The sequence below is a fragment of the Xanthomonas sp. DAR 35659 genome, from assembly GCF_041242975.1.
Classification (GTDB): domain Bacteria; phylum Pseudomonadota; class Gammaproteobacteria; order Xanthomonadales; family Xanthomonadaceae; genus Xanthomonas_A; species Xanthomonas_A medicagonis.
Window position 1 is genome coordinate 837,489 of sequence record NZ_CP162488.1, and the last position, 57,671, is coordinate 895,159.

Consider the following 57,671-nt stretch of genomic DNA (forward strand, 5'->3'; position numbering starts at 1 on the left):
TGTCGCTGCAGAAGACCAAGACGCCGGCGCTGGTGCCGGTGTGGAGCGGGGTCGGCAGCGATCTGGACAGCCGCATGACCAGCACCATCGTGGTGCGCAACCTGGGTCCGCGCCCGGCCACCGGCCAGGTGCAGGCGGTGGATACGCTGGCCAGCGGCGAAGAACTGCTGCAGCCGGACGGCAGCGTGGCGCAGCCCGGCGTGCCGTTCGCCAGCGGCGCGTGGACCTGCGTCGTGGACCAGGCCTACAGCGGCGGAAGCGTGCAGCACGTGACCTGCGACCTCGGCGCCGGTTCGCTGCCATTGGCGGTGGGCGCGCAGGCGCCGACCCTGCAGTTGCTGACCCGCGCGCGCAGTTCCTCGGCCAACCTGCTCAACAACGCCTGCACCGGCGGCTCCGGCGGCTCGATCGAACCGCTGACCGGCAACGGCATCGACCGCGATCCGGTCACCGGCAACGATTGCTCGGGCGCGGGTACCCGCACCACCGACGAGCGCGCCGACCTGTCCATCGCCAAGCAGACCAATGGCGCCGGCACCGCCGACAACGTGCTGGCGGCCAACCAGGACACGCTCACCTACACCCTGACCGTGACCAACAACGGCCCGGACAGCACCACCGGCGTGGTGGTCAACGACACCGTGCCCGGCTTCGTCGGCGGCCGTACCCAGCTCAGCGTGATCACCACCCCGGCCGGCTGGACCTGCGGCATCAACGGCGCCTCGGTGGTGTGCCGCTCGGGCACCACCGCCCTGGGCAACGGCGCCAGCGCGCAGATCGTCATCCAGGTCAAGCGCGCGCTGTTCGACAGCTTCAACCAGCCCAACGGCACCTGCGGCGGCACCGCCATCAGCGGCGCGTTCTGCAACACCGCCGGGGTCGGCATCGATGCGGCCGTGGCCGGGTCGGTGGGCGAGCTCAACGGCAGCAACAACCAGGCCTCGGACTGGATCCGCATCGCGCGCGTGGCCAACGTCGCCACCACCGCCAAGACCATTTCCTCGGGCACGCCCGGCCGCGCCGGCGTCAACACCACCTACGTGATGTCCTACCTCAACCAGGGTCCGTCGACGGTGCCCGGGGTGATCTTCCGCGACGTGTTCACCCTGCCGGCCAACGACACCGGCTTCGTGCTGGTGTCCGCGCAGCGCACCGGCGCCGGCACCCGCACCTGCACCGCGACCGCCGGCGCCGGGGTCACCGTGACCGCCACCGCCGGCGGCAACTCCTACGCCAACCCGACCGGCTCGCCGGCGCAGGTCAGCGTGCAGTGCCCGGCGCTGGCCTCGATGACCAACCAGCAGACCGAAACCCTGCAGGTGGTGATCCGGCCCAACGTCAACAGCGGCAACACCGGCCGCCAGTTCGACAACGTCGCCGACTTCGTGATCGATCTCGATGGCGACGGCGTCGGCGACGCCACTGCGGGCACCGACGGCAACGGCAACACCTACGACTTCAACACCGACACCAGCGACGACAGCAAGAGCGCGCAGCTGCCGTTCGAGGCCGGCCAGGTCGACCTGATCACCAACAAGGTGGACACCGGCTTCACCGGCGGCGTGGACCCGCTCGGCTTCGACGCGACCAATGCCGCGGCGAACCTGATCACCTACCGCGTCACCATCCGCAACAACGGCCCGTCGGTCGCCACCGACGTGCGCCTGGCCGACACCTTCACGCCGCCGGCCGGCCGCACCGTCACCTTCATCGGCGCCTCGGCCACGCCGACCGGCACCTTCGATCCGGCCGCCTGTACGGTGACGTCCGGCAGCAATCCCACCGTGGGCGCTGCGCAGGTACTGAACTGCGTGATGCCCGGAATCGGCTTCAGCAGCAACGTCGCCGGCGTGGTCGCTTCCGGCCAGACCAGCACGCTGTACCTGCGCTATCGCTACGACACCCCGCCCGGCGCGGCCGGCGACACGGTCAGCAACCTGGCCATGGCCAGCTCGGCCGAGACCGACAGCAACACCGCCAACAACGACGCCAGCCAGGAAACCACGATCCGCGCCTCGGCCGACGTGGGCGTGAGCAAGCACGTGCTCACCACCGCGCCCGACGCCGATCCGGACGCGACGTTGCCGGCCAACGCCACTTCGGTGGGCCTGCGCCAGCCGTTCTTCTACGTCATCGACGGCATCAACAACGGGCCCGGCGCGAGCCTGTCGCGCGACCGCAGCGGCAGCAGCCCGCTCAACGGCACCGGCACCGTGGTCAGCGACACCCTGCCCGCCGGATTGGTGGTGGTCGGCCAGGTGACCTGGCAGAAGAAGGGCCCGATCCCGGGCGGTGGCGGCGGCGAAGTGCCCAACGGCACCGGCACCTGCAGCCAGGCCTCGGCCACGCTGACCTGCAACCTCGGCGACGTCACCGTCGGCGGCAAGCTGCGCATCGTGGTGCCGGTGCGCTGGGATAACTACCCGGGTGCGTCGGCGATCAACAACACCGCCACCATCGCCACCGAGCAGGTCGATCGCGTTCCTGCCAACAACACCTCCACCGTGCCGATCCTGGTCACCCGGGCATCGCTGGCCGGTACCGTGTTCGAGGACCGCGACCGTGCGGGCGGCAATGGCGGCGTGCGCCAGAACGGCGAACCCGGCATCGCCGGCGTCACCCTCGTGCTGAGCGGCACCGATGCCTACGGCAATGCGGTCAACCGCAGCACCACCACCGCGTCCGACGGCAGCTACAGCTTCGACAACCTGTCGGCGGCCGGCGCGGGCGGCTATACGCTGACCCAGACCCAGCCCACCGGCTACCGCAATGGCCCGGTGGATCCGCCGGCCGCCGGCGCCAGCGCGCCGTCGCTGGGCGGCACCTATGCCGCCGGCAGTCCCAACTCCAGCTACACCACGATCCCGGTCGGCGCGACCGATGCGGCCGTGCGCTACGACTTCCCGGAAGTGCGCCGCCCCAGCCTGTCCGGCCGGGTCTACGTGGACCTCAATTTCAACAACGTGCGCGACGGCGGCGACCCGGCGATCGCCGGCGCCACCGTGGAACTGCTCGATGCCGTCACCGGCGCGGTGCTGGCCACCACCAGCACCGACGGCAATGGTGCTTACCGGTTCGACGACCTGGACCCGACCCTGACCTACAGCGTGCGCGAGCCGCTGCCGGCCGGGCAGTACAGCAACCGTCCCAGCGCGATCAATCCCGGCCAGATCGGCGGCGCGGCGTGCGCGCCGGGCAGCTGCGTGGCCGGCACCGCGGTCGCTGCCCCCGGCGGCCCGGACGCGGCGAGCACCGACCGCCTCTCGCAGATCCAGCTGGGCGCGGGCCTGGACGGCACCGAGTTCAACTTCGGCGAGAACCCCAGCGGCAGCGCGATCCAGGGACGGGTCTGGCGCGACGACGACAACGACGGCGTGATCGACCCGGCCGAGACAGGCCTGGCCGACGTGGACGTGGTGCTGACCGGCACCGACCAGAACGGCCAGGCGGTCAACCTGACCACCAAGACCGACGCCAGCGGCAACTACAGCTTCCTCGGCCTGCTGCCGGGCACCTACACGGTGACCGAGCCGACCCAGCCGAGCGGCACCCTCAACGGCAAGACCGTGCCCGGCGACAAGGGCGGCACCGCCACCGGCGTGACCACCACGCCGTCGGCGATCGCCAGCATCGTGCTCGGCGCCAACCAGCAGGGCCAGCACTACGACTTCGGCGAAGTGGCGGCGGCGTCGCTGTCCGGCCGCGTGTACTACGACAACGACGACAACGGCGTGATCGGCAGCGACGAGTCGGGCATCGCCAACGTGCGCGTGGTGCTGACCGGCACCGACGATCTAGGCGCCGCGGTGCAGCTGAGCGTGCAGACCGATGCGCAGGGCCACTACCGCTTCGAGAACCTGCGTCCGGGCACCTACACGGTGACCGAACCCGATCAGCCCGCCGATACCCGCAACGGCCTCACCACGGCCGGCACCGTCGGCGGCGCCACGCGCGGCGTGGCGACCCCGCGCGAGACCGTGCCGTCGGCGATTTCCGCGGTGGTGCTGGCCCCGGGCGCGCAGTCGATCGACAACAACTTCGGCGAGATCGCCAACACCCCGGACCTGGTCGTCAGCAAGATCGCCGACCCGGTCAAGTTCACCGTCAACAACACCGCGCGCTACACCATCAGCGTGCGCAACATCGGCCCGCGTCCGACCGCCGGCGTGTACCAGGTGCAGGACCGCCTGCCGCCGGGCGTGACCCTGGCGGCGTTGCCCACCGGCAGCGGCTGGACCTGCACCGGCGCGGTCGGCGCCGATCGCTTCAGCTGCGATGCCAGCGCGGTGATCGCGTCCGGGCAGACCGCCAGCGAGCGCATCCAGGTGCAGGTCGCGGTCGGCGCCGCGGCGGCGACCGGCGCTCCGGTCAACAACGCGGTGCTGGTGCAGGGCGGCGGCGAAGATGCCGTGCACGGCCCGACGCCGGCCGAACGCGGCGCGTTCGAGGGCGACGTGACCCAACTGCCGGTGTGCGATCCGGCGATCACCCAGAACGCCTGCCGCCTGCCGACGCAGGTGCAACTGGCGGCCTCGCTCTCCGGCACCGTGTGGTTCGACGGCGGCAGCCAGGAGCGCCAGCTCGATGGCGGCGACCAGCGCCTGCAGGGCTGGACTGTGGAACTGGTCGATCCGGCCAGCGGCCAGGTCGTGCGCAGCACGACCAGCGCCGCCGACGGCAGCTATCGCATCGGCGACGTGATTCCCGGGCAGAAGTGGATGGTGCGTTTCCGCCATCCGGTGTCCGGCGCGGTGTGGGGTTGGCCGGTGAGCACGGAGAGCGCCTCCGCGGTCGCGCCGTGCGCCGCCGATACCGCCATGGCCAACGGCGGCGCCAGTTCGTGCCGGGTCAACGACGGCGGCAACAGCCAACTGGAAGTGGTGCTCAAGGCCGGCGAGAACCTGCCGCAACAGAGCCTGCCGGTGGATCCGTCGGGCGTGGTCTACGACGCGGTGACCCGCGATCCGGTCCCGGGCGCGATCGTGACCCTGGCGCCGGTCGGCGTGTGCGCCGGCTACGACCCGGCCACCAGCCTGCTCAACACCGGCAGCGGCGGCTACCGCATCGACGGCAACGCGGTGTCGATGACCGTCGGCAGCGACGGCGCCTACCAGTTCCTGTTCGGCCCGGCGGCGCCGGCGCGCTGCGAATTCCGGCTGATGGTGACCCCGCCGGGCGGCTACGTGTTCGTGTCCACGCTGATCCCGGCCGAGCCGCAGACGCTGTCGCCGTCCGGCGACACGGGCGATGCCACTGGCGGCGGCGCGCGCTACACCGTGCAGCCCGGCGCGCATGCGCCGACCGGCCCGGTCGGTCCGGCCACCCAGTACTACCTGACCCTGTTCGCCGGCTCGGGCACCGCCAACATCGTGCACAACCACATCCCGCTCGATACCGCGGTGGCCACCGGCCTGGCCATCACCAAGACCGGCGATCGCCAGACCGCCGAAGTGGGCGACACCGTGCAATACACCATCACCATCCGCCAGACCGCCGGCAGTCCGCTGCAGATGGTCAATGTGGTCGATCGCCTGCCGCGCGGCTTCACCTACATCGCCGGCACCGCGCGCGCCAACGGCGCGGCCGTGGCCGAGCCGCTGGGCCAGCCCGGCCCGACGCTGGGCTTCAGCGCCGGTCCGATCCAGGTCGGCCAGCAGATCGCGCTGAGCTACCGCGTGCGCGTCGGCGTCGGTGCGCAGCAGGGCGACGGCATCAACCGCGCCCAGGCCTACGGCTGCTCCATCGCCGGCGGCTGCATCGACCCGGTCGCGCTGCAACCGCGTCCCGGCGCGTTGCCGTCGAACCAGGCGCAGTACCGCGTGCGCGTCACCGGTGGCGTGTTCGCCGAGGAAGGCTGCGTGCTCGGCAAGGTATTCGTGGATTGCAACGTCAACCACGTGCAGGACCGCGAGGAACTCGGCATCCCCGGCGTGCGCCTGTACTTCGAGGACGGCACCTGGATGATCAGCGATTCGGAGGGCAAGTACAGCTACTGCGGCCTGCCGCCGAAGAGCCACACGCTGAAGGTGGATGCGTCCACGCTGCCGGTCGGCGCGCGCCTGACCACCAGCAGCAACCGCAATCTCGGCGATGCCGACAGCCTGTTCATCGACCTCAAGAACGGCGAGTTGCATCGCGCCGACTTCGTCGAGGGCAGTTGCTCCAATCCGGTGCTCGAACAGGTCAAGGCGCGGCGCACGCAGGGCGAGGTACGCGCGCCGGAAACCGAGACCGGCCAGGCGCCGCTGCGCTTCAGCAGCAAGCCGCTGCGCGCGCCGCAGCAGGCCACCGATTCGGCCGCGCAGTCGCCGATCGTCAAACCGCGCGGCACGCCACCGCCCGATGTCACCGTTCCCGCGGAGGTGCAGCCATGAGCCGGCCCGTCACGACGCGCCGCCTGCCGCGGCTGACCCTGCTCGCCTGCGCCCTGGCCGCGTTGCCGGCGCTGGCCCAGCAATCCGTCGGCAGCAGCCGTTTCACCCCGGTGCTGGGCGAGGCCGGCAGCTTGTATCCGCGCACGCCGACCAGCACCGATGCCGCCGCGCAGACCCTGGCGCCGCATGCGGGCGCGCTCGCCGCGTCGGGCATGGACCAGGTGCTGGTCGAGGTCGATCGCGATGGCGCGCCGGCCGACGGCCAGACCCCGGTGCACGTCACCGTGCGCCTGCTCGACGCCGCCGGCCAGCCGCTGCAGGGCGAGCAGTTCGCCACCATCGAGCACACCGGCGGGCGCATCCTGCTGCCGGGCTCGCGCACCGACGAACTGGGTCCGGGCGCGGCCGATGCCGACAAGGTCACCCCGGGCGTGCAGTTGCCGGTGCGCGACGGCGTGGCCGAGTTCGACCTGCTCGCGCCGGACCAGCCGCAGGACGTGGTGCTGCGGGTCAGCGCCGGCGGCCACAGCGCCGAAGGCACGATCGGCTTCGTGCCGGAAATGCGCGAGATGATCGCCACCGGCCTGATCGAGGGCGTGGTCAATTTCCGCCGCCGCGACAACAGCGGACTGATCGCCCCGGTCGACCACGACGACGTGTTCGAGCGCGACATCCGCCGCTGGGAGAAGCAGTTCAACAACGGCAAGGCCAACGCCGCCGCGCGCACCGCGTTCTTCGTCAAGGGCCGGATCAAGGGCGAGTACCTGCTCACCGCCGCCTACGATTCGGACAAGGAGGTGCGCGGGCGCCTGCTGCGCGATATCCAGCCGGAGGAGTACTACCCGGTGTACGGCGACTCCTCGCTGCGCGGCTTCGACGCGCGCTCGGCCGAGCGCCTGTACGTGCGCGTGGACAACCGCCGCAGCTACCTGCTGTACGGCGATTTCCAGACCGGCGACACGCTGGCCACCGCGACCGGCGTGGGCGCGCGCAGCAGCGTGCCGCAGCGCAGCCTCGGCACCTACAACCGCACCGCCACCGGCCTGGGCTGGCATTACGAAAACGCACGCGTGCGCAGCAACGTGTTCGCCATCCAGGATTCGCTGCGGCAGGTGATCGAGGAATTCGCCAGCCAGGGCAGCGGCCCGTACGCACTGCGCAACAACGCGGTGCTGGAAGGCAGCGAGCGGGTGGAAGTGGTCGTGCGCGACCGCAACCAGCCCTCGCGGATCGTCTCGGTGCAGCCGCTGGCGCGGTTGGTGGACTACAGCTTCGAGCCGTTCTCGGGGCGCATCCTGCTCAACCAGTTCCTGCCCACGTTCGACAGCAACCTCAACCCGGTCACGCTGCGCATCACCTACGAACTGGACCAGGGCACCGAGCGCTTCTGGGTGTACGGCGCCGACGGCCAGCTGCGGCTGACCGACGCACTGGAAGTGGGCGGGTCGGTGGTCGACGACCGCAACCCGTTCGCCGCCTTCCGCATGGGCAGCGTCAATGCCGGCTACCGCTTCGGACCGAATACCGCGCTGGCGGTGGAGTTCGCGCGCACGCAGAGCGAGATCAACACCAATTCCATTAACCAGATCGCCACCCCGGGCCTGCAGGATCTCAGCGGCCGCGTCGAAGGCGATGCCTGGCGGGTGGAGTTCGGCCACGACGGCGAGAAGCTCGACGCGAACCTGTTCGCCGCGCGTACCGATCCGGCGTTCAACAATCCCGCCTCGCCGCTGTTCGGCGGGCGCGGCGAGTACAACGCCAAGGTCGAGTACCACGTGACCGAGCGCGTGGACCTGTACGTCGAAGGCCTGCGCAGCGAGGACCGCAATCCCGACGGCGGCAAGCGCGATGCCGGCGGTGCCGGCGTGCGCGTCGGCGCCACCGAGAAGCTGACCCTGGATTTCGGCGTGCGCTCGATCCGCGAGACCGTCGGCGCGTATTCGCCGTGGTCCTCGGGCCTGGGCTATGGCAACGCCGGCGGGCTCACCGGCGGCTTCGCCACCGGCGCCGGTGGCGGTGCGCTCGGCTACGGCCAGCAACCGCTGGACCCGCTGACCGGCCTGCCGGTGATCGGCTCCAGCAGCGCCGTCACCGGCACCGCCAGCGACCTGCCGATCGGCACCCGGCTGGAGTCGGACAGCGCCCGCATCGGCGCCGGCTACCGGGTCGGCGAGAAGCTGTCGCTGGGCGCGGAATACGAGCAGAGCGTGTCCGGCGAGGACCGCAACCGCGTCGCCGCCGGCGTCGACTACCAGGCGCTGGAACGCACCCGCCTGTACGGCCGCTACGAGAAGCAGACCGGCCTGACCAGCGCCTACGGCATCACCACCACCGACCGCGAGGCCGATGCGCTGGTGTTCGGCATCGACACCAGCTACGTGCGCGATACCCAGGCGTTCTCCGAGTACCGCCTGCGCGATGCGATCAGCGGCCGCGACGTGCAGGCCGCCTCCGGCATCCGCAACACCTGGGACCTGCGCGAAGGCCTGCGCCTGAGCAGCTCGGCCGAACACGTCAAGGTGTACGACGGCAACACCGGCGACGCCACCGGCCTGGCGCTGGCGCTGGACTACAGCGCCAACCCGCTGTGGCGCGGTTCGGTGCGGGTGGAGCACCGCATCAGCGGCGACGTGCGCGAGACCGAGACCGACGAGGCGTTCAACACCACCCTGGTGCAGTTCATGCTGGCGCGCAAGCTCAGCCGCGACTGGACCCTGCTCGGCCGCAACTACCTGCTGCAGACCGACTACGCCGCGCGCGGCGACGTGCTGCAGAACCGCTTCCAGCTCGGCGTGGCCTACCGCGATACCGACACCAACCGGATCAACGCGCTGGCCCGCTACGAGTACAAGCTGGAGCGCGACGAGAGCGGGCTGACCCTGCTCGACGGGCAGGTGGTGGATGGCACCAGCCAGGACATCAGCAGCCGCGCGCACATCGTCTCCACCCATGCCGACTGGCATCCGTCGCGGCCGTGGTGGCTGACCGGGCGCGTGGCCGGCAAGTGGCAGCAGGACCGCTTCGCTTACGCCGACGGCGGCCGCGTGGACAGCCGCTTCCATGCGGTGCTGGTGTCCGCGCGCGTGGTCTACGACATCACCGAGCACTGGGACATCGGCGTGCTCGGCTCCGCGTTCCGCGGCCAGCTCGGCGCCAACCAGTACGCCTACGGCCTGGAAGTGGGGCGGCTGCTGCGGCAGAACCTGTGGCTGTCGGCCGGCTACAACTGGTCCGGCTTCGCCGGCGACCGCGACCTGACCGGCTACGAGTACACCCAGCAGGGCGCGTTCGTGCGCCTGCGCTTCAAATTCGACGAAGACCTGTTCCGCCGGGATCCGGTCCGTTACCGCGACCCGGCGCGCTGAGGAATCCCATGAAGACCACCACCCGCTTCCGCTCCATCCTGTCCCGTACCGTCGCCGCCGCCTTGCTGCTCGGCGGCTGTGCCGCGGGCACCGCGCAGACCCGGCTGCTGCCGCAGCAGCAACGCATCAGCGACGAAGCCATCGCTGCCGACCTGCAGGGCTACCAGTCCGTGCAGGACCGCATCCAGGCGCTCAACGACGGCGGCCGCCCGGTGCGCGACTACGCCTTGTCCAAGGCGCAATGCTGGCTCGACGTGTCCTTCCACGAATACACCCGCAACGACCGCAGCGCGTTCCCGCAGGGCGCGCTGAGCGAGTCGGAGAAACTGGTGCAGCTGATGGAGCAGGGCGCCACGACGATCCCGACCGAGACGCCGTTGGTCAACGACGCCAAGTACCTGCGCGACGACCTGTGGCAGCGCCTGCGCGCGCTGCACGGCCATGCGGGTTTCAGTTGCGCGCAGCAGGCGGCGGCCTGCGGCGAAGTCGAACTGGTGCATGCCGGCAACGAGTTCAACCAGCAGCAATGGCGGCATGCCAAGCCCTACATCCAGATCGCCGAGGACATGGTCAACGACGCCGAGGCGCTGGCGCGGCAATGCGACGGGCCGCGGACGCCGGAGACGCCCACGGCCGCGCCGATCCCGCTGGTGACCAACGTGCTGTTCGAGTTCGACCGCGACGGTTACAAGGACATCCGTACCTACTCGCTGGAAAGCCTGGATCGCGCGCTGGCACGCATCGCCGAAGAGAAGCTGACCCTGCAGCAGGTGGAGCTGGTCGGCCATGCCGACCGCATGGATGGCCGCGGCCACGACTACAACCAGGGCTTGTCCGAGCGCCGCGCGCGCACCGTGCGCGAACTGCTGATCGGGCGCGGCGTGCCGGCCGAGCGCATCCGTTACGAATACCGTGGCGACAGCCAGCAGGTGCAGCAGTGCGCCGGCGTGACCCCGCGCGCGGCGTTGCTGGAATGCCTGCTGCCGAACCGCCGCGTCGAAGTGCGCCTGGTCGTCGCCCGCGGCGACTGACGCGGCCACGCGCGGACAAAAGCCCCTCTCCCATCGGAGAGGGGTTGGGGTGAGGGTCCGACGCGAAAGCGTCTCGCGGAGTTTGGGGTGCACGAGGCTTCGCCCGTACCCCCATCCGCCCTTCGGGCACCTTCTCCCGAGGGGAGAAGGAACAGCCGAGCCCCCTCTCCCACCGGGAGAGGGGTTGGGGTGAGGGTCCGGCGCGAAAGCGGCTCGCGGAGTTTGGGGTGCACGAGGCTGCGCCCGCACCCTCATCCGCCCTTTGGGCACCTTCTCCCGAGGGGAGAAGGAACAGCCGAGCCCCTCTCCCGCCGGGAGAGGGGCTGGGGTGAGGGTCCGGCGCGAAGCGACTCGCGGAGTTGGTTGCACGAGGCTTCGCCCGTACCCTCATCCGCCCCTGCGGGGCACCTTCCCCCGAAAAGGGGGCCATGGTCCCGACGGGAGAAGGAACAGCCGAGCCCCTCTCCCATCGGGAGAGGGGTTGGGGTGAGGGTCCGGCGCGAAAGCGACTCGCGGAGTTTGGGGTACACGAGGCTACGCCCGTACCCTCACCCACCCCTGCGCGGCACCTTCTCCCAGGGAGAAGGGCAGCGCCGCTCAAGAATTCCCCCGCAGCGCCGCCATCGTGGAAGAGCGAAGTCGTTCCGCCGCCCGGACCGGGCCGTCCACGAGGTCACGCGCATGTTGTCCTTGCCACGCCTGCTGGGTCGCCACCTGGCCAAGTTCCTGTCCAAGCCGCGGCGCCACCACTCGCCGCTGCCCACCAGCCCGCCGGCGCTGCTGCAGGCGGCGCTGCGCAAGGGCGACGTGCTGCTGGTGGAGGGCAACAGCCGCTTCTCGACCGCGATCAAGTACCTGAGCCAGTCCACCTGGTCGCACGCCGCGCTGTACATCGGCGACCACCTGGGGCCGGCAAGCGACGAGGACGCGCCGACCTTCTGCGACGTGGACATCAACGTCGGCGTGCGCCTGGTCGGCCTGCGCGAGTTCGCCGGCCTGCACACGCGCATCTGCCGCCCGGTCGGGCTGGGCGCCGACGAGATCGAGGCGGTGGCCGACTACATGGTCAGCCGCGTCGGCAACAGCTACGACCTCAAGAACATCTTCGACCTGGCGCGCTACCTGATCCGCACCCCGCCGCTGCCGTCGTCGGTGAAGCGGCGCTTTCTGGAACTGGGCAGCGGCGAACCGACCAAGGCGATCTGCTCGACCCTGCTGGCGCAGGCGTTCGGCGCCATCCGCTATCCGATCCTGCCGGAGATCGGGCACGTCCCGCCTTCCGGCGCACAGGACGAAGAGATCCTGCACAACCGCCATCACAGCCTGTACCTGCCGCGCGATTTCGACGTCTCGCCCTACTTCAACGTGGTCAAGCCGCGGCTGCAGGCCGGCTTCGACTTCCATCGGCTGGTGTGGCACGAGGACGCCCGTGGCGACGCGGTGCTGCACCCTCGCGGCGCGGTACAGCACGCGCTGTAGCGCAGACCGGCTCGGCCCGGCGCATGCCGCCGTGCGACCACGGCGAGCGCGTGAAACAGGGCAATCAATCACAACGCTTCAGCTTTCCCGTCATGCGGGCGTCAAGTAGGAATGCCCCGCGGCCGATACCCCCGCACATATTCTGTTCCGAGGATCGCCATGAATCCCCTCCATTTCCTGCGACGCCGCGTCGCCAACCTGCCGATGGCGCGCAAGTTCGTCGTGCTGTGCACCTTGCTGGCGCTGGGCGTGATCCTGCTCGCGGTCGCCGCCGCGCGCCTGCAGTACCTGGACCTGGTGGATGCGCGCAAGCAGACCGTGAAGACCCAGATCGACATGGGCATGAGCGTCATCGAGCACTATGCCGCCAAGGCCAAGCGCGGCGAGCTCACCGAGGCGCAGGCCCAGGAAGCGGCCAAGTCGGCGCTGGCCGACATGAAGACCAACGGCGGCGTCGACTACTTCTTCATGCTCGACCCGCAGATGCGCATCGTGATGCATCCCAAGCGCAAGGTCGGCACCGACATGTCCGACTACAAGAGCGATGCCGGCGAGTACGTGTATCGCGATATCCAAGCCGCGGTGAAGAGCGGCGACGGCTTCAGCTACTACTCCGCGCCCAAGCCGGGCAAGAAGGAGCAGTTGCCGAAGATCAGCTACGCCAAGCTCTACCCGCAATGGAACTGGGTGCTGGTGATGGGCGTGTATGCCGAGGACATCCAGGTCGAGGCGCTGGGCTTCACCAAGATCCTCACCGTCATCGGCGCGGCGCTGGTCGCGTTGGTGGTCGGGCTGTGCTGGCTGATCGCCAGCGCCATCGTCACTCCGCTGCGTGCGGCCACCCGCACCGCCGAGGCCATCGCCTCCGGCCGCTTCGACAACGCCATCACCGTGGAGTCGCGCGACGAGACCGGGCAGCTGATGACCAGCATGCAGCAGATGCAGACCCAGTTGCAGCGCTTCAACGGCGAGATGCAGACCCTGGTGCAGCTGCAGCAGGGCGAGAACATCCGCCACCGCATGCCGGAGGACTTCCCCGGCGACTACGGCACCCTGGCGCGTGGCATGAACACCGCGCTGTTCGAGCACTTGGACGCGATCATCGAAGCCATGGAGATCATGGGCGAGTACGGCCGCGGCGACCTGCGCCGCGACATGCGCCGCCTGCCCGGCCAGCGCGCGGCGCTGCACGAGGCGCTGGACGCGGTGAAGACCAATCTGTCGGCGATCAACGGCGACATCGCGCGCCTGGCGGACGCCGCGGCGCGCGGCGATTTCTCCGCGCGCGGCGACGAGGCGCGCTACCAGTTCGCGTTCAAGGAAATGGTGGAAGCGCTGAACCGGCTGATGCTGCAGGCCGAGAACGGCCTGGCCGACGTCGGCCGGATCATGGGCGCGATCGCCGATGGCGACCTGTCGCAGCGCGTGGACGTGCGCTACGAAGGCGCGTTCGGCCAACTCGCCGACGCCGCCAACCGCACCGCCGAACAGCTCACCGCGATCGTGCAGGGCATCCAGCGCTCGGCCGAATCGATCAACACCGCCGCCGGCGAGATCGCCAGCGGCAACAGCGACCTGTCGGTGCGCACCGAGCAGCAGGCGGCGAGCCTGGAAGAGACCGCGGCCTCGATGGAAGAGCTGACCTCCACGGTCAAGCAGAACGCCGACAGCGCGCGTCAGGCCAATCAACTGGTGCTGGGCGCCGGCGAAGTGGCCGAGAGCGGCGGTCGGGTGGTCGAGGACGTGGTCACCACGATGGCCTCGATCAGCGCCGCCTCCGCGCGCATCGCCGACATCATCGGCGTCATCGACGGCATCGCCTTCCAGACCAACATCCTGGCGCTCAACGCCGCGGTGGAAGCGGCGCGCGCCGGCGAGCAGGGCCGTGGTTTCGCCGTGGTCGCCTCGGAAGTGCGCTCGCTGGCGCAGCGCTCGGCGGAGGCGGCCAAGGAGATCAAGACCCTGATCTCCGACTCGGTGCAGGAAGTGGAGCAGGGCTCGACCCTGGTCGGCCGCGCCGGCAGCACCATGGCCGAGGTGGTCGCGTCGGTGAAGCGCGTCACCGACATCATGGCCGAGATCTCCGCGGCCAGCGCCGAGCAGAGTTCGGGCATCGAGCAGGTCAGCAAGACGGTGATGCAGTTGGACGAGACCACCCAGCAGAACGCGGCGCTGGTGGAGGAAGCCACCGCGGCGGCGAAGAGCCTGGAGGACCAGGCCTCGGAGCTGACCCGTGCGGTGGCGGTGTTCCGCCTCGCCGGCGCCGCGCAACCGCTGGCGCCGCGCGCATCCGCGCCCGCCGCGCCCGCGCAGGCCAGGGCGCCGGTGCGTCCGCTCGCCGCGGTGCGTGCGCCGGTCAAGCACGCGCCGGCCGCGCGCCCGCCCACACGCGGCAAGGCCAGCGGCGCGCTCGCGGAAAGCTCGGAGTGGGAAGAGTTCTGATCTGCCCTGTCGCCGCGGCGGCGAACGCGGTCGTTACGACGATGCCGATGCGTGTATGCATCGGCATCGTCGTTTCTGCAGTGCGACGTCCTGCGCGACCGCGGTTGTCGGGGCCGGCACAGTCTTGGCGGAGGATCCCATGAAGCGCGGCGATGATGGCGCTGGGGTAAGCACGCATCATCGTGAATCCAAACGCACACGGGCGCGGCCCTAGTCCGGCGGCGAGGACTTGCCACGGCCGCGACACCATTGCGGCAACGCGCCCACCACACGGCAGAGCGATCACGCTCTCGTGCAAACCCCGGCCGCGCACCGCCTCTGTAGGAGCGGCTTCAGCCGCGACGCCTTCCATGAACCCCATCGCAGGCAAAGCGCCACCCGTGCGTTGCATCGGCTGAAAGCGCATCGCTGAATGTTCATCAGTCCATCCACAACACGCGCACCTGGATCAATGCCGCGCGCTCGACCTCGCTAGGTTGCCCTCAAGGCGAGGAAAACGCGCCGCGTCTCGAACGCACCCCACCGACAACCCTCACGCCTCCTCTTCGTCCTCTTCCTCGTCCGCCTCCATCGCATCGCCCGCCCCAACCGCATCGGCGTCCACCGGCTCCAGCAAGGTGTAGTCGTTGCGCTCGCGATGCCGGTAGGCCGAGGACACCGGATACGCCAGCAGCTCCGGCTGCGGCGCCCGCGCCAGAAACGCCGCGGGAAACAATCGCGGGCCGCGCAGCCAACTGCGCCAGCGGTCGCCTTCCAGGAAGATCGGCCCGTCCGCGGTCAGCGGCGCCGGGATCGCCGGATTGGCGTGGGTCAGCACACTGAAGCTGAGCAGCGCCGGTTCGCCGCGCTCCCAGCGTTCCCACAGGCCCGCCGCCAGCAGGACCTGCCCCTCGGCATGATGGATGTAGTAGGGCTGCGCCGGCTTGCGGCTGCGGTCCCACTTGTAATAGCCGGACAGCGGAATCACGCAGTGCTGGCGCTCCCAAGGCCCGGCGAAGATGCGGCTGCGCGCGGCGCGCTCCAGCCGCGCGGTGACGGTGGTGTAGGGCGTCTCCGGAGTCTTCGACCAACGCGGCACGATGCCCCACAGCATGCGCTGTACCTGGGCGCTGCCGTCCTCGCATACCAGCACCGAGGCGACGTCGCCCTGGCCGAGGTTGTAGTGATCCGGGTACGCCGCGAGCGCGTGGCGCAGCGGCGGATCCAGCCGCGCGGGCAGGTCGTCCTCCACGCCGAAGGCCTGGACGAAGCGTCTCATCGGTGGCTCGCGTTGCGCATACCCGAACCTTAGTCGGAGGCGGACAAGCGCAGGTGAAGAACGCCTAGCGCGCGCTTCGAACCCGGACCGAGCCGGCGTGATGCGAGCGCGTGGGGTCGTGCGCGTAGCGCTACGACGTGCCGCTTCTTCATCCGCTTTTCCCGCGTCGATGTGCAAAGTGTGCATCGCCCATCGCCGCCACGGGTGCGGCACCGCCAGGAGATGCCGAGGCATGTTCTTCAAGCGCAATGGTCTGTCGCTGGTGTTGTTGGGCCTGACCCTCCTGTTCATCGGCGGCCAGGCGCTCAGCGGCCAGCATGCCTATAACGACGAACTGCGCCAGCACGGGCAGGCGCCGCTGCTGCTGTGGGATTACCTGCACAGCGGCCATTTCATCGGCGCGTTGTTCGAGAACTGGGAAAGCGAATTCCTGCAGATGGGCATGTACGTGCTGCTCACTGTGAAGCTGCGCCAGTGGGGATCGGCGGAGTCGCGGCCGTTGCCGCCGGAGACGGAGGACGAGACCATCGCGCCGGGCACCACGCCCTGGCCGGTGCGCGCCGGTGGTCTCTGGCTGAAGATGTACGAGCACTCGCTGGCATTGGCGTTCGGGGTGTTGTTCGCCACCAGCTTCGTGCTGCACGCGCTGGGAAGCTGGCGTCATGAAGTCGCCGAACGCGCACTGCAGCACCAGCCGCCCATCTCGTTCCTGCAGCACCTGGGCGGCGCGGAGTTCTGGTTCGAGTCGATGCAGAACTGGCAGAGCGAATTCCTGGCGGTGCTGTCGTTGGTGGTACTCACCATCTGGCTGCGGCAGAAGGACTCCCCGCAATCCAAGCCGGTGTCCGCGCCGCATACACAGACCGGTAGCTGACAGGGCTGGTAGCCAGGCAACGCATTCGCCTCATCGATCCGCGTCGCGTCCATTTGGCGGTAGCGGCACAGCGGTGCCGCTACCGTTCCCGCGGTTACGGTTCCAGCGAGACATTGCCCTTGGTGGAGCCGGCGCCCGGACCCGCGCCAAGATCGGCGCCGGTGGTCGGGTCGCTGTCCGGCTGCGACATCGTGCGTGCCGCCAAGGCCTGCAGCGCGCTTTCCTCGGCCGGGCTGAGGGCCCACGCTCGGCACGCCGCTGCCGCCGTCCACCGCGGCCTGACGATTGCGGTCGGACACCTTTTCCCACTGGCTGCCGCTGTTCCAAGGACCGTTGATGTCGCCTTCGCCCTGCGACATGTCGTAGAACTTGTCGGTGAACGCTGGGTCGCCCGGCAACTTGCCAGGCGGGAAGTTCGGCTCGATCGCGTACAGCGCCTTCTCGAACGACTTCTGGTGCGCCACCTCGCGGGTCATCAGGAACTTCAGCGCATCCACGATGCCCGGGTCGTCGGTGACGTTGATCAGGCGCTCGTAGACGATCTTCGCGCGCGCCTCGGCGGCGATGTTGGAGCGCAGGTCGGCGGTCGGCTCGCCGATCGAGTCCACGTAGGCCGCGGTCCATGGCACGCCGCTGGAGTTGACCAGCGCCGGCCCGCCGCCGTACAGGATCTGCTGGGTCTGGCTGGTGTTGTTGTTCAGGGTCAGATTGCGCATTTGCTCCGCATCGGCCATGCCTTCGGACAGCACGGCCTTCGGCCCCTGGTTGAGCATGGCGATGATCGAGCCGATGATCTCCAGGTGGCTCAGTTCCTCGGTGGCGATGTCGTAGAGCAGGTCCTTGCGGCCGCCGTCGACCTCGCCGATGGCCTGGGTGAAGTAGCGCATGGCCGCGGCCAGTTCGCCTTGCGGCCCGCCGAACTGTTCCAGCATCAGCGCCGCCAGCGCCGGATCGGGTTGGGCCACACGGACCGTGTACATCAACCGCTTGTTGTGCATGAACATGGGGAATCTCCTGGAATGCCGGCCACGGCAAAGCCACGACGGCGTGGGTCGACCACACCGTCGTGGCCCGTGGGGCGTCTGGGATGAAACGCGGCGCCGAGGATCGGCGCCGCGGTACCGCGGTCAGGCCGCGGCTTTGCGCTTCTGCGCGGCGTCCTGGTTGCCGCCTTGCTCGGCGAGCAGGGTCAGCTTCTCGTCGGTGGACTTCTCTTCCTCCAACGTTTCCAGCAGCAGCTTCAGCGCGTCGGTCTTGCCAAGTTGCTTGGCCATCGCCGCCAGCGTGCCGTAGGAGGCGATCTCGTAGTGCTCGACCTTCTGCGCGCCGCCGATCAGCGCCGCATCGCGCACCGGGCCGGCCTCGATCGAGTCGATCACTTCCTTGCCTTCCTCGACCAGGCCCTCCATCGCCGCGCATTTGATGCGCTTAAGGCGCAGGTCGAGGATCTCCACGATCTGGTCGATGCGCTCGACCTGGCCCTGGGTTTCCTCCAGGTGCGCCTCGAAGGCGGCGCGCAGCGCGGGATTGGTCGCGGCGCGGGCGAGTTTCGGCAGCGCCTTGGTGAGCTGCTTCTCCGCGCTGTAGATGTCGGACAGTTCGTGCAGGAACAGTTCGTCGATGGTCTTGATGGCCATGTCGATGCGTCTCCGTGATGGGTGGTAGTTGGTGCGTGAGGTGCGCGGATCACTTCTTGGCCGTCTGGCCTTCGGTCCGCTCGCGCTTCAGGAACGCGAGGATGATCGCCTCTTGGTGTTCGATCAGCCATTCGGCCATGGCGATTTCCTGGTCGAGAATGGCGGCGCAGATGTCGGCGATCTCGGTCTGCCCCGCTTCCTTCGCGGCGATGACCAGCGCGCGGTAGCTGGCGATCTCCATGTGCTCGAAGGCATAGCTGACGCCCAGGCTCTTGGCCACCTCGTCGCTCATCATCGAATTGCCGGCGGCATGCACGGTGGCCATGACGCTGGCGACCGCGCCCTTGATCGACGGCACCGAGCCGTCGAGCAGTTCGATGCAGCGCTTCACCTGCTCGGACTGGTCGCGGGTTTCGTTGATGTGCTGCTCAATGCGCGCCTTGAGTTCCGGATAGTGCTCCAGGCGCCCGGCGGTGGCAGTCAGCATGGTGTTGGCTTCCTGCTCCATCGCATAGGCGTCCTGCAGCCATTTCAGCAGGCGTTCGGTGGTGCTTCGGGTCATGAATATTCCTCCAGAAATGATGTGGCTCCAGCTTCAGCGCGTGCCGATCGTGCGCTGCGCGTTCGGTGTCTTTTTCCCCTGTGGAAGCCACGCTAGACGTCGCCGCGTTAGTGCCGATGCAATGAACGGTGAACGCTTTGCGAGGAGCGGCGCGGAACGCGCACCTGAATGCGCGGACGTGGAGACCGCGCGTTCACGGCGGTCACGCCAGGCTCTCGCACAGTCGTCGATAGGAGATGCGCGTGCCGAAACTCGATCATGCAGACTGGCCGCAACGGGTGTGGCTGGTGCGACACGGACAGAGCGCGGGCAATGTCGCGCGCGACCTGGCAGAAGCGTCCGGGCAGGAATTGATCGACGTCGCCACGCGCGATGCCGACACGCCGCTGTCCGACCTCGGCCTGCAGCAATCGCAATCGCTCGGGCAATGGTTCGCCGCGTTGCCGGAGGCGGCGCGCCCGCAGATCCTGCTGACGTCGCCGTTCGTGCGCGCGCGGCAGACGGCCGCGGCCATCGGCGAGGCGCTCGGCGTGCCGTCGGTGCAGCTGCTGATGGACGAACGCCTGCGCGAGAAGGAATTCGGCATCCTCGACCGCTACACCCGGCATGGCATCGTGGCGCGCTTCCCGGAACTGGCGGAACAGCGCGCCTCGGTCGGCAAGTTCTATTTCCGCCCGCCGGGGGGCGAGAGCTGGTGCGACGTGATCCTGCGTCTGCGCAGCGTGGTCGAGGAACTGCGCCGCGACCATGCCGGCGAGCGCGTGCTCATCGTCGCCCACCAGGTGATCGTCAACTGCATGCGCTACCTGCTGGAACGGCTCGACGAACAGCGGATCCTGGACATCGACCGCGGCGGCGACGTGCCCAACTGCAGCGTCACCGAGTACGGCATGGGCGTCGCCGCCGATGGCGCGCCGTGCTTCGCCCTGGTGCAGGCCAACGCGGTGCCGTTCGAGGTGCCGGTGACCACGGACGCCGACCAGCCGGGCGGGCCGCGATGAGCCGCGTGCGCGCGATTCCGGTGACGGCGGCCTTGCTGCGGCGTTGGCCGTTGCCGACCACCGCCGGCATCGCCGGCAAGGAACAGCGCGGGCGCGTGCTGGTGATCGGCGGCAGTTGCGAAATCCCCGGCGCGGCGCTGCTGGCGGCCGAGGCGGCGCTGCGCGCCGGCGCCGGCAAGTTGCAGATCGCCACCGCGCGGCCGGTGGCGATGGCGATGGCGGTGGCCCTGCCCGAAGCGCGGGTGGTGGGCCTGCCGGCCAGCGCCGATGGCGAATTGCGTCTGCAGGGCGCGGCGCTGCGGCGCGACGTCGCGGGCACCGACGCGCTGCTGATCGGCCCCGGCATGCGCGGCAAGCCGGCGCTGCGCGCGCAGATCGCGCAGTTGCTCGCCACCGGCGGCTGCGCCGCGGTGCTGGATGCGGGGGCGCTGGTGCAGACGCGGGGCATGGCCGATCCCGGGCGCATTGTGCTCACGCCGCATCATGGCGAGATGGCGGCGCTGAGCGGCGTGCCGATCGAGCGCATCGGCGCCGATCCGATGGCGGTGGCGGTGGAGTACGCACAGCGCAGCGGCGCGATCGTGGTCCTGAAATCGGCGACCACGGTGATCGCCGCGCCGGACGGAGCACGCTGGGTGCACCGCGGCGGCAGCCCGTGTCTGGGCACCTCCGGGTCCGGCGACGTGCTCGCCGGCATCGTCTGCGGACTGCTGGCGCGCGGCGCCAGTGCCACGCAGGCGGCGGTGTGGGGCGTGCACCTGCATGCGTGCGCCGGGGCGGCGCTGGCGCAGCGGGTCGGCCCGCTGGGGCCGCTGGCCAGGGAGATCGCGCCCCAGGTTCCCGGGTTGCTCGCCATGCGCTAGCGGCGCGAACGCGGCGAATGGCAAGGCGGCGCCGACCTGCAGCGCCGCCTTCTTGGCCTCAACGATAATGCATGTTTACGCGTCAGAGCGTCGCCGCGCCGCCGGCGATGGTGATCAGCGCGCCGGAGGTGTAGCTGGACGTATCGGCGGCGAGCAGCACATAGGTCGAGGCCAGTTCCGCCGGCTGCCCGGGGCGGCCGAACGCGGTCTGCGCGCCGAACTCCTTCACTTCTTCCGCGTCCATGCCGGCCGGGATGAACGGCGTCCAGATCGGTCCCGGCAGCACCGCGTTGACCCGGATCTTCTTGTCCGCCAGCAGGCCGGCCAGGCCGATGGTCATGTTCGCCACCGCGCCCTTGGTGGTGGAGTAGGGCAGGATGTTGGGCGTGGGCTTCTTCGAGTTGACCGAGGCGGTGTTGATGATCGAACCGCCCTCGGGCATGTGCGGCACCGCCAGGCGCACTAGATGGAACGCGGCGTGCACATTGGTGGCGAAGGTCTTTTCCCATTCGTCCAGGGTGATCTCGTCGAAGCTGTGGAAGTAGCGCTGGTACGCCGCGTTGTTGACCAGCACGTCGAGTCCGCCGAAGCGGTCGACCACCGTCTCCACCAGCGCCTGCGCCTGCGCGCGGTCGCTGATGTCGCACGCGTGCAGCAGCACGCGCACGCCGGCGTCCTCGAGGAGTTTGCCGATGCGTTCGGCGTCGTGCTGCTCGCTGGGCAGATAGGCGATGGCCACATCGGCGCCTTCGCGCGCGTAGGCGATCGCCACCGCCGCGCCGATGCCGCTGTCGCCGCCGGTGATCAGGGTGCGCTTGCCCTGTAGCAGGCCGTGGCCGACGTAGCTGTCCTCGCCGTGATCGGGCGTTGGGTCCATCTTGTCGGTCAGGCCCGGGAACGACTGCTGCTGCGGCTTGAAGGGCGGGTAGGGATAGTTCGGTACCGGCATGGCGAAATCCTGCGGTCGGGGGAGGACCCACCGTGCCCCCTCGCCGGTAAAGGCACGGCCAAGGGCGTGTCATCGTCGCGTGTGCTGCTGGGGAAGGCGACGTGTGGTGTGCGCCGTCGACGCGGTGCGATCGCTATCCGCCAGGTGTGCAGGTGCCGCGCCGCATGGCGCGCTCACATCGGGAAAATCCGGTGCAATGCGCCGTCGCGGCTTCACGCCGCTCCGGCGGCGATCGTGCGCGAGCCGAGGATGATCATGCGCAACATCGCGCTGATCTGCCGGACCAGTTCCGGATCCTTTTCCGGCGGCAGGTCCATCGCGGTGGCGCCCATCGCGAACACCAGCCGGGTGATCGCCTTGGACACCAGCGCCGGCTCGTGCAGCGGTGTCCCGTCGAGCGCGGCCAGGCGGATCAGGTCCACCCGCAGTTCTTCCTCGAAGTAGTTCAGTTCGCGGTCTACCGCCTGCTTGAATGCGTCCGAACCGACCGTGCCCTCGCGCAGCAGCACGTGCAGCAACTTGTCGTCGGCGCGCAACTGCTCCATGAAGGTTTCCACCGAACTGAGGATGACGCTGCGGTTGCTGCCGGCCGCGCGCTGCCGCGCCTGGCCGATGATGGTGCGCAGCGAACTGCCGGCCAGGTCGATCAAGGCCACCGCCAGTTCGTCCATGTCGCGGAACTGGCGGTAGAAGCTGTTCGGCGCGATGCCGGCCTCGCGGGTCACTTCGCGCAGGCTCAGGGTGGACACGCTGCGGTGCGGGCCGATCAGCTTCAGCGCCGCCGCCAGCAGGTCTTCGCGCGAGATCGCGGTCTTGCGCACCGGCAGCGCGCCCTCGGACAGGGGCGGGGAAATGGAGGTCATGAGCGGGCCGCGCGAGACAAGGAGGGGATCATAGCGCCTTCCTGAATATACAACTGTATAGACATCTGTATCTGCGCCTGTATAGTGGCAGCCATGAACGCTGCCCGCCGTCCTGCTCCCAGCCGCTCCGCCACCCGCGCCCTGCACGCCTGGGTGCAGCCGGACGTATTCGATTTCTGGTCCACGCGGTTGCACCCGCTGTGGACCTGGCAGCGCCCGCGCGCGCGGCTGCTGCAGCGCGAGCGCGCCAGCAGCGACGCGGTGACCCTGATCCTCAAGGCCAACCGTCACTGGCGCGGGCTGCGCGCCGGGCAGCACGTGCAATTGGGCGTGGAGATCGACGGGCGTCGCCTGAGCCGCAGCTACAGCCCCACGCCGCTGCCCGGCGGGCGCCTGGCGATCACGGTGAAGGCGATCGAGGGCGGCCGCGTCAGCCGGTATCTGGCCGGGCAGGCGCGGATCGGCGAGGTGTTCGAGCTGGGCCAGGCGTTCGGCGACATGGTGTTGCCGGCCGCGCCGCAGGGACGCTGGCTGTTGCTGGCGGCCGGCAGCGGCATCACCCCGATGCGCGCGCTGCTGCGGCAACTGGCCGCCGCCGGCATGCCCGCCGAGGTGGACCTGATCTATTGGGCGCGGCGCCGCGAGCAGCTGTGCTTCGTCGAGGAACTGCAGGCGCTGGCCGCCGCGCATCCGCGCTTCCGCCTGCAACTGGCGATCACCGGCGAAGGCGCGACGCCGGCGCCGCGCGTGGACGCGCTGCCGCTGGCGCACCTGGGCGGGCTGGAGCAGGCGCAGGTGCTGGCCTGCGGTCCCGGCGGCTTCGTGCAGGCCGCGCGCGCGCGCCTGGACGGCCACGTCGCGCGCTTCCAGGCCGAAGCGTTCAGCGCACCGCTGCTGCACGATACCGAGCACGGCACGGTCGCGGTGACCCTGGCGCGCAGCGGCCGCGTGCTGCAACTGCCGCGCGGGCAATCGCTGCTCACCGCGCTGGAGGCCGAAGGCCTCAAACCCAAGCACGGCTGCCGCATGGGCATCTGCAACAGCTGCGCCTGCGGCAAGCAGTCCGGGGCGACCCGCGACCTGCTGACCGGCGCGCACGCCACCGAACCCGGTTCGCTGAAACTGTGCGTCAACAGCGCCAGCAGCGACCTGATCCTGGACCTCTGAAGGACTTCCCCATGGCTGCTCCTCGCAACCGCGTACTGACCCCGGCCGAACTGCAGGCCTTCGGCGACGAACTCGATGCGCTGCGCGTGCGCACCGTCGCCACCCTGGGCGAGGCCGACGCGCGCTACATCCGCCGCATCGTCGCCGCGGTGCGCTACACCGGCCTGGCCGGCCGCGCGCTGCTGTTCCTGGGTGCCTTCGTGCACAGCGTGCTGCTGCCGGCGTGGATCGCCGGCGTGCTGCTGCTGACCCTGTCCAAGATCCTGGAGAACATGGAACTGGGCCACAACGTGATGCACGGCCAGTACGACTGGATGGGCGATGCGCAGCTCAACGGCAACACCTACGAGTGGGACATCGTCGCCACCGGCGACAACTGGCGCAAGACGCACAACTTCAAGCACCACACCTATACCAACGTGCGCGGCATGGACGACGACATCGGCTACGGCCTGCTGCGCATCTTCCCCGAGCAGCGCTGGCGTCCGTTCTACCTGGCGCAGCCGTTCGTCGCGGTGGTGTTCGCGCTGCTGTTCGAATGGGGCGTGGCGATCCAGGACCTGCGCCTGGGCCGCTGGTTCGCCGGCAAGATGAAGCGCGGCGAGCTGCGCCGCAGCTTCGCCCCGGTCGGGCGCAAGATGGGCCGGCAGATCCTCAAGGACTACGTGATCTTCCCGGCGCTGGCCGGTCCGTTCTTCCTGACCGTGCTGCTGGGCAACCTGACCGCCAACGTGCTGCGCAGCATCTGGACCTTCGTGATCATCTTCTGCGGCCATTTCACCGCCGATGCCGAGACGTTCCCGAAGGAGTCGATCAAGAACGAATCGCGCGGCCATTGGTACCTGCGCCAGTTGCGCGGTTCCTCCAACCTGGCAGGCGGCAAGCTGCTGAATGTGCTGTCGGGCAACCTCAGCCACCAGATCGAGCACCACTTCTTCCCGGACGTGCCGGCCAACCGCTACGCGGCGCTGGCGGTGGAAGTGAAGGCGATCTGCGCGCGCTACGGGCAGCACTACAACACCGGCTCGCTGCCGCGCCAGTTCGGCCAGGTGATGTGGCGGATCGTGCGCCACGCGTTCCCGAGCCGGCCGCGCGCGGTGCGGCAGGCGCAGCAGCAGCCGGTGCAGCAAGCGGGCTGAGCGGCGGCAGGCATGTCGCCTGCGACCATCGCGGAGATGTCGGACAGGCGGGCTTCCCCGCCTGTCGTGTTTTTGCTGGCAGAAATTCTGCGTATCGGGCCATCCACGCATTGCTCACATCGGGCTGCGGATCATCGGTGGCACCAGCGCAGCGCGCCCCGGTGCGCCGGTCCACCCGACTGCGCGAGGTCCGCGATGAAGCCCGCCAACCTGTTCAACACCGTCGCCAAGAAAGCCTCGTATGCGGCGGGCACGCCGTGGACGTTCTGCATCGCGCTCGGCATCGTGGTGATCTGGGGCATCAGCGGCCCGGTGTTCGATTTCAACGACACCTGGCAACTGGTGATCAATACCGGCACCACCATCATCACCTTCCTGATGGTGTTCCTGATCCAGCACACGCAGAACGCCGATACCGCGGCGATGCAGATCAAGCTCGACGAACTGATCCGGGTCAGCGCCAAGGCCAATAACGAACTGCTCGATCTCGAGGAACTGGACGAGAAGCGGCTGGAAGAGATCCGCAGGCAGTACGAGGCATTGGCGAGGAAGGCGAGCGATGCGCTGCGCGCGCGCAGGGGCCAGCGTGATACGCCTGGCGCCGAGGGCGTTTCTGACCCGGCTGCTGGTAAGTGAGGGCTACGGGCGAACACCAGGGACTTCTTACGCGTCCACGAAGAATGGCTTTCAAGCGATAGTCCGCGCCATTCGTGCTGGGTGCGGGCCGTGCGGCAGCGAGGCGGGCAGGCGATCAGCTCCGCCCGCTCGCGTCTATCCAACTGCCGGGCCGGTTCAGCTCATTGCTGGGCCGGTGGTGTGCAGACCAGCGCCGTTCCCGTCCCCTTGTGGTGGCGAACTGACTGAGACGACGTCGCCATGCGGCGGGGTGAAACTGCCGTCGTCGGGGACGGCGCGATAGGCGCCGTCGTGCGAGAACGCCGCCGCCTGCTGTGGATTGGTGCGACGCCGGTATGCCCGGACCGCCGCAACGACGCCACCGGCCACCGCCAATTTCCAGAGTAAGCCACTCATGGTTCTGCTCCTGTGCGGGATGTGAGCGGATCGTCCGCAACAGGCAGTTAGCGCGGAGTGGAAGGTGTGCGACTGCAGCGTGCATGGGTTTCGCGGGTGGTGCGATGCAGGTGGCCTAGCCCGGCCGCCTCGCGGCTGCCGCGAACACGTCTGGACGCACGCGTCGCGCGTGTCGTCTTCATCGGTCAGGCCTTGCGCTGTCGCCAACGCCGGCATGGCTAGGCGCGTCGTCTCTCTCCTTCTCCGGCGCCGAGCGGGATTGCGACCGGCGGCGATCACGAGGATGAGGGCAAGGGCGGCGGCCACGAAAGCGGCCACGAAAAACGTACCGACCACCGCGACCAGGGGGGAGCGCCGCATCCGGCTGAGTCCCGGCTTGCGCGGCGGCGGCCGCGCGCGCGGAAGCACGCGCGTGTAACGGTCCGCGTGCCAGCATCGCCGCTCCTTCCCGCGGAGATGATCATGTCCAAGCCGACCCTGGCCCGCTTGCTCGCCGAGACCTTGCACAGCGCGGGCGTGGAGCGCATCTGGGGCGTCACCGGCGACAGCCTCAACGGCCTGACCGACGCGCTGCGGCAGATGGACAGCATCGAATGGATGCACGTGCGCCACGAAGAGGTGGCCGCGTTCGCCGCCGGCGCCGAGGCCGCGGTCAGCGGCAAGCTGGCGGTGTGCGCCGGCAGTTGCGGCCCGGGCAACCTGCACCTCATCAATGGCCTGTTCGACTGCCACCGCAGCCACCAGCCGGTGCTGGCGATCGCCGCGCATATTCCGTCTTCCGAGATCGGCCTGGGCTACTTCCAGGAAACCCATCCGCAGGAACTGTTCCGCGAATGCAGCCACTACGTCGAACTGGTCAGCAACCCGGCGCAGATGCCGGAAGTGCTGCACCGGGCGATGCGCACCGCGATCCTGAAACGGGGCGTGGCGGTGGTGGTGATCCCCGGCGACGTGGCGCTGCAGGAACTGCCCAAGGGCACCTCGGCCGCGTGGCCGGCGCTGACGCCGCCGCGCATCCTGCCGGCCGACGCCGACGTGGCGCGCCTGGCCGAGCTGCTGCGCGACAGCGAGGCCGTCACCCTGCTGTGCGGCAGCGGCTGCGCCGGCGCGCACGACGAAGTGGTGGCGCTGGCCGACATGCTGGGCGCGCCGATCGTGCATGCGCTGCGCGGCAAGGAACACGTGGAGTGGGACAACCCGTTCGACGTCGGCATGACCGGCCTGATCGGCTTCAGTTCCGGCTACCAGGCCATGCTCAACTGCGACACGCTGCTGATGCTCGGCACCGATTTCCCGTACCGCCAGTTCTATCCCAAGGACGCGACCATCGTGCAGGTGGATCGCGATCCGGCCGCGCTCGGCCGGCGCACGCCGCTGCAGCTGGGCATCGCCGCCGACGTGCGCGAGACCATCGCCGCGCTGTTGCCCAGGCTGCAGCGGCGCGAGCAACGTGGCTTCCTGGAGAAGTCGCTGGCGCACTACCGCAAGGCGCGCGCCGGCCTGGACGAGCTGGCGGTGGCGGCCGCTCCCGGCGAGCCGCTGCATCCGCAATTCGTCACCCGCATGGTCGATGCGCTGGCCGACGCCGATGCGATCTTCACCTGCGACGTCGGCACGCCCACGGTGTGGGCGGCGCGCTACCTGACCATGAACGGCCAGCGCCGCCTGCTCGGCTCGTTCAACCATGGCTCCATGGCCAACGCCATGCCGCAGGCGCTGGGCGCGCAGGCGCAGTTCCCGCGCCGGCAGGTGATCTCGCTGTCCGGCGATGGCGGCTTCACCATGCTGATGGGCGATTTCATCACCCTGGCCCAGCTCGGCCTGCCGGTGAAGGTGGTGGTCTACAACAACGGCTCGCTCGGCTTCGTGGCGATGGAGATGAAGTCGGCCGGCTACGTGGACACCGGCACCGACCTGAGCAATCCGGATTTCGCCGCGATGAGCAATGCGATGGGCATCCTCGGCCTGCGCGTGGACGAATCGGCGCAACTGGAGCCCGCCCTGCGCGAGGCCTTCGCGCATCCCGGCCCGGCGCTGGTGGACGTGCGCGTGGCCAGCCAGGAACTGGTGATCCCGCCGGCGATCAAGCTGGAGCAGGCCAAGGGCATGGGCCTGTACCTGCTGCGCGCGGTGATGAGCGGGCGCGGCGACGAGGTGCTGGAGCTGGTCAAGACCAACCTGCGCTGAGCCGCCGCCAGCCGCGCCGCGTTCGCCTCTGCGCGGACGCGCGCGGCACTGCTACCTTTGTCTCTTCCGTCGCGTCCCGGTGGACCATGCCCCGTTCGTTGTTGCGGCAATTGCTGCTGATCTGGATCGTCGTCGCCGTCGCCTGCGTGGGCATGGCGGTGGTGCTGGTCGGCCTGTACCGGCATAGCGAGGGGGTACGCGCCGAACGCGCGCAGACGGCGCTGCGCGCCACCTGCACGCGCATGGTGCAGCGCTACAACGGCGCCAGCGCCGCGGCCCACGGCAGCGACGGCACCGGCCTGGCGGCGGTGGTGACCCAACTGGTGCTGGCCGACGCCGCCGGCGTGGAGGGCGGCTTCTGGGACCGCCAGCGCGGCTTCCTCGCCTACGCCTACCCGACCTACGAGGGCAGCGAGCACAAGACCGATGTGCCGTCGGCCGAACGCAACGTCATCGTGTCCACCGCGCAGCGCGGCGTCGCCGCGCAACACGCGGTGGACTACAGGCGCGACGGTCAGCGCGAAAGCCTGTTGATCGCGGCGTGCCCGCTGGACCGCAGCGCCGCGGCCTGGACCATGACCCGGGTCGCCTCCAGCGATGCCGCGGCCAGCCTGCCGCTGGCGCTGGGCCTGGCCCTGATCCTGGCCCTGGTGGTGGTCTCGGCGCTGGCGCTGGGCTGGGTGGTGCGGCGCTGGAGCCAGCGCCTGCAAAGCATCGAACAGGCGCTGGCGACCCCGGCCGAGGTGCCGGACATTCCGCGCACCGGCGCGCCGGAACTGGACCGGCTCGGCGCCGCGGTCACCGACTACGCGCAGCGCAGTGCGCGGGCGCTGGCCGAGACCCGCCGGCTCGGCGAGGAACTGTCGCGACACGAGCGCCTGGCCGCGCTCGGGCGCATGACCGCGACCGTGGCGCACGAGATCCGCAATCCCATCGCCACCCTGCGCCTGGGCCTGGAGAACCAGATCGCCGCCGCCGACGCGGGCTTCGACGAGGCCCAGGCGCAGCTGATGCTGGCGCAGATCCAGCGCCTGGACGGGGTGGTGGAAAGCCTGCTCGGCATGGTCCAGCCGATCCGCCTGCAGCGGCGGACCGTGGAGCTGCGGCCATGGCTGCAGGCGCTGCTCGACCCCAACGACTGGGACGGTCAGGTGCCGCCGATCGCGCTGCACCTGCAGGCGGCGCCGGCGCAGTGGATGCTGGACCCGCAGCAGGCCGCGCGCGCGCTGCACAACCTGTTGCGCAACGCGATGCAGCACGCCGCGCCCGGCACCGCGGTGACCCTGGCGGCGCAGGCGGAGGACGATCGCCTGCTGTTGCGCGTGCGCAATCAGGGCGAGCCGGTGCCGGCGCCGGTGGCCGCGCATCTGTTCGAGCCGTTCGCCAGCGGCCGCAGCGACGGCAACGGCCTGGGCCTGGCGCTGGTGCGCGAGATCGCCCGCGCCCACGGCGGAGAGGTGCAGTACGCGCACCGCGACGGCATCACCGAGTTCAGCCTGGAGCTGCCATGGCGCGCATCCTGATCATCGACGACGACACCGCCTTCCTTGGCACCCTGCAGGCCACGCTGCGCTCGTTCGGGCACACGGTGCTCGCCGCGGCCGATCCGCGCGAGGGCCTGGCGCGGCTGCGCGAGGACGGCATCGACCTGGCCTTCGTCGACTTCCGCATGCCCGGCATGGACGGCATCGCGCTGATGCGTGCGCGCCAGGACGATGCGCAGGCCATGCGCGTGCCGCTGGTGATGCTCACCGCGCATGCCTCCAGCGGCAACACCATCGAGGCGATGAAGCTCGGCGCCTTCGACCACCTGGTCAAGCCGGTGGGCCGCGCCGACATCGCCGAGGTGGTGGAGCGCGCGCTGCGCAGCCGCGGCGACGACACCCAGGTGGACACGCCGGCGGCGCCGGCCGAGGACGAGGACGCGCTGCTCGGCCACAGCGCGGCGATGCGCACCGTGCACAAGCGCATCGGCCTGGCCGCCGCCTCCGACCTGCCGGTGCTGATCACCGGCGAAACCGGCACCGGCAAGGAACTGGCGGCGCGCGCGCTGCACCGCGCCAGCGGCCGCGCCGCGCAGCCGTTCGTGGCGATCAACTGCGCGGCGATCCCCGCCGAGCTGATGGAGAGCGAACTGTTCGGCTACCGCAAGGGGGCGTTCTCCGGCGCCGTGGCCGACCGCAGCGGCCTGATCCGCGACGCCGACGGCGGCACCCTGTTCCTCGACGAGATCGGCGACATGCCGTTGCCGATGCAGGCCAAGCTGCTGCGCTTCCTGCAGGAGGGCGAGGTGTCGCCGCTGGGCGGGCGCGGCGCGCAGAAGGTGGACGTGCGGGTGATCGCCGCCACCCACCGCGACCTGACCCAGGCGGTGGACGCCGGCCGCTTCCGCAGCGATCTGCGCTACCGGCTCAACGTGGTGCCGATCGAACTGCCGCCGCTGCGTGAGCGCGGCGACGACATCCTGCTGCTGGCGCAGCACTTCCTTGCCGCCGGCGCCAGCGCGCCGCAGACGCTCTCGGCGGCGGCGCAGGCGCGGCTGCGCGCCTATCCCTGGCCCGGCAACGTGCGCGAGCTGCGCAACGCCATGCAGCGCTGCCAGGTGCTGGTGCGCGCCCCGGTGATCGAAGCGCACGACCTGGACGAGGTGCTGGCGCAGCCCGCCGAGACCCCGGGGGCGGTTGGCACCGAGGTGCTGACCCTGCCGCAGGCGATCGCGCAACTGGAACGGCGGATGATCCAGGCGGCGTTGGACCAGGCGCACGGCAATCGTGCCGAGGCCGCGCGGCGGCTCGGTATCCATCGGCAGTTGCTGTATCGCAAGCTCGACGAGTACGGGATGTAGGCGGCGGCGCGATGCGTGCCGCGGGATTGGGGATTGGGGATTGGTCGCGGCGCGCGCCGCCTGGTCCGCCGGCTGTTGCCAATCCCGAATCTCGAATCCCCAATCCCCCCGCATCTGTCCGCAAAGCGGACAGATGTGGATGAAACGGGGACGGCGGCATGGCCGATTTCTTTCTGTATTTACTTTTTAATCAATAACTTAAAAGTTGGCACGGCCTCTGCATTATCTCTCCTGCGAGCGGCTTCCCTTGCCGCTCAGGAGGAATCCCATGATCCGTCGTAGCGCACTCGCACTGTCCCTGATGCTGGCCACCGCCGCGGCCACTGCCAACGCGCAGGTGCCGGCGCCTGCCGCTCCACCGGCGCCGCCGGCACCCGGCAGCGCGCCGGCTCCGCCACCGCCGCCGCCCGCGCCGGTCGCCGCCGCGCCGGTGCGCGTGGACGGCACCGTCGAGCGCTTCATGCTCAATCCCAACGGCGATGTCGATGGCCTGTGGTTGATGGACGGCACCCAGGTCCGCTTCCCGCCGCACCTGTCGGCCGACCTGCAGGCGGCGGTGCGCCGTGGCGATGCGGTGTCGGTGCAGGGCTATCGCCTGGGCAGCCTGCCGGTGCTGCAGGCCGGCAGCATCACCGCGCGCCGCAGCGGCAAGCAGGTGGTCGACCGGCCGCCGAATCCGATGGCGCCGCCGCCGGCGCCTCCCGCGCCGCCGGCGCTGACCCCGCTGCAGGCCGATGGCCGCATCGAGCGGCTGATCTACGGCCCGCGCGGCGAGACCGCCGGCGTGCTGCTCAGCGACGGCACCATCGTGCGCATGCCGCCGCATGCGGCCCTGCAATACGGCGAACTGTTGCGGCCGGGCGCGCGCCTGAGCGTCAACGGCTTCGGCGTGCTGACCCAGGTCGGCCGCTCGGTGGAGGCGACCCAGCTCGGCCGCGACCGCAACTCGCTGCAGGCGGTGTTCGCGCCGCCGGCCCCGCCTGCGCCGCCAGCCGCCCCGCCGCCGCCGGCCCCGCCGGGTGGTGCGCCGGCCACGCCACCGCCGCCGGCTCCGCGCTGATCCGTCGCGCCTGACCCAACGCGCCCGCCGTTCCGCGGCGGGCGCCGCCGGCTCCCGCCGGCATCCCCCTCGTTTGTCTGGAGAACGCAATGCATTGGGTCGATCCCGATTCCCTGCCGGAAACCCGCGGCACGCTCGCCCGCTTCCTGCTCAACCCCAAGGCCGACGTCGATGGCCTGCTGTTCGACGACGGCACCGAAGTGCACACCCCGCCGCACCTGTCGGCGCAATTGCTGAAGGCGCTGCGTCCCGGCGCCCACCTCGGCGTGCGCGGGCTCAAGCCGCGCGGCGCCGATGTGCTGGTCGCATTGGCGATCGATCCGGACGGCGCTGCGCGCATCGCAGACGAAGGTCCGCACGCCGCGTCGCCTAAGCCAAAGCCGAAGCCGAAGCCGAAGCCGAAGCCGCCGGGCAAGCCCAAGTCCGTGCAGGACGCGGTACAGCACGTCGGCACCATCGCGCGACTGCTGCACGGGCCGCATGGGCAGGTGCACGGCGCGCTGCTGGAGGATACGCTGATCGTGCGTTTTCCGCCGCACGCGGCGCCGGACCATGCGCGCTGGCTGGCCGCCGGCAAGCCGCTGGCGGCGCAGGGCGACCTGCTGGACTCCGCGCACGGCCAAGTGCTGCACGCGCATGCGCTGGGTGCCAGCGCCGCGACGTTGCAGCCGTTGCCGCCGAAACCGAAACCGCCCAAGCCTCATCACGAGCCGTTGCACGGGCATGCGCATGATGCTGCGCCGAAGCACGGGCCCAAGCCCAAACCGAAGCCCAAACCGAAGCCCCACTAAGCACTGAGTCGTTGCGGCGGTGTGCCCTTGGCCACCGCCGCGCGTCGCGGTCGCCTGTGTTTCCATCGCTCCTCCAGGACACCGTCATGCCGCCCGTCCCGCCTGCGCAGCACCACGCTTTCCTGCTCCCGCCCTTGTCGCCGTCGCGGCCATCGCCGCCGGCGGTGCGCGCATGAGCGGCGCCGGCCCGCGCCCGCGCGGCACGCGCGCGCTGGAGGCGCTCAATTTCACCATGGCCGACGTGCAGGACGGGCTGGGCCCGTTCCTGAGCGTGTTCCTGCAATCCAAGGGCTGGTCGCTGGGCGCGATCGGTTCGGTGATGACCGCCGGCGGCATCGTCGGCATGCTCGCCACCACGCCGGGCGGCGCGCTGGTCGATGCGACCAAACGCAAGCGCAGCATCGTGGTGGTCGGCTGCAGCCTGATCCTGCTGGCGTCGGCGCTGCTGTGGTGGTCGCCGACGCTGCCGGGCGTGATCGCCGCGCAGGTGATGACCGCGCTCGCCGCCGCCGCACTGGGACCGGCGCTGTCGGGCATCACCCTGGGGTTGGTGCGGCAGGCCGGCTTCGATCACCAGATCGCGCGCAACCAGGTCGGCAGCCACGCCGGCAACGTGGTGGCCGCGGCCCTGGCCGGCGTGTTGGGCTGGAAGTTCGGCTTCGGCGCGGTGTTCGTGCTGACCGGCTGTTTCGGTGTGCTGGCGATCGCCTCGGTCCTGATGATTCCGCGCGAGGCGATCGACCACGACGCCGCGCGCGGCCTGGCGACCGCCGAGGGCGGCCACGACGCGCACGTCAGCGGCTGGACCGTGCTGCTGACCTGCAAGCCGTTGCTGGTGCTGGCCGCGGCGCTGGCGCTGTTCCACCTGGGCAATGCGGCGATGCTGCCGCTGTACGGCATGGCGGTGGTAGCCGCGCACCAGGGCGACCCCAACGCGCTCACCGCCACCACCATCATCGTCGCCCAGGCCACGATGGTGCTGGCCTCGCTGCTGGCGATGCGCCTGATCCGCGTGCGCGGGCATTGGTGGGTGCTGTTGCTGACCTTCCTGGCGCTGCCGCTGCGCGGCCTGATCGCGGCCAGCGTGATCCACACCTGGGGCGTGTTCCCGGTGCAGATCCTCGACGGCATCGGCGCCGGTCTGCAGAGCGTGGCGGTGCCGGCGCTGGTGGCGCGATTGCTGCAGGGCACCGGCCGGGTCAACGTGGGGCAGGGCGCGGTGATGACTGTGCAAGGCATCGGCGCGGCGTTGAGTCCGGCGCTGGGCGGCTGGATCGCGCAGGGCTTCGGCTACCGCGCCGCGTTCCTGCTGCTGGGCGGCGTGTCGCTGCTGTCGCTGGCGTTGTGGCTGGGTCTGCGCCGGCATTTGCTGCCGGTGGCGGGTGTGCGCAACGGCGAAGATGCGCAGGTGCCGCCGCTCCCCGCATGATCTGGTGGGACGCGGCCGCCTCGAGAGCGCAGCCGCGAACGTGGCGTCTGCGCGATACTGGCGCCGGTTGCGAAATGCGTGATGCGCGATGGACGCGTGACGCGGCGAACGAGGTGTCGATTGACCGGAAAGCAGAAGATCACCGACTACGCGCAGGATCTGGAGCGAGGCAAGATCCTGCGCTGCGCGCTTCCCGACGGCGAGGTGGTGGAGCTGATGCTCGTGCATCTCGCGCATCAGGAAGGACAACCGTATGCGCTGTTGAACGTGCGCGGCTACAAGGCCGGCTTGATCTATTCGATGCTTCCGGATGCCTCGCGATCGCACCAGCCGGGGTATGCCGTCGATCGGGAATGGCTGATCGCGAACTGGAACAGTTGGGGTTACTTCGAGTGCCCGCTGGAGCGGGTGTATGTGGTGGACATACGCGAGGATTGAGGGTGGTGTTCCGTGAGCGAAGCCGCCGCGATGAGAACTGCCGATGGAGGCCGCACAGTGCCTGCGCGCCGCGGTAGGCGGCCACCGCTCGCCGGCTGCGGCGAAAAGTGCCGCTTGATCGACATGCTGATCCTCTGCGGACGAACGCCTACGTTAAGCCGTGCCGCAATGCGGCGTAGGCAGACGAATTGTCAGATCTCAACGCCCGGATCTACGAGTTTGGACTTCTGAGCCTGTCACATCCATTGAGAGCATCTCACCGGAGCAAATCACGAAAACGCGGTTAAAAACGTCGAAAATGCCTTCGGCGCCCGTGGCGGCCTGAGCGAGCATCGCGACCTGCTCCTACTCGGGGCTCGTACTGACCAATTGCTGTACATGAGCAGCCAGTTGCCTTCATGCTTTTCGAACCCGGGTTTATGAGTTGCCCAGCTATCAGTGCATTGAGCTCATCTACGGTAATGGGTTGCCAAGTATCGATATGGCCTAATGCATGAATTACGCCGACCCGCCAAACGGGTTCGGTTTGAATGAATTGCTAGGCGAGCCAGCGACTATGCGTCGCATAGTCTCGGATATCTCAAGTATCAACTTGTGATGCGGGCGACTACTGTTTGCTGCTCGTTTGCGCACAGAGCGAATCGAGTACGGAGTGCGACGAAACACCGGCTTACGACCGTTGAAATAGAGTTGGAATAGCTGGTCGTGAAGCTGAAGTAGGAAGGATGTGAGAAGCCAGAGTTCATCTATTGTTCCGCGCTGAAAAAGATCCCGCACCGCATTTGCTTCGTGCTTCTCACGGTGAGCGAAGTACTTGTGGCGGGCAGGCTTTATCATACGGTCGTAGATCGCTCGGCGGCGATCAACCATTTTTCGAAGTCGCTTCACGTCATCATAAGTTGGGTAATAGGCCTCCGCTAAGTAGCTATCGAGCCATGCTGGGTTCTCGCCTTTTGGATCTTTGCGAGCACGGAGGCCATTCTCCTGAAAGTCATGGATGTTCTTTTGCATAGAGTCCAATAGAGCATCAAGGGAATAGCTCGATTTCATATCGAATAAACGGCCTAGCGCCATAAAGCTTGCAACCTGAGTTGCGTAAGCCCAAAGATTCCATAAACGAGGTGTCTCGTTCATAGCTGCGAAGACTTCATTGGAGTCCAGAGCAGCCTGATTTACGGCGAAATCTCCGTAAACTAGCTGCGCAACCACCTCGGACTCTTGCCTAAAGCTCTCTAACTGGTTTGAGAAATCGCGATGGCTCATGGATGCCTAACACCAGGATTAAGCCGAGCCGCGAAGCGGCTTCGGCTTGAGCGAATTACTAGGCTGCTGGCCGACGCCTGAGAGCCCATGCTTGCCATACGAGAACGGCTATAACCCACCCCGCCGTAACGGCACCGATGGGTGCAAGAATGATAGCCAATGCAACGCCGAGGTAAGCGCCAGGCTCGTAAGATAAGACCTGCGCGCCCAACTGCATTGCGAGGAAAACGGACGCAACGCCTCCAAGCAAGGCTGCCGCAAGTGCGCTAATCACTGTCATGATGAATCGCATGGATGTTGCTCCAGCGGCCTAACATAGGAAATGCCGACCTGCCGCCACGGTGTGCAGAGTCTGCGCCACACAACCGTCTTCGCCAAGTGCGCCCGCGACGCCGCCACGCTTCAATCCAATGCCACCCCGGGCACCACCTCGCACGCAATGCCGGCCGCCGCCAGGCGCGCCGCCAACGCCGCGTGCGGCGGCTGTCGGAACGCATCGCCTGGCAGCAGGCTGACCACGCGCTGCCCGGCCCGCGCCTGCGCGCACAACAATGCCAAGTGCGCTTCCGTCGTCTCCGGAAGCGGTTGCCGGCTGGCGTCGCGCCGCGCCAGGCTCAGCACCGCCGCGCCGACCTCGGCGCCGCACAGCAGCAGATCGGCCTGGTTGAGCGCGCGCAGTGCCTTCAGCGTCAGCGCGCCGGGGTCGCCATTGCCGGTGCCGACCAGCCACACGCTGCCCTGCCGCGGTACGGCGTCGCTGCGCTGCAGGCTGTCGGCGAAGGCCTGCTCGGCGGCGGCATGCTGGCCGCTCTGCAGCAGCGTCTGCACAGGCCCCTCCAGCACCTGTTCGAACCAGCGTCGGCGCTGCGGCAGGTCCGGCAGGCGAGCACGGATCTCGCCGCGGTGACGGGCGAACAACTGCGCCAGTTCGGCATAGGAATGGTCCAGTTCTGTTTCCCAGCGCTCGCGCAGGCGCCGCGCCAGCATCGGCGCTGCACCGCTGGAGGAGATCGCGATCAGCAGCGGGTCGCGGTCGATGATCGCCGGCACCTGGAAGCTGGACAGCGCGGCGTCGTCGACCACGTTGACCCACTTGCGCCGCGCCCCGGCCTGCTCGGCCAGCTGCCGGTTGAACGCGTCGTCGTCGGTCGCCGCCACCACCAGCCAGGCCGCGTCCAGCCACTGCGGATCGAAGTCGCCGTCGGCGCGCCGTAGCCGGCCCTGTGCCAGCCAGTGCGCCACCGTGGGGTTGAGCGTGTGCGCATAGACCAGCACGTCGGCGCCGGCGTGCAGCAGCGCCTCGATCTTGCGCATCGCGACCTCGCCGCCGCCCACCACCAGCACGCGGCGTCCGGCCAGGTCGGCGAACAGGGGATACAGCGGCATGCGGACTCCTTGGCTGGGCGGCTCGCGGTCGCCCATGGTGCATGGCGCCGCGCGATGAAGCCAACCCTTGATCGATCCGCCCGAATGCCGCCTGTCCGCTTGGCACCGCCTGCGAGCGACGGATCGGGCGATCGTGCCAGGCGTTGTTCGACGCCGGCACACGGCGCGGACGAGCTGCCATGGCGCCGATGTCGCGCGGCGTCCACCCGCCGGACCTGATCGAGACTGGTGTGAGCATGCCGTAGCGCGATGCGTGCGTGGGATCGCGCGGCGCCGGCTTTGCGTTCGCTCTGTCGTACGCGATGCCCTCGCATCGAGGCCGACAGGGGGCGCGGTGGCGGCGCAAGCCGATCGAACAGGCTGCGTCGGCGAGTGGCTAGAATCCCGCGATGTCCTCGTCCCGCGACCATGCCGTTCCCGCCATTCCACGCCCGTTCCGCTGGCACCCTGGCGACGGCCTGCATCCCGGCTGCCTGCAGCGCATGCGCGCGAAGCTGCCGCGCCCGGCAAAACCGATGGGCGAGGCCTGGTTCATGGGCGATGACCGGCACATGTTCGTGTCCCTGCTCGGCGATCTGGCGCGCTGCTCGAGCGAGGAACTGCATGCGCCGCTGGAGGAAATCGCTTCCGGCATCGCCAGCTTCGGCCCCATGGACGAATGGACCGACTGGTACCGGTATCTGCTGGCCCAACTCGTGGCGCGGCACCTGGAGCAGTCGTTCGACAGCCTTTACCAACGCCTTGTGACGGCCTTCATCGCCGTGCATCCGCGCGGCATCGACGAGCCGTATCCCGGCTTCGCCGACGATGCGCGGCAGACCCTGGGCCGCTGCCTGATGGATCCAGCGCGCTGGAACGGAGCGCGGCTGGCCGTCGCCGCGCCGCAGGATCCGTTCGCCCACCCCGACCACCGTTTCGCATGGAGCGTGGCCTGCGGCGATTTCTCGGCCGGCATGGTCTTCTGCACGAAGTATCTCGCCAGCGCCGAACTGCCGGCATGGCTGGACTCGGCGTTCGCGATCCGGTGCCCGCTGTGGACCACGCAGCTTTATGGCTGGCTGCTGGGCGCCTACCCCTTGTTGTCGGGGCGCGTGCTGCAACTGGCCGCGCTGGACAACGACGCCGCGACCGAAGTCGCGTGGCTGGGAACGCACGTACTGAAGGGTGACTTCTCGGGCGATCACGCTGCGCCCAGGGCGCCGCTGCCGCTGCTGTCGGAGCCGCGCTGCCAGGCAGTGCTGGACGCCGTGCGCCGGCATGTGTCGGAAGCGCGCTATTTCGCCTGGCTGGACGCGATCAAACCCTATCCCTACCTGGAGACGCTGCTGGGCGGCATGCCGAGCCGCTTTGCCGAGGTCTTCGAGATCGGCTAGCTGGCCGATGGCGTCCGCGGGGCATTCGGTTGGGCGGTTAGCCCGCAGTGGGCAGCATCCTGTGGTGCGCGTATCGAACCCGGCAGCCACACTGCTGCTTCACGCTTCCGCCAACCCAGGCGAGGATCGCCGGTCTCCACAGGGCTTGGCAGCGTAGCCATCGTCTGGATGGCTCGCGTAGGATCGAGGCCGCGTCGGCGGCAGTCGTTGCGCCATGCCAGGCCCCATTTCTGTCATCGTAGTCGGGTGCCCGACGGCGCATATCGACCGTGTCGACCAAGCCGCCAACAGGAGGTTTGCGAGGACGCGGGACGACGAGCGCCACAGGTGTGCACGCATGGGCGCAGGTGGCGTCGACCGCACCGCAGCCGATCTCGCCTCGCCACCCGGGCCCGACCCAACACGCGCCAATGGACGACGAATGGCCACTGCACTCCTTGTCCTGCTGCTGATCGAGGGCATCCTGCTGGTACTCTGGAATCGCGCCTATTGGCCGTGGGGGATACCGGTATTCGGCCGCCGCATCGCGGTGCCGACCGCGGCGTTGCTGCGCTTTCCCGTCGATCGGCTGGAAAGCGAAATGGAGGCGAAGAACTGGACCGCCCTGCGGTTCCGGCCGCTGTCCGAACGCACCTGGGCTTTCCGTGAGAGCTTTGGCATCCGGTTTGGCTGGTACTGGCGATACCCACCGGTCATGCGCGGGCTGCTGGTGATCGACCGGCAACGGCGCGAGATCCGTTTGGTCGGCGTATGCAACTGGTGGGCGCTGTACGTCGTCGCGACATTGATCCTGGCGCTCGCCATCAAGCCGGCCGTGGTCCCCATCGGTGTGCTCGTGCTCGGGGCGAGCTATTTGCTGCAGCGGCACCGGTTCATCGGCGTTGAGGCAGCGGTACGCCGGCTGACGACGCAGTGCGAGCTGCCGCAGCGGAGCGGCGTTGGGTGATCGCGGACCCTGTCGCGGTCCTGGGCCATGGCCGCGTAGCCAGCGCATCCAACCCTGCCTGGACTGACTTATGATCCGCTCTCTCCACTTCGCACCGGCATCATGGACCGAGCCCGTTCGCGCCTTGCCTGGCACCGTTTGATCGCGTGGGGCGCCACCTTTTCCCTACTGGCGTGCTGCGCCACCTCCGCGCTGGCGCAGACCGCGCGCAAACCTTCGCCCTACGAATACCGGCCAGGCCGCGAGGGCACCACCCCGCGGCTGGTGCTGGGACCGGATGCGCTGCCGCGCCTGGATAGCCGCGCGCAGTTCGCGCGGCTGGCGCGGGTCTACAACCCCGGCACCGCGCTGGAAATCCCGCACCTGCTCTTCGTCATCGACCGGCAGCAGGGCGGGCGCGTCTACTACCTCAACACGCCGCGGTTCGCGCTGCACGAGCAGTTCGTGCGCCAGCGTCTGGCACCGGAGATGGACAAGGCGGCGCTGAAGGCGCAGTACCGCGATCCGCAGCGGCGGTTCCTGTTCGGCACCCTGAGCTGGCAGCGCGATCTGCCGGGCTACACCTACGAGTTCTGGGAGGGCGATGTCCTGACGGCGCCGCTGTTGCAGCAGACCGACGCCGCCTTGCGCGCGTCGTTCTACGACGCGCTGCGCTTCAAGACCAACTCCACGCAGCAGGAGCAATTGGCCGCCGCGACCGGGCTGGCCTTCGTCACCCAGGAGGCGTTGTTGCGCGAGCAGCGCTTCCTGCCGTTGAACACCGGCCGCGCCGAGGGGCGGCTGCGCATCGTCCGCTCCGAGGCGCAGCTGCGCACGCTGAGTCCGCGCGACATCCCGGTGCTGGACGAAGTGCCGATCGCGCTGGCGCCGGTCGCCGGCCTGGTCACGCAGCGTCCGTCGACCCTGCTGTCGCACGTCAACCTGCTGGCCAAGGGCTGGGGCATCCCGAACGTGTATGTACGCGACGCGCAGGCGGCGCTGCGCCAGTACGACGGCCGCTGGGTGCGGCTGGAGGTCAGCCACAACGACTACCGGGTGACGCCGCTGGCGGGCCCGTCGGCGAGCGCGCAGGCGACGGCCCCGCGCGTGGCGGCGCGCGCGCTGCCGCGTCCGGATCTGGCCGTGGTCGCGCTCAAGCCGCTGGCCGCGCTGCGCGCCCGCGACAGCCGCTCTTGCGGAACCAAGGCCGCCAACCTCGGCACGCTGAAGGCGGTGCTGCCGCCGGCCGCGCGCGTGCCGGACGGCTTCTGCATTCCGTTCTCCTTCTATGCGGCGACGATGCAGCGCCTGCACATCGCGTCGCGCCTGCGCGACCTGCAGCGCGCGCCCGGCTTCGCCACCGACGCCGACGTGCGCCGCGCCGCGCTGGCGACGCTACGCGCCGAGATCGCCGAGGCCGCGCCCGATCCGGCCTTGGCGCGCGCGCTGGAGGCGCAATGGCGCACGCAGTTGCACGGCGCCGGCGTGTTCGTGCGCAGCTCGTCCAACTCCGAGGATCTGCCCGGGTTCAGCGGTGCCGGCCTCTACACCACCGTGCCCAACGTCACCCGCGCCGACGCCCTGGCCAAGGCGGTGCAGACGGTGTGGGCGTCCGTCTACAACTTCGAGGCCTACGAAGCGCGCGCCGCCGCCGGCCTGCCGCAGGACGCGGTGGCCATGGCGGTGCTGGTGCAGGCGGCCGCGCCGTCGGACAGCTCGGGCGTGATGATCACCCGCGACCCGTTCGACGCCGACCGCCGCCACGTCACCTACATCTCGGCCAAGCGCGGCCTGGGCATCCGCGTGGTCGAAGGCAAGCGCCAGGCCGAGCAGGTGATGTATTCGACCCGCTCCAAGGCGGTGCAGGTGCTGAGTCACTCGGCGGAAGACACCCAACTCGTCGCCAATGCCACCGGCGGTGTCCGCGAAGTGCCGATCACCGGCACCCGCCAGGTGTTGACCGACGCGCTGATCGCGCGGCTGGCCGAGGTCGGTGCGCTGACCAAGCAGGCGCTGGGCGGCGTCGATCAGGACATCGAGTGGGCCGTGGTCGGCGACGAGGTGGTGATGTTGCAGGCGCGGCCGTATGTGGAGGGGAATGCGCGACAGTGATCGCGGATGCGCGCACATCGGCCCGCCAGGCTGGCTAACGCCGCGTGCGCTCCAGCGCCAACCGCTCCTGCGACTTGGCGTCCTTCAGTGCGGCGCCACGTTCCAGCAGCGACAGTGCGGCGGCACGGTCGCCGTCTCCGCCGCGTTCCAGGCGCATCAGCGCGGCGTTGTAGGCGGCGATGGCGCTGCCCTTCGCCGCGGCGCGCTCGAAGCCGGCCAGGGCCTTGTCCGGACACAGGAACATGATGTCCCACCCGGCCGCGGCCTGCGTCAACAGCGCTAGATCGGTCTCGTCGATCTCGTCTTCCACGTAGGCGGGCCAACCGCCTGCCAGAGACACGAACAGGTCCGCGCCCTCGGGCAGGAAGTAAGAGCCGGCGCCTCGGCGCATCGTGTAGGCCTGGCGGGTGGTGTGGCGCGCGCCGTCCTTGGAAAGCCACAGGAAGCCGTCTTCGCCCTTCACGGGAAAGCCGTCCAGGGCCTGGGAGACGCGTTCTGCGAGCGACGGCACACCCGGCTGCGGCGACACGCCGGTCCACGAAGCCACCAGTTCGACCTGCTTTACCTTGGCGTCGCGCTTCGCACGCACGGCCGTGGCGAGTTCTTCGGGGGTGAGAATGCGCCACTGTCCGTCGTACATGCGCCATGGGCTGGCGTGCATGGCGATGGTGAAGTTCGCGTCGCTGTCCGGAATCGCCTCCATGTAGTCGAGCAGCACGCTTCCGGAAAAGACGCAGTCGGCCGAATCCTCCTGCGGCGTACAGGTCGTGACGCTGACCGCGCCCGACAGCGGGAGGTGGTGGTCGCAGGCCCACGTCGCGGGACTGAGCAGGCATAGAGCGAGCAGTGCGCGTTTCATCTGATGGCGAGGAGTGGTCGATCGGAAGCGCGAAGCTTGCAGCTTCCCTTGCACTCCGGCAAGCGAGCCGCGTGAGGGCGATCGTGCGCCTGCCTGGCGGAGCAGCGCTCGATGGATCGCCTGGGTTCCAATTTCCAGGAGACGCCGAAGGCCAGGGGAGGGCGCGGGTGCATCGATCTCGGGCACGGCTTTAGCGGCGAGCGGAGACGTCGCATGCCTTGGCATCGCATGGTGCGTTGACGCAGATCGCTTGCGCTAACGTTGTATGTGGATGCGGATGGGCTGCGTGCTGCGGAGGTCGTCGCGGCTGAAGCCGCTCCTACGAGAGGCGGCTCTACGGCGAACTTCGTTGGCAGTTCTGTAGGAGCGGCTTCAGCCGCGACGAACGGAGTCGAGAGGTCTCGGTGTCGCATGCGCGACAGAATCGATACGTTCTGGAACATCGCTGTATGGCGAATGGGCCACGAGCTGCGGAAACAGTCGCGGCTGAAGCCGCTCCTACAGGGCAGGCATGAGGTCGCTCGCGATCGACGGATATCGGTGATGCCAGCAGCCGCGGCCGAAGCCGCGACTGCACACGCCGGCACTTGCTTTGTCGGAGGCGGGCCCAGTCCCCACCCCGATCATCGACTACCGTGCCAACGCCGACCGCTTACCCCGCCGCCGGCGGCGCCGCCGCGTTCCGGTGCTGGGCGGCGGTGGACTTGTTGTCGCGCTCGGCCGCCAGCAGGGTCAGCGAACGGCCGATGCCGTGCCACTGCGAGCCGCCGGGCAGGCCATGCTCGAGGTCGCGTTCGGCGGTGTCGATCAGCACGCGCCAGTGCTCGCCCTCGACCAATGGCAGGGTGAAGCCGACGTCCTCCACCGCACCGTTGATGATCATCAGCAAGGTCACGTTCGACGCCGCCTGGCGCAGGCCGCTGGACGGCGCTCTGCCGTCCAGGCGCATCATCATCGCCCGCGCATGCGGGTCGTGCCAGGACCCCTCGGTCATTTCCTCGCCGTCCGGCGCCAGCCAGGTCACGTCCTTGATGCCCAGCTCCTCGTCGTAGACGCCATCGAAGAAGCGCGCGCGGTGCAGCAGCGGGTAGTGCGCGCGCAGGTGGCTCAGGCGGGTCACGAATGCGGCCAGCCGCTCGGCGCGCTCGCCGCCTTCCCAGTTCAGCCAGGTCAGCTCGTTGTCCTGGCAGTAGGTGTTGTTGTTGCCGCCCTTGCTGCGCCCGAACTCGTCGCCGGCCAGCAGCATCGGCGTGCCCTGCGACAGCAACAGCGTGGCCAGCATGTTGCGCATCTGCCGCTGGCGCAGCGCGTTGATCTGCTCGTCGTCGGTCTCGCCCTCGGCGCCGTAGTTGGCCGAGATGTTGTTGTCCGAGCCGTCGCGGTTCTCTTCGCCGTTGGCCTCGTTGTGCTTATGCGCGTAGCTGACCAGGTCGTGCAGGGTGAAGCCGTCGTGCGCGGTGACGAAATTGACCGAGGCCGACGGACGGCGGCCGCGATGGTTGAACAGGTCGGCCGAGCCGGTCAGGCGCGTGGCCAGCTCGGCTAGTTGGCCTTCGTCGCCGCGCCAGAACGCGCGCACGTTGTCGCGGAACTTGTCGTTCCACTCCGACCAGCCTGGTGGGAAGCCGCCGACCTGGTAGCCGCCGGGGCCGACGTCCCACGGCTCGGCGATCAGCTTGACCTGGCTCAACAGCGGATCCTGGCGGCAGGCATCGAGGAAGCCGCCCTTGGGGTCGAAACCGTGGTGCTCGCGGCCGAGGATGGTGGCCAGGTCGAAGCGGAACCCGTCCACGTGCATCTCCGAGACCCAGTAGCGCAGCGAGTCGTTGACCATGCGCAGCGCGCCGGCATTGGTCAGGTCGAAGGTGTTGCCGGTGCCGGTGTCGTTGATATAGAAGCGGCGGTCCTCGGCAAGGCGGTAGTAGCTGGCGTTGTCGATGCCCTTGAACGACAGGGTCGGGCCCAGTTCGTTGCCTTCGGCGGTGTGGTTGTAGACCACGTCCAGGATCACTTCCAGCCCGGCATGGTGCAGCCGCGCCACCATCTGCTTGAATTCGGCCACGGTACGCGTGGCCATGTAGCGCGGCTGCGGCGCGAAGAAGCCGATGGTGTTGTAGCCCCAGTAGTTGCGCAGGCCCTGCTTGAGCAGGTATTCGTCGTCGACGAAGGCGTGCACCGGCAGCAGCTCCACCGCGGTCATGCCGAGCCGCTTGATGTGCTCCACCACCTCGTCGACCTTCAGTCCGGAGAAGGTGCCGCGCCACGCCTCGGGGACCGACGGGTGGCGCATGGTGGTGCCGCGCACGTGGGTCTCGTAGATCACCGTGCGGTCCCACGGGGTCTGCAGGCGCTGGTCCTTGCCCCAGGTGAAGGCCGGATCGATCACCGCGCACTTGGGCATGTAGGCGGCGCTGTCGCGGCGGTCGAAACTCAGGTCCGCGTCCTTGTGGCCGATGGTGTAGCCGAACAGGTGCGGCGCCCATTTCACTTCGCCGACCAACTGCTTGGCGTAGGGATCGAGCAGCAGCTTGTTCGGATTGAAGCGGTGCCCGGCATCGGGCGCGTACGGGCCGTGCACGCGATAGCCGTACAGCTGGCCGGGGCGCGCGTCGGGCAGGTAGCCGTGCCAGATCTCGTCGGTGTACTCGGGCAGGACGATGCGCTCGACCTCGCGCCCGCGCTCGTCGAACAGGCACAGCTCCACCTTGGTGGCGTTGCTCGAATAGATCGCGAAATTGACGCCCAGGCCGTCCCAGGTGGCGCCCAGGGGAAAGGAGCGGCCTTCGCGGATGCGCGAACGGCTGGCGAATTTGCGGAGGGGCATACGGAGTCCTTACGACGTGGCGGAGCCGTTGCCGGCGGAAGAAAGCGGTGGGTCCTGCAGATGGGCCTGGGCTTCGGCGTCGACCAGGCGCTCCGCCATCGCCCAGTGGCGGGCGGCGCGGCCGTCGGGCCGGCCTTCGGCCTCCCAGATTTCGTGTGCGAGTTGCTCGATGCGGCGCTTGCGTGTTTCTTCGTCCATGGCGGTCTTGTCAGGGGAGGGGGGCCAGTACGGCGACCGGGAAGTCGGCGAGCAGCGCGGACACCGGCGTCGCCGCCGAAAGTGCAAGCGTCTGTCCGCCCAGCACGTGCCGGTACTGTGCCGGGGGCAGCGTCAGAATGGTGTCATGCCACTCCAGCGGCGCGTGCAGCGGCGCGGACGGATCGAGCGCCTGCGCGGTCGCGCCCAGGCGCGGCACCACCACCAGCAGGGTCTGTCCGTCGTGTTCGCGGGCGAAGCCGAGCACGCGCTCGGCGTGCGCGCCCTGCGCCAGCAGCGGGCGGTAGCCGCCGTGCGCGAACAGGGCCGGGTGCGCGACGCGCAACTGCAGCAGCTGCGCGGTCAGCCAGGCCTTGACCTGGCCACTGCGCCAATCGCGGAGCAGCGCTGTCGGCGTCGGTGCGTCGCGCAGCCAGGCCGCGCGTAGCGCGTAGTCCACCGGACGGCGGTTGTCCGGGTCGACCAGCGACAGGTCCCAGCCTTCGGTGCCTTGATACAGGTCGGGCACGCCGGGCGCGGTCAGGCGCAGCGTGGTCTGCACCAGGCTGTTGCGTGCGCCGACGGGGGCCAGCGCCGCGGCCGCCTGCGCCAGCGCCTGGCGCAGCGGCGCGCCGGCCGGCGCCAGCAGCGCCGCGTCCAGCAGTGCGCGCGCGGCGTTCTCGTAGGCCTCGTTCGGCCAGGTCCAGTAGGTCCGCAGCTTGGCCTCGCGCGCGGCCTTGCCTTGCCAGGCGGCGATGCGCTCGGCGTAGTCGCGCAGGCCGTCGGCGTCGTCGGCGGCCAGCTCCAGCGGCCACGCGGCGACCAGCATCTGCCACAGCATCAGCAGGTCGCCGGGCAGCGGCGCGGCGCTGCCGGCCGGCAGCAGGTCGGCGGACAAGGCCTGGAAGCGCGTCACCTGTTCGGCCCACCACGGCGCCTGCGCGCTGAGCGCGGCCAGGCGCATGCGCACATCTTCGCCGCGCTTGTGGTCGTGGGTGGCGGTGGCCAGCAGCGCGCGCGGATGGCGCTGCGCGCGGGCGGCGTTGGCGGCGTGGAAGTCCGCCGGCGCCAGCGCGAACACGTCCGGGTCGCTGCCGACCTCGTTGCGCGACAGCAGCACGCCGTGGCGGTAGAACGCGGTGTCCTCGACCGACTTGGCGTTGAGCGGCGCCGACAGTTGCTCGATGCGCCGGCGCACGATGCGGCGCAGCGCCACCTGCGCCTTGCCGATGCCGCGGCCGTCGCGGCTCCAGCGCTCGATGGCGTCGATCGCGGCGACCACGCGCGGTTCGGCGTCGACGCGCGCGCGCTGCGCGGCGTGCGCCAGGCGCGCCGTGTCGGTTTCGTCCAGACCGTCGGGGCCGGCGTAAGTGCGATACACCTCGAACTGCCGCAGCAGCGCCATCAGGCCTTGCGCCAGCATCTGCGGGCTGAACTCGCGGGTGCCCGGTTCCAGGTGCGCGGCGGCCGCCAGCGCCTGCACGGTGCGCACGAATTCGGTCTGCAGCGAGCCGCGCAGGATCTCGTCGCGCGCGGCCCGCTGTTCCTGGCCGAAATCGCCGCTGCGCCCGCTCCAGCGCCGCCACAGCGCGGTCAGCGGCGCGGCACCGGCCGGGTCGTGCAGCACGCCGGCGACCTGGTCCATGAAGTCGTAGCCGGTGCTGCCGTCGCAGGGCCAGTCGCTGCGCAGGGTTTCCCGCGGTGCGAGGATCTTCTCGATGTACAGCGCGATGCCACCGGCGGCGATGCCGCGGCGGCGTCCGGCGCGGTCCAGTTGCGCGCGCAGGCGCTGCACGTAGCCGGTGGGATCGGCCAGGCCGTCCACGTGGTCCACGCGCACGCCGTCCAGGTGGCCCTCTGCGACCAGTCGCAGCGGCAGTTCGTGCACCGCGGCGAACACCTCGTTCTGCTCCACGCGCAACGCGGCCAGTGAGGTGATGTCGAAGAAGCGGCGGTAGTTCAGCATGTCGTTGCCCACCCGCCACCAGGCCAGGCGGTAGCACTGGCGTTCGATCAGCCGGTGCAGCGCGTCGTCGCCCAGGCGCGCGGCGTCGTTGAGCCGCGCCGCCCAGGCCTGGCGGGTGGCCGGCGGGTCCTGCGCGACGGCGCCTTCCAGGCGGATCGGGAAGCGCTGGTCGTGATGCGCCAGCTGCGCCTCGCCGTCCGCGTCCACCTGCAATTGCAGCACGCCTTCGCTCAGCGCCTGCGCGTAGGGACGGTCCAGCACCGGCAGCCACAGCTTGCCGTCGCGCCCAGGCGCGCGCCAGTCGATGTCGAACCAGCTGGCGTGGCGGCTCTGCCGGCCATGCTTGAGCACGTCCCACCACCACGGGTTGGCCGCGTGCGCGGCCATGTGGTTGGGCACGATGTCCAGGATCAAGCCCATGCCGTGCGCGCGCGCGCGTTCGGACAGGTGCAGCAGCGCCGGTTCGCCGCCGAGTTCGGGATTGACCTGGCGCGGATCGGTGACGTCGTAGCCGTGGGTGGAGCCGGGCACCGCGGTGCCGATCGGCGACAGGTACAGGTGGCTGATGCCCAGCCCGGCGTAGTACGGCACCTGTTCGGCGGCGTCGAGCAGGGTGAAGCCGGCATGCAATTGCAGGCGGGCGGTGGCGCGCAGTGGGATCAAGCTCATCGTGTGGTTCCTTGCGCGGCGGAGGCGGTGCGGCGGGCGTGCGCGAACGCGTCCAGGCGGGTGGCGAGCAGGGTGTCGGCGGCGGCCGCGTCCGGCGCGGGCAGGCGCCGGCGCCAGTTCGGGTGGCCGTCGACGGTGCCCGGCAGGTTCGGTTGCTGGTCCAGGCCCAGCGCGTCCTCGGCCGGCAGCAGCGCCAGCGGCGAGGGCGTGGCGGCGACGAAGCGCAAAGCGTCCAGCTCCGGATCGTGCGGCGGCAGCGCGGCGGCGACCGCGGCGTCCATCGCGGCCACGTCGGCGGTGCGGGTCGCGTGGTCGGCGCGCTGCTGCGCGGCATCGGACAGCTGCAGGCGACGGCGCCAGTCGATGTCCTCGCCCTGGCGCCAGCCGCGCAGGGTCGGCAGGTCGTGAGTGGTGGTGGTGGCGATCGCATCGGCGCGCCAGCGCGCCGGTGGCAGGAACGCGCCCTTGGCGTCGCGGGTGAACAGCAGCACGTCGATGCCCATCACCCCGCGTTGCGACAGTTCGGCGCGGATGCCGTCCGGCACCACGCCCAGGTCCTCGCCGACCACGATCGCCCGGTGCCGCCACGATTCCAGCGCCAGCAGGCGCAGCAGGTCGTGCAGCGGATAGCGCAGGTATACGCCGTCGGCGGAACGGGCGCCGCGCGGAATCGTCCACAGCCGCAGCAGGCCCAGGATGTGGTCGATGCGTACGCCGCCGCGATCGCGCATGACCGCGCGCAGCAGCTCGATGAAGGGCGCATAGCCGCTGGCGCGCAGCCCGGTCGGCGAGTAGCCGCCGATGCCCCAGGCCTGGCCGTCGCCGTTGAACGCGTCCGGCGGCGCGCCCAGTTCCAGCCCGGCCAGCACCGCCTGCGGCCAGGCCGCGGCCTCGGCGCCGTTGGGATCGAAGCCCACCGCCAGGTCGGCGATCAGGCCGATGCCCATGCAGGCCGCGCGCGCCTGCCGCTGCACGTCGGCCCAACTGCGCGCGGCCAGCCATTGCGCGAAGCGGTGCAGGGCCGGATCGGCATCGCCGAAATCGCGCGCGGCGAAGGCGGCGTAGTCGCGCAGGGCGGCGCCGCGTTCGTGCTCGAACGCGGCCAGGTCCGCGTGCAGGGCGGGGTCGGCCTGGGCGAAGTCGGCATGCAGTTGCTGCAGCCACCGCCACTTCGCCGCGGCCGATATCGGCCAGTCGATCAGCGTGCGCATGTGCGCCTCGGCGAAGGCCTGTTGCAGCCCGGCTGCCTGCAGCGCGTGTTGCGCCGCCTCGGCGCCGAGCACGTGCGCCGGCGCGGCCTGCAAGGGATCGAGGAAGCGGCGGTCGCCCGGCGAGTACGGGCTGTAGTGGCCGCCGACCGGCCGCGCCGCGTGCACCGGGCTCAGCGCGATCGCATCGCCGCCGGCCGCGGCGATGCGATCGGCCCAGGCGGCGACGCCGTCCGCATCGCCGATCCCGGCGTCGTGCCGGCCCCGCGCCGAGTACACCTGCAGCGACAGGCCCCAGCGCCGCGGCGCGGACGCGCCGACCGCTTCGGCGACGCCATAGCAGCGCGGCGGCGCCACGGCCAGGGTGGTGGCGCGCTCGCCGTGCTGCAGGGTGCAGTAGCCATGCGTGTCGAGCGCCGCCACGCGGCCCTGCGCGTCGAAGCGGCCATCGCGGCAGGTGCCGTCCTCGTGTTCGAGCCGGTACGCCGCGCCGGGCGCGCCGCCGGCGTCGATCGGCGAGCCGAGGTCGGCGGTCAGCAGCGGCGCGGCGGTGGCGGTGGCCTGCAGCCGGCGCAGGCTGTCGCGGCAGGCCGCGGCGTCGTGCGCGTCCAGGCCGAGCGCGCCGAGCACGCTGCGCAGCGTGTCGTCGCCGACCGTGCGCGGCGTGTTGGAGGCGTCGATCCAGTCGACCAGCAGGCCGGCGGCTGACGCCAGGGTGTGCAAGGGGGTGTCGGTCATGGGCAAGTCGGGCCGGCAGAAGGAAGAGTGCGCCGTCACTGCGGCCGCGCACGCCATGCGTGCGCGGTGCGGCGACCGACGGGAGCGCCAGCTTGCCGGCAGCGCTGTCGCGACGGCGTCGCGACAGCGTGGGCTCAGGCGGTGGAACCCGGGCGATAGCGTGCGACGAAGGCATTCGGCGGCAACCGCGCCGGATCCTCGCCCGCGTTCTCGGCATGCACGGTGCGGCCCGGCAGGTCCAGCGCCACCGGCGCGTCGCCGAAGTTGGCGGCCACATGCCATTCGCCGTCGCCGAGCGTCCACCCCGCGGCCACCGCCTTGGCCCCGAGCGTGCGCGCGCCGAGCGCGCGCGCCTGCGTCAGCGCCGGCATCAGCTGCTGGCGGCGCAGGTCCATCAGCGCGGCGAACCAGTCGCGCCAGCGCGCGCCGTCGCCATGCGTGGCGTCGCTGATGTCGGCGATCGAGGCCTCGAAGGTGGACACGGCGTTCGGATCGGGAATCGTCGCGCGCTGCTGCGGATCGGCGAACGCGGCGAAATGCGCGAACTCGCGGCGCCGGCCCTCGCGCACCGCCTCGTCCAGCGGCGGCGCGAAGTCGGTGAAGAACAGGAACGGGGTGCGGCTGCCCCACGGCTCGCCCATGAAGAACAGCGGGATCATCGGGGTCAGCGCGGTCAGCGCCAGCGCCGCGCGCAGCGCCGCTTCGCTCACCTGGGTGATCAGCCGGTCGCCGCGCGCGCGGTTGCCGATCTGGTCGTGGTTCTGCGCGAAGATCACGAACTTGTGCGGCGGCAGGTGGCCGCTGGGTTCGCCGCGGGCGTGGCCGCGGTGGTCGGCCTGGCCCTGGTAGGCGAAGCCTTCGCCCAGCACCCGCGCCAGGTGCTGCGCCGGCGCGTCGGCGAAGCCGGCGTAATAGCCTTCGTGCTCGCCGGTCAGCAGCACGTGCAGGCTGTTGTGGAAGTCGTCGTCCCATTGCGCGCTGTAGCCGCGCTCCAGCACGCCGGCCTGGTTGGCCTCGTTCTCCAGCACCAGGTGCACGTGGCGCCCGGCCGGCACGCTGGCCGCGATCGCCTCGCGCAGCGTGTCCAGGAACGCGTTGGGCACGATCGCGTGCACCGCGTCCAGGCGCAGCCCGTCGAAGCGGTACTCGTGCAGCCACATCAGCGCGTTGTCGATGAAGTAGCGCTGCACCGGCGCCAGGCGGAAGTCGATCGCCGCGCCCCACGGCGTCGGCGCGTCCTCGCGGAAGAAGCGCGAGGCGTATTGGCCGAGGTAATTGCCGTCCGGGCCGAAGTGGTTGTAGACCACGTCCAGGAACACGCTCAGGCCCAGGCCGTGTGCCTCGTCGATCAGCGCCTTGAGTTCGTCCGGGTGGCCGTAGGCCGCCGCCGGCGCATACGGCAACACGCCGTCGTAGCCCCAGTTGTGGCGGCCGGGGAAGGCGGCCAGCGGCATCAGTTCGAGCGCGGTGACGCCCAGCGCCGCCAGCGTCGGCAACTGCGCGCGCAGCCCGGCATAGCCGCCGCAGGCGCCCACGTGCAGCTCATAGAACACCGTTTCCGCCCAAGGCCGGCCACGCCAGGCGTCGTGCCTCCAGCGGTAGCCGTCGCTGGCCAGGACCGCGCTGGCGCCGTGCACGCCGTCGGGCTGCCAGCGCGAGGCCGGATCGGGCACCGGCTCGCCGCCGTCGATCGCATAGCGGTAGCGCGTGCCGGGAGCGCAGGCGAGGGTGGCGGCGAAATAGCCGTCCGCGGCGGCGGCCATGGGTTGCCGGCCGCCGTCGGCGAACACCAGCTCCACGGCGCCGGCGTCCGGCGCCCACAGCGCGAAGGCGACCTCGCCGTCGGCGGTGGGCCAGGCGCCCTGGCGCAGGGCGGCGGCCGGCGTCGCCGCGGTGGTGCCGGGCGGTGTGGGGTTCGTTGCGATGTTCACGTCAGTACTCCGCTTGCAACCAGAGGGTGGACAGCGGCGGCAGGGTCAGCGCCAGCGATTGCGCATGCCCATGCATCGGCTCGGCCAGCGTGCGCAGGAGACCGCCGTTGCCCTGGTTGGAGCCGCCGTAGTAGCCGCTGTCGGTGTTGAGAAGTTCGCGCCAGAGGCCGCCGCGCGGCACGCCGAGGCGATAGCCGTGATGCACGGTCGGGGTGAAGTTGCTCACCGCCAGCAACGGCGGCGCGGCGCCGTCGCGATCGTGGCGCACGAAGGCGAACACGCTGTTGCGATGGTCATCGGCCACGCTCCATTCGAAGCCGTCGGCCGTGCGATCGCTGCGGTACAGCGCCGGCAGCGCGCGCAGGTGGCGGTTGAGGTCGCCCACCAGCCGCGCCACGCCGCGATGCTCCGGGCGCTGCGCCTGCGCCCAGTCCAGCGCGCGGTCGTGGTCCCATTCCTGCCACTGCCCGAACTCGCCGCCCATGAACAGCAGCTTGCGTCCCGGGTGCGCCCACATGAAGGCCAGATAGGCGCGCAGGTTGGCGAAGCGCTGCCAGGCGTCGCCGGGCATCTTCGCCAGCAGCGAACCCTTGCCCGGCGCCACCTCGTCGTGCGAGAGCGGCAGCACGAAATGCTCGGAGAACGCGTACATCGCGCCGAAGGTCATCTCGCTGTGGTGGTGCTGGCGGTGGATCGGATCGCGCCGCATGTAGCTGAGCGTGTCGTGCATCCAGCCCATGTTCCATTTGTGGCTGAACCCCAGTCCGCCCCGTTCCGGCGGCGCGGTCACGCCCGGCCAGGCGGTGGACTCCTCGGCCATCACCCGCACCCCGGGAAAGCGCTGCGCGATCTCGGCGTTGAGCCGGCGCAGGAACGCGATCGCCTCCAGGTTCTCGCGCCCGCCCTGCGCGTTGGGCACCCACTCGCCCTCGTTGCGGCCGTAGTCGCGGTACAGCATCGACGCCACCGCATCCACGCGCAGGCCGTCCACGTGGAAGCGCTCGATCCATTCCAGCGCGCTGCCGATCAGGTAGGCGACCACTTCAGGGCGGCCGTAGTCGTAGACCAGGGTGTTCCACTCGCGGTGCACGCCTTCGCGCGGGTCGGCGTGCTCGTACAGGGCGGCGCCGTCGAAACGCTGCAGGCCGTGCGCGTCGTCGGGGAAGTGCGCGCCGACCCAGTCCAGGATCACCCCGATCCCGGCCTGGTGGCAGGCATCGACGAAGCGCGCGAAGCCGGCGGCGTCGCCGTGGCGCGCGGTCGGCGCGTACAGGCCCAGCGGCTGGTAACCCCAGGAACCGCCGAACGGATACTCGGCGATCGGCAACAGTTCGAGATGGGTGAAGCCCAGCTCCTGCACGTAGGGGATCAGCTGCTCTGCCAGCGCGTCCCAGTGCAGCGGCTGGCCCTGCGCATCGTGGCGCCAGGAACCGGCATGCAGTTCGTAGATGCTCATCGGCCGCGCGGCGCCGGCCTGCGCCTGGCGTTGCGCCAACCAGTCCGCGTCGTGCCAGGCGAAGGCGGCCGCGCTCGGCACCACCGAGGCGGTGCCGGGCGCGCGCGTGCTGTGCCGCGCGACCGGGTCGGCCTTGCGCGGCAGGAGGGTGCCGTCGGCGGCGAGGATCTCGTATTGGTATTGCTCGCCGCCGCGCAGCCCCGGCACGAACAGTTCCCATACGCCGGCCTCGCGGTGCAGGCGCATCGGATGGCGGCGCGCGTCCCAGCCGTTGAAGTCGCCGACCAGCGCCACCCGGCGCGCCCGCGGCGCCCACACCGCGAAGCGCACCCCGTCGACCGCGCCGACGCGGCTGTGGTGCGCGCCCAGCGCCGCGCGCAACGCGGCGCCGTCGCCGGCGGCCATGCCGTGCAGCCAGGCCGGGTCCAGCAGCGGGCCGAACGCATACGGGTCGTCGCATTCCTGTACCGCGTCCGGCCACACGATACGCAGCCGATACGGCAGTGCCGCCTTCAGTTCGCCCTCGAACAGGCCCTCGGCCTGCGCATGCGCGCGCATCCGCGCGACCAGCTTGCCGGTGCCGTCGAGCAGGCCCAGCGCCTCGGCGCCGGGCACCAGCGCGCGCACTCGAATAGTGCCGTCGGCGGTCGCATGCGGGCCCAGCCAGGCGAACGCGTCCACCGCCTCGCCCCGGGCCAGTGCCTGCAGCGCCAGCCGTTCCTGCGCATCGTCGGCCGCGTCCAGCGGCGCCTCCCACACCCGCGTCGCGTCCGGCGACCGCTCCCGTTCGCTCATGCCACGGCCGATGCCGGCGCGGGGAGCGGAGCGGCGGTGCGGTCGTACAGGGCCATGTACTTGCGTCCGGCCAGGTCCCAGCCGCTGGGGCGCAGCATCGCCGCGCGGCGCATCGCCTGCAGCAGCCGCGGCAGGCGGAAGGTGCGGAACGCCCGCTGCAGGCAGCGGCGCAGGCCGTCGGCGGACGCGTCCTCGAACAGGAAGCCGGTCACGCCATCGTCCACAGTGTCGATCAGCCCGCCGGTGGCGTGCGCGATCGGCAGGCTGCCGAAGCGCTGCGCGTACATCTGGCTCAGCCCGCACGGCTCGAAGCGCGACGGCATCAGCAGGAAATCGGAGCCGGCGAACATGCGTCGCGCCAGCCGTTCCTCGAAGCCGATGTGCGCGCCGACCTGACCGGGGTAGCGTCGCGCCAGTGACGCCACCGCCTGCTCGATCTGCGGCTCGCCGCCGCCGATGATCACGATCTGCCCGCCGGCGGCGACGATCTGCGGCGCGACCTCGCAGATCAGGTCCAGGCCCTTCTGGTGCACCAGGCGCGACACCACCGCGAACAGCGGCCCGTCGCTGTCGATCAGGCCGAACGCGCGGCGCACGTGCGCGGCGTTCTCGCGCTTGCCCTGGAACTGGTCGATGCCGAAATGGGCGTGCAGGTGGTCGTCGGTGCGCGGGTCCCAGCTGGCGTCGATGCCGTTGACGATGCCGCTGAGGCGGCCGCTGGCGGCGTGCCGGGCCAGCAGCGACTCCAGGCCGCAGCCCTGCGCCGGGCCGGTGATCTGCGCGGCGTAGCTGACGCTGACCGTGTTGACGTGGTCGGCGTGGACGATGCCGGCGCGCAGGAACGACATCTGCCCGTAGAACTCCAGGTCCTGCAGGCCTTCGGCGGGAATGCCCAAGGCGCCGGCCATCGCATACGGGAACAGGCCCTGGTAGGCCAGGTTGTGGATGGTCAGCAGGCACGGCGTGCGTCCGCCGGACCAGCGCACGTAGGCCGCCGCCAGCGCGCACGGCCAGTCGTTGAGGTGCAGCAGCTCCGGGGTCCAATCCAGCCCGGCCTGGCCGCCGGCGATCCGCGCGGCCGCGTGCGACAGGGTGGCGAAACGCAGCGCGTTGTCTTCCCAGTCGCGGCCTTCGCTGGACACGTAAGGCGAGCCCTGGCGCTCGAACAGCTGCGGGCACAGCAGCACGTACACACACAGGCCGTCGGGGCGCTCGGCGCGGCCCAGCGCGCAGGCCGGCAGGCCGGCATGGGCGGCGATCTGGCCGACGATCTGCAACGGGCCGGTCTTACGCAGCACCGCCGGGTAGCCCGGGATCAGCACGCGGATGTCGCAGCTGCCGCGCAGCGCGCGCGGCAGCGCCGCGGCCACGTCGCCGAGGCCGCCGGCCTTGATGAAGTCGGCCATTTCCGAGGTCACGAACAGGCTGGCGCGGCGCGGCGCCGGCTGCAGCTTGACGGTGACTTCGGCGGCGCGGATGAAGCGGCCGCGCGCGTCGCGGTGGCGGCGCCGGGGGGCGCGCAGGACCGGATGGGTATCGCGTTGTCTATCGGGCAGATCGGCGAGCGTGGGGGGCGACATGGCAGTTCCGTCGAGGTGGGGGAGACGGGGACACGGAAAGCACCTGCCGCCGCGCACCCGGCGGGGCACGCGGCGTAACACTGAGAAGAGAGGTGTTGCGGACGAGCGGGTTAGCGCTTCTTCAGCAATGTACGAACGCGGCGATAAAAGTCACGTGAAGCGCGCGTGTTGTCTACGCTACAGCCGCGGTGCTACCGCATAGTGAAACCGGCCGCCCTCCACGCGGCACTCCATGGCAGGTCACCGATGAACGGTTTAGCGTCGAGTTCCGCGCCGCCGGCGGTCGCGCCGCTCGCCGAACGCGCCCGCGTAGCGGGGCCTTCATCCGCAGTGTGCTGCAATGCCGGCATGAATCGACCCGACTCCCGCATGCGCCGCGAACTGGATGGCTTCGTGCTGGATGCCTTGCTCGCCGCGCGCCCCGATGGGGTGCTGGTGCCGCTGATCCGGATCACCGGCGACGACGGCGCGGTGCGCGGCCGGCATGCCTTCGACGGGGTGTATTTCGGCGATGTCCGCGCCGGCGAGCACTTCGTCGCCGAACGCCTGGCGGCGATCCGTTCGGCGCAGTATGGAAAGCTGGTCTTCGCTTGAGCCCCGGTGCGGGCAGCGCCGCTAGCGCGATTGCTGCAGGCGTCGCAACGCCTGTAGCAGGCCCGCGTGGCTATAGGGCTTGGGCAGGAACCCGGTATGCGCGGGCAACGCCGCCGGCTCCGGGTGCTTCATGCCCGAGGTGAGCAAGGCCGGAATGGTGACCGCGCGCCGACGCAGTTCGCGCACCATGGTCACCCCGTCGCAACCGGGCATCTGCACGTCGCTGAAGATCAGGTCCACTTCCGGGTGCCCTGCGAGCAGTGCCATCGCCTCCTGCGCGGTCCCGGCGGCAAGCACCTGGTAACCATCGGCGTCCAGCATCATCGCGGCCAGTTCCCGGATCGTGTGGTCGTCTTCCACCAACAGGATCGTGGTGGCGACGCAGGTCGCGCGCATACTGTGATGCCATTAGCTTGGGGGTGCAGGAAGCTTCGCCGCCGCGCGGTGAAGCGCTGGTGAGGCCCCCTGATGCGATATCCTTCCCCATCCATCGCGAGACGCGCTTGCCAATTCACGCCCGCTATCGCCAGGTCGTCGAGCTTTCGCACGATTGCATCAAGGAGATCGGATGCGACGGGGTCGTGCGCTCGATCAACGCTCACGGGTTGGAACTGCTGGGCGTGTCCGAACCCAAGTGCATCGTCGGCCGCCGTTGGGTCGAGTTGTGGCCGGACGACTTGCGGCCGCTGGTGGAGACCGCGCTCGCTTCGGCACTGCGTAACGCGCAGTACGAGTTCTGCGCGCAGCGCCCGACCCAGGACGGCCGGATGCGGTGGTGGCATGTGCTGCTCAGTCCGCTGACCAACGCGGAGGCCGACGTCGAGAGCGTGCTGGTGATCAGCCGCGACATCACCGAGCAACGCCAGATCCAGGAGGCCTTGCGCACCCTGAGCGACATGCCGCACGCCGGCGCGACCCCGGTCCTGGCGTCGGCCGCGAGCGAGATGCTGGGGCAGCAGCGCCTACAGGCCGAACACACCCAGTTGCGCGGCCAACTGGACATCGCCCTGG

At 70.0% G+C, this 57,671-nt stretch carries 40 protein-coding genes and 1 pseudogene (2 of these 41 cut by a window edge); 23 read left to right on the forward strand and 18 right to left on the reverse strand.

Going from position 1 to position 57,671, the window contains the following annotated elements:
• The 5 genes from AB3X07_RS03665 to AB3X07_RS03685 all read left to right on the forward strand — a co-directional run.
• A protein-coding gene (locus tag AB3X07_RS03665) for an SdrD B-like domain-containing protein (protein WP_369942848.1) crosses the window boundary here: on the forward strand, positions 1-6,374 show its 3' portion. The gene continues 1,384 nt to the left of window position 1, outside the view; the window shows 6,374 of its 7,758 coding nt (coding positions 1,385-7,758); its start codon lies beyond the left edge, outside the window; the stop codon is at positions 6,372-6,374.
• On the forward strand, positions 6,371-9,739 hold the full coding sequence (locus AB3X07_RS03670) for a hypothetical protein (protein ID WP_369942850.1): 3,369 nt from the start codon (positions 6,371-6,373) through the stop codon (positions 9,737-9,739). The genes AB3X07_RS03665 and AB3X07_RS03670 overlap by 4 nt, the downstream gene beginning before the upstream one ends.
• Positions 9,740-9,747: 8 nt before the next feature.
• A complete protein-coding gene (locus tag AB3X07_RS03675; RefSeq protein WP_369942852.1) occupies positions 9,748-10,770 on the forward strand; it encodes an OmpA family protein in 1,023 nt (340 codons plus the stop codon).
• A gap of 681 nt (positions 10,771-11,451) precedes the next feature.
• On the forward strand, positions 11,452-12,249 hold the full coding sequence (locus tag AB3X07_RS03680) for a lipo-like protein (protein WP_369942854.1): 798 nt from the start codon (positions 11,452-11,454) through the stop codon (positions 12,247-12,249).
• A gap of 177 nt (positions 12,250-12,426) precedes the next feature.
• Positions 12,427-14,691 (forward strand): methyl-accepting chemotaxis protein, encoded by a 2,265-nt coding sequence (locus tag AB3X07_RS03685; RefSeq protein WP_369944641.1) that lies wholly within the window; start codon positions 12,427-12,429, stop codon positions 14,689-14,691.
• A 532-nt stretch (positions 14,692-15,223) separates the two neighbouring features.
• Here the strand turns inward: AB3X07_RS03685 and AB3X07_RS03690 are convergent.
• Positions 15,224-15,949, reverse strand: a complete 726-nt coding sequence (locus tag AB3X07_RS03690) for an SOS response-associated peptidase (RefSeq protein ID WP_369942856.1) — start codon at positions 15,947-15,949, stop codon at positions 15,224-15,226.
• A gap of 232 nt (positions 15,950-16,181) precedes the next feature.
• Between AB3X07_RS03690 and AB3X07_RS03695 the strand changes: the two genes are divergently transcribed.
• Positions 16,182-16,823 (forward strand): DUF6766 family protein, encoded by a 642-nt coding sequence (locus AB3X07_RS03695; RefSeq protein ID WP_369942858.1) that lies wholly within the window; start codon positions 16,182-16,184, stop codon positions 16,821-16,823.
• Positions 16,824-16,917: 94 nt separating this feature from the next.
• Here AB3X07_RS03695 and AB3X07_RS03700 read toward each other — a convergent pair.
• The 3 genes and pseudogenes from AB3X07_RS03700 to AB3X07_RS03710 all read right to left on the reverse strand — a co-directional run bounded on the left by AB3X07_RS03700 (position 16,918) and on the right by AB3X07_RS03710 (position 19,022).
• Positions 16,918-17,827: pseudogene (locus tag AB3X07_RS03700) on the reverse strand (manganese catalase family protein).
• 123 nt (positions 17,828-17,950) lie between these two features.
• Positions 17,951-18,460 carry a ferritin-like domain-containing protein gene (locus AB3X07_RS03705; protein WP_369942859.1) on the reverse strand — a complete coding sequence of 170 codons (510 nt, stop codon included), beginning with the start codon at positions 18,458-18,460 and terminating at the stop codon, positions 17,951-17,953.
• A gap of 49 nt (positions 18,461-18,509) precedes the next feature.
• Complete coding sequence (locus AB3X07_RS03710) at positions 18,510-19,022, reverse strand: ferritin-like domain-containing protein (protein ID WP_369942861.1); 513 nt, start codon at positions 19,020-19,022, stop codon at positions 18,510-18,512.
• Between the two features lie 242 nt (positions 19,023-19,264).
• Between AB3X07_RS03710 and AB3X07_RS03715 the strand changes: the two genes are divergently transcribed.
• On the forward strand, positions 19,265-20,023 hold the full coding sequence (locus AB3X07_RS03715) for a histidine phosphatase family protein (protein WP_369942863.1): 759 nt from the start codon (positions 19,265-19,267) through the stop codon (positions 20,021-20,023).
• Entirely contained in the window at positions 20,020-20,886 is an 867-nt protein-coding gene (locus tag AB3X07_RS03720) for an NAD(P)H-hydrate dehydratase (RefSeq protein WP_369942865.1), read from the forward strand. The genes AB3X07_RS03715 and AB3X07_RS03720 overlap by 4 nt, the downstream gene beginning before the upstream one ends.
• 82 nt (positions 20,887-20,968) lie before the next feature.
• Here the strand turns inward: AB3X07_RS03720 and AB3X07_RS03725 are convergent, their stop codons facing one another.
• Together AB3X07_RS03725 and fabR are read right to left on the reverse strand one after the other, a co-directional pair.
• Positions 20,969-21,835, reverse strand: a complete 867-nt coding sequence (locus AB3X07_RS03725) for an SDR family oxidoreductase (RefSeq protein WP_369942867.1) — start codon at positions 21,833-21,835, stop codon at positions 20,969-20,971.
• Positions 21,836-22,047: 212 nt separating this feature from the next.
• Entirely contained in the window at positions 22,048-22,698 is a 651-nt protein-coding gene (gene fabR, locus AB3X07_RS03730; RefSeq protein ID WP_369942869.1) for an HTH-type transcriptional repressor FabR, read from the reverse strand.
• A 93-nt stretch (positions 22,699-22,791) separates the two neighbouring features.
• Here fabR and AB3X07_RS03735 point away from each other — a divergent pair, with 93 nt between their 5' ends.
• The 3 genes from AB3X07_RS03735 to AB3X07_RS03745 all read left to right on the forward strand — a co-directional run bounded on the left by AB3X07_RS03735 (position 22,792) and on the right by AB3X07_RS03745 (position 25,640).
• Positions 22,792-23,865: a ferredoxin reductase gene (locus AB3X07_RS03735; protein ID WP_369942871.1), complete on the forward strand. Its 1,074-nt coding sequence runs from the start codon at positions 22,792-22,794 to the stop codon at positions 23,863-23,865.
• 11 nt (positions 23,866-23,876) lie between these two features.
• Positions 23,877-25,004 (forward strand): fatty acid desaturase family protein, encoded by a 1,128-nt coding sequence (locus AB3X07_RS03740; RefSeq protein WP_369942873.1) that lies wholly within the window; start codon positions 23,877-23,879, stop codon positions 25,002-25,004.
• Positions 25,005-25,199: 195 nt separating this feature from the next.
• Positions 25,200-25,640: a low affinity iron permease family protein gene (locus AB3X07_RS03745; RefSeq protein WP_369942875.1), complete on the forward strand. Its 441-nt coding sequence runs from the start codon at positions 25,200-25,202 to the stop codon at positions 25,638-25,640.
• Between the two features lie 156 nt (positions 25,641-25,796).
• Here the strand turns inward: AB3X07_RS03745 and AB3X07_RS03750 are convergent, their stop codons facing one another.
• Positions 25,797-26,036 (reverse strand): hypothetical protein, encoded by a 240-nt coding sequence (locus AB3X07_RS03750; RefSeq protein ID WP_369942877.1) that lies wholly within the window; start codon positions 26,034-26,036, stop codon positions 25,797-25,799.
• A 477-nt stretch (positions 26,037-26,513) separates the two neighbouring features.
• Between AB3X07_RS03750 and poxB the strand changes: the two genes are divergently transcribed.
• From poxB to imm45, 7 genes are all read left to right on the forward strand, one after another.
• Positions 26,514-28,223, forward strand: a complete 1,710-nt coding sequence (gene poxB, locus AB3X07_RS03755) for a ubiquinone-dependent pyruvate dehydrogenase (protein WP_369944642.1) — start codon at positions 26,514-26,516, stop codon at positions 28,221-28,223.
• 86 nt (positions 28,224-28,309) lie between these two features.
• Positions 28,310-29,746 carry a PAS domain-containing sensor histidine kinase gene (locus AB3X07_RS03760; RefSeq protein WP_369942879.1) on the forward strand — a complete coding sequence of 479 codons (1,437 nt, stop codon included), beginning with the start codon at positions 28,310-28,312 and terminating at the stop codon, positions 29,744-29,746.
• Positions 29,731-31,068, forward strand: coding sequence for a sigma-54-dependent transcriptional regulator (locus tag AB3X07_RS03765; RefSeq protein ID WP_369942881.1), 1,338 nt, complete (start codon positions 29,731-29,733; stop codon positions 31,066-31,068). The genes AB3X07_RS03760 and AB3X07_RS03765 overlap by 16 nt, the downstream gene beginning before the upstream one ends.
• A 268-nt stretch (positions 31,069-31,336) precedes the next feature.
• Positions 31,337-32,128, forward strand: a complete 792-nt coding sequence (locus AB3X07_RS03770) for a hypothetical protein (RefSeq protein ID WP_369942883.1) — start codon at positions 31,337-31,339, stop codon at positions 32,126-32,128.
• An 89-nt stretch (positions 32,129-32,217) separates the two neighbouring features.
• Positions 32,218-32,919, forward strand: a complete 702-nt coding sequence (locus tag AB3X07_RS03775) for a hypothetical protein (protein ID WP_369942884.1) — start codon at positions 32,218-32,220, stop codon at positions 32,917-32,919.
• Positions 32,920-33,091: 172 nt separating this feature from the next.
• The gene (locus AB3X07_RS03780) at positions 33,092-34,348 is read left to right on the forward strand and encodes an MFS transporter (protein WP_369942886.1); all 1,257 of its coding nucleotides are present in this window, start codon (positions 33,092-33,094) and stop codon (positions 34,346-34,348) included.
• Between the two features lie 120 nt (positions 34,349-34,468).
• The gene (gene imm45 / locus AB3X07_RS03785; protein ID WP_369942888.1) at positions 34,469-34,786 is read left to right on the forward strand and encodes an Imm45 family immunity protein; all 318 of its coding nucleotides are present in this window, start codon (positions 34,469-34,471) and stop codon (positions 34,784-34,786) included.
• Positions 34,787-35,284: 498 nt separating this feature from the next.
• Here the strand turns inward: imm45 and AB3X07_RS03790 are convergent, their stop codons facing one another.
• Together AB3X07_RS03790 and AB3X07_RS03795 are read right to left on the reverse strand one after the other, a co-directional pair.
• Positions 35,285-36,049, reverse strand: coding sequence for a hypothetical protein (locus AB3X07_RS03790; protein ID WP_369942889.1), 765 nt, complete (start codon positions 36,047-36,049; stop codon positions 35,285-35,287).
• Between the two features lie 402 nt (positions 36,050-36,451).
• Positions 36,452-37,435, reverse strand: a complete 984-nt coding sequence (locus AB3X07_RS03795; RefSeq protein ID WP_369942891.1) for an NAD(P)-dependent oxidoreductase — start codon at positions 37,433-37,435, stop codon at positions 36,452-36,454.
• A 482-nt stretch (positions 37,436-37,917) separates the two neighbouring features.
• Here AB3X07_RS03795 and AB3X07_RS03800 point away from each other — a divergent pair, with 482 nt between their 5' ends.
• From AB3X07_RS03800 to AB3X07_RS03810, 3 genes are all read left to right on the forward strand, one after another.
• Complete coding sequence (locus AB3X07_RS03800) at positions 37,918-38,808, forward strand: hypothetical protein (RefSeq protein ID WP_369942893.1); 891 nt, start codon at positions 37,918-37,920, stop codon at positions 38,806-38,808.
• A 421-nt stretch (positions 38,809-39,229) separates the two neighbouring features.
• A complete protein-coding gene (locus AB3X07_RS03805; RefSeq protein WP_369942895.1) occupies positions 39,230-39,754 on the forward strand; it encodes a hypothetical protein in 525 nt (174 codons plus the stop codon).
• A gap of 102 nt (positions 39,755-39,856) precedes the next feature.
• Positions 39,857-41,845, forward strand: a complete 1,989-nt coding sequence (locus tag AB3X07_RS03810; protein WP_369942897.1) for a PEP/pyruvate-binding domain-containing protein — start codon at positions 39,857-39,859, stop codon at positions 41,843-41,845.
• Positions 41,846-41,879: 34 nt separating this feature from the next.
• Here the strand turns inward: AB3X07_RS03810 and AB3X07_RS03815 are convergent, their stop codons facing one another.
• The 8 genes from AB3X07_RS03815 to glgA all read right to left on the reverse strand — a co-directional run bounded on the left by AB3X07_RS03815 (position 41,880) and on the right by glgA (position 56,066).
• On the reverse strand, positions 41,880-42,704 hold the full coding sequence (locus AB3X07_RS03815; RefSeq protein ID WP_369942898.1) for a hypothetical protein: 825 nt from the start codon (positions 42,702-42,704) through the stop codon (positions 41,880-41,882).
• 652 nt (positions 42,705-43,356) lie between these two features.
• Positions 43,357-45,528 (reverse strand): glycogen debranching protein GlgX, encoded by a 2,172-nt coding sequence (gene glgX / locus AB3X07_RS03820; protein ID WP_369942900.1) that lies wholly within the window; start codon positions 45,526-45,528, stop codon positions 43,357-43,359.
• Between the two features lie 9 nt (positions 45,529-45,537).
• The gene (locus tag AB3X07_RS03825) at positions 45,538-45,726 is read right to left on the reverse strand and encodes a DUF2934 domain-containing protein (protein ID WP_369942902.1); all 189 of its coding nucleotides are present in this window, start codon (positions 45,724-45,726) and stop codon (positions 45,538-45,540) included.
• Positions 45,727-45,736: 10 nt separating this feature from the next.
• Entirely contained in the window at positions 45,737-48,352 is a 2,616-nt protein-coding gene (gene treY / locus AB3X07_RS03830) for a malto-oligosyltrehalose synthase (protein WP_369944643.1), read from the reverse strand.
• A gap of 2 nt (positions 48,353-48,354) precedes the next feature.
• Positions 48,355-50,304 (reverse strand): 4-alpha-glucanotransferase, encoded by a 1,950-nt coding sequence (locus AB3X07_RS03835; protein WP_369942904.1) that lies wholly within the window; start codon positions 50,302-50,304, stop codon positions 48,355-48,357.
• A 134-nt stretch (positions 50,305-50,438) separates the two neighbouring features.
• Entirely contained in the window at positions 50,439-52,235 is a 1,797-nt protein-coding gene (gene treZ / locus AB3X07_RS03840) for a malto-oligosyltrehalose trehalohydrolase (protein ID WP_369942906.1), read from the reverse strand.
• A 1-nt stretch (position 52,236) separates the two neighbouring features.
• Entirely contained in the window at positions 52,237-54,486 is a 2,250-nt protein-coding gene (locus AB3X07_RS03845; protein WP_369942908.1) for a 1,4-alpha-glucan branching enzyme, read from the reverse strand.
• The gene (gene glgA, locus AB3X07_RS03850) at positions 54,483-56,066 is read right to left on the reverse strand and encodes a glycogen synthase GlgA (RefSeq protein WP_369942910.1); all 1,584 of its coding nucleotides are present in this window, start codon (positions 56,064-56,066) and stop codon (positions 54,483-54,485) included. Before glgA ends, AB3X07_RS03845 begins: the two co-directional genes overlap by 4 nt.
• Before the next feature lie 348 nt (positions 56,067-56,414).
• On the opposite strand from glgA, the gene AB3X07_RS03855 reads away from it, so the two are divergent.
• Positions 56,415-56,660, forward strand: coding sequence for a hypothetical protein (locus AB3X07_RS03855; RefSeq protein ID WP_369942912.1), 246 nt, complete (start codon positions 56,415-56,417; stop codon positions 56,658-56,660).
• 21 nt (positions 56,661-56,681) lie between these two features.
• Here the strand turns inward: AB3X07_RS03855 and AB3X07_RS03860 are convergent, their stop codons facing one another.
• The gene (locus AB3X07_RS03860) at positions 56,682-57,056 is read right to left on the reverse strand and encodes a response regulator (protein ID WP_369942914.1); all 375 of its coding nucleotides are present in this window, start codon (positions 57,054-57,056) and stop codon (positions 56,682-56,684) included.
• A 107-nt stretch (positions 57,057-57,163) separates the two neighbouring features.
• Between AB3X07_RS03860 and AB3X07_RS03865 the strand changes: the two genes are divergently transcribed.
• A protein-coding gene (locus AB3X07_RS03865) for a two-component system sensor histidine kinase NtrB (protein WP_369942916.1) crosses the window boundary here: on the forward strand, positions 57,164-57,671 show its start. Its footprint extends 788 nt past the window's final position; the window shows 508 of its 1,296 coding nt (coding positions 1-508); the start codon lies at positions 57,164-57,166; its stop codon lies off the right edge, out of view.

Coding starts and splice junctions, on each gene's coding strand:
- AB3X07_RS03670 (WP_369942850.1), top strand. CDS start 6,371: ATGAGCCGGCCCGTCACGACGCGCCGCCTGCCGCGGCTGACCCTGCTC.
- AB3X07_RS03675 (WP_369942852.1), top strand. CDS start 9,748: ATGAAGACCACCACCCGCTTCCGCTCCATCCTGTCCCGTACCGTCGCC.
- AB3X07_RS03680 (WP_369942854.1), top strand. CDS start 11,452: ATGTTGTCCTTGCCACGCCTGCTGGGTCGCCACCTGGCCAAGTTCCTG.
- AB3X07_RS03690 (WP_369942856.1), bottom strand. CDS start 15,949: ATGAGACGCTTCGTCCAGGCCTTCGGCGTGGAGGACGACCTGCCCGCG.
- AB3X07_RS03695 (WP_369942858.1), top strand. CDS start 16,182: ATGTTCTTCAAGCGCAATGGTCTGTCGCTGGTGTTGTTGGGCCTGACC.
- AB3X07_RS03705 (WP_369942859.1), bottom strand. CDS start 18,460: ATGGCCATCAAGACCATCGACGAACTGTTCCTGCACGAACTGTCCGAC.
- AB3X07_RS03710 (WP_369942861.1), bottom strand. CDS start 19,022: ATGACCCGAAGCACCACCGAACGCCTGCTGAAATGGCTGCAGGACGCC.
- AB3X07_RS03720 (WP_369942865.1), top strand. CDS start 20,020: ATGAGCCGCGTGCGCGCGATTCCGGTGACGGCGGCCTTGCTGCGGCGT.
- AB3X07_RS03725 (WP_369942867.1), bottom strand. CDS start 21,835: ATGCCGGTACCGAACTATCCCTACCCGCCCTTCAAGCCGCAGCAGCAG.
- fabR (WP_369942869.1), bottom strand. CDS start 22,698: ATGACCTCCATTTCCCCGCCCCTGTCCGAGGGCGCGCTGCCGGTGCGC.
- AB3X07_RS03735 (WP_369942871.1), top strand. CDS start 22,792: ATGAACGCTGCCCGCCGTCCTGCTCCCAGCCGCTCCGCCACCCGCGCC.
- AB3X07_RS03740 (WP_369942873.1), top strand. CDS start 23,877: ATGGCTGCTCCTCGCAACCGCGTACTGACCCCGGCCGAACTGCAGGCC.
- AB3X07_RS03745 (WP_369942875.1), top strand. CDS start 25,200: ATGAAGCCCGCCAACCTGTTCAACACCGTCGCCAAGAAAGCCTCGTAT.
- AB3X07_RS03750 (WP_369942877.1), bottom strand. CDS start 26,036: ATGAGTGGCTTACTCTGGAAATTGGCGGTGGCCGGTGGCGTCGTTGCG.
- AB3X07_RS03760 (WP_369942879.1), top strand. CDS start 28,310: ATGCCCCGTTCGTTGTTGCGGCAATTGCTGCTGATCTGGATCGTCGTC.
- AB3X07_RS03765 (WP_369942881.1), top strand. CDS start 29,731: ATGGCGCGCATCCTGATCATCGACGACGACACCGCCTTCCTTGGCACC.
- AB3X07_RS03770 (WP_369942883.1), top strand. CDS start 31,337: ATGATCCGTCGTAGCGCACTCGCACTGTCCCTGATGCTGGCCACCGCC.
- AB3X07_RS03775 (WP_369942884.1), top strand. CDS start 32,218: ATGCATTGGGTCGATCCCGATTCCCTGCCGGAAACCCGCGGCACGCTC.
- AB3X07_RS03780 (WP_369942886.1), top strand. CDS start 33,092: ATGAGCGGCGCCGGCCCGCGCCCGCGCGGCACGCGCGCGCTGGAGGCG.
- AB3X07_RS03790 (WP_369942889.1), bottom strand. CDS start 36,049: ATGAGCCATCGCGATTTCTCAAACCAGTTAGAGAGCTTTAGGCAAGAG.
- AB3X07_RS03795 (WP_369942891.1), bottom strand. CDS start 37,435: ATGCCGCTGTATCCCCTGTTCGCCGACCTGGCCGGACGCCGCGTGCTG.
- AB3X07_RS03800 (WP_369942893.1), top strand. CDS start 37,918: ATGCGCGCGAAGCTGCCGCGCCCGGCAAAACCGATGGGCGAGGCCTGG.
- AB3X07_RS03805 (WP_369942895.1), top strand. CDS start 39,230: ATGGCCACTGCACTCCTTGTCCTGCTGCTGATCGAGGGCATCCTGCTG.
- AB3X07_RS03810 (WP_369942897.1), top strand. CDS start 39,857: ATGGACCGAGCCCGTTCGCGCCTTGCCTGGCACCGTTTGATCGCGTGG.
- AB3X07_RS03815 (WP_369942898.1), bottom strand. CDS start 42,704: ATGAAACGCGCACTGCTCGCTCTATGCCTGCTCAGTCCCGCGACGTGG.
- glgX (WP_369942900.1), bottom strand. CDS start 45,528: ATGCCCCTCCGCAAATTCGCCAGCCGTTCGCGCATCCGCGAAGGCCGC.
- AB3X07_RS03825 (WP_369942902.1), bottom strand. CDS start 45,726: ATGGACGAAGAAACACGCAAGCGCCGCATCGAGCAACTCGCACACGAA.
- AB3X07_RS03835 (WP_369942904.1), bottom strand. CDS start 50,304: ATGACCGACACCCCCTTGCACACCCTGGCGTCAGCCGCCGGCCTGCTG.
- AB3X07_RS03845 (WP_369942908.1), bottom strand. CDS start 54,486: ATGAGCGAACGGGAGCGGTCGCCGGACGCGACGCGGGTGTGGGAGGCG.
- glgA (WP_369942910.1), bottom strand. CDS start 56,066: ATGTCGCCCCCCACGCTCGCCGATCTGCCCGATAGACAACGCGATACC.
- AB3X07_RS03855 (WP_369942912.1), top strand. CDS start 56,415: ATGAATCGACCCGACTCCCGCATGCGCCGCGAACTGGATGGCTTCGTG.
- AB3X07_RS03860 (WP_369942914.1), bottom strand. CDS start 57,056: ATGCGCGCGACCTGCGTCGCCACCACGATCCTGTTGGTGGAAGACGAC.